The organism is Phaeobacter sp. JH20_34, from assembly GCF_048056095.1.
Classification (GTDB): Bacteria; Pseudomonadota; Alphaproteobacteria; order Rhodobacterales; family Rhodobacteraceae; genus Phaeobacter; species Phaeobacter bryozoorum.
Map to the genome: position 1 here is coordinate 285,084 of NZ_JAYMWT010000021.1, position 54,887 is coordinate 339,970.

Annotated in this window: 56 protein-coding genes, 2 tRNA genes and 1 riboswitch (2 of these 59 cut by a window edge); of the genes, 22 read left to right on the plus strand and 36 right to left on the minus strand. The window is 63.0% G+C overall.

The genetic code is table 11. The features are described from left to right. Both hisF and VWZ81_RS15940 read left to right on the plus strand, forming a co-directional pair. Positions 1–200, plus strand: the 3' end of a protein-coding gene (hisF, locus tag VWZ81_RS15935) for an imidazole glycerol phosphate synthase subunit HisF (RefSeq protein ID WP_340545012.1). 562 nt of this gene lie to the left of the window's left edge; the window shows 200 of its 762 coding nt (coding positions 563–762); its start codon lies off the left edge, out of view; the stop codon is at positions 198–200. After that, the gene (locus VWZ81_RS15940) at positions 197–514 is read left to right on the plus strand and encodes a phosphoribosyl-ATP diphosphatase (protein WP_340545011.1); all 318 of its coding nucleotides are present in this window, start codon (positions 197–199) and stop codon (positions 512–514) included. The genes hisF and VWZ81_RS15940 overlap by 4 nt, the downstream gene beginning before the upstream one ends. Positions 515–726: 212 nt before the next feature. Here the strand turns inward: VWZ81_RS15940 and VWZ81_RS15945 are convergent, their stop codons facing one another. The 3 genes from VWZ81_RS15945 to rlmB all read right to left on the minus strand — a co-directional run bounded on the left by VWZ81_RS15945 (position 727) and on the right by rlmB (position 3,174). Further along, positions 727–1,197, minus strand: coding sequence for a CoA-binding protein (locus VWZ81_RS15945; protein ID WP_416535524.1), 471 nt, complete (start codon positions 1,195–1,197; stop codon positions 727–729). Positions 1,198–1,564: 367 nt separating this feature from the next. Next, positions 1,565–2,179 carry a YHS domain-containing (seleno)protein gene (locus VWZ81_RS15950; RefSeq protein ID WP_416540453.1) on the minus strand — a complete coding sequence of 205 codons (615 nt, stop codon included), beginning with the start codon at positions 2,177–2,179 and terminating at the stop codon, positions 1,565–1,567. 218 nt (positions 2,180–2,397) lie between these two features. Next, complete coding sequence (gene rlmB / locus VWZ81_RS15955; protein WP_340545008.1) at positions 2,398–3,174, minus strand: 23S rRNA (guanosine(2251)-2'-O)-methyltransferase RlmB; 777 nt, start codon at positions 3,172–3,174, stop codon at positions 2,398–2,400. A gap of 120 nt (positions 3,175–3,294) precedes the next feature. Between rlmB and VWZ81_RS15960 the strand changes: the two genes are divergently transcribed. Beyond that, a tRNA-Tyr gene (locus tag VWZ81_RS15960) sits at positions 3,295–3,378 on the plus strand. Positions 3,379–3,602: 224 nt separating this feature from the next. On the opposite strand, the gene VWZ81_RS15965 is transcribed toward VWZ81_RS15960, so the two are convergent. The 7 genes from VWZ81_RS15965 to bioB form a co-directional block, all read right to left on the minus strand. Further along, entirely contained in the window at positions 3,603–4,130 is a 528-nt protein-coding gene (locus tag VWZ81_RS15965; RefSeq protein ID WP_416538100.1) for a DUF2478 domain-containing protein, read from the minus strand. A gap of 96 nt (positions 4,131–4,226) precedes the next feature. Beyond that, positions 4,227–5,015, minus strand: coding sequence for a methyltransferase (locus VWZ81_RS15970; protein WP_416538099.1), 789 nt, complete (start codon positions 5,013–5,015; stop codon positions 4,227–4,229). Continuing rightward, the gene (locus tag VWZ81_RS15975) at positions 5,012–5,632 is read right to left on the minus strand and encodes a pimeloyl-ACP methyl esterase BioG family protein (RefSeq protein ID WP_416543169.1); all 621 of its coding nucleotides are present in this window, start codon (positions 5,630–5,632) and stop codon (positions 5,012–5,014) included. The genes VWZ81_RS15970 and VWZ81_RS15975 overlap by 4 nt, the downstream gene beginning before the upstream one ends. A gap of 3 nt (positions 5,633–5,635) precedes the next feature. Then, positions 5,636–6,934 carry an adenosylmethionine--8-amino-7-oxononanoate transaminase gene (gene bioA / locus VWZ81_RS15980; RefSeq protein ID WP_416543168.1) on the minus strand — a complete coding sequence of 433 codons (1,299 nt, stop codon included), beginning with the start codon at positions 6,932–6,934 and terminating at the stop codon, positions 5,636–5,638. Then, positions 6,931–7,650 (minus strand): dethiobiotin synthase, encoded by a 720-nt coding sequence (gene bioD, locus VWZ81_RS15985; protein ID WP_416543167.1) that lies wholly within the window; start codon positions 7,648–7,650, stop codon positions 6,931–6,933. The genes bioA and bioD overlap by 4 nt, the downstream gene beginning before the upstream one ends. After that, a complete protein-coding gene (locus tag VWZ81_RS15990) occupies positions 7,647–8,786 on the minus strand; it encodes an 8-amino-7-oxononanoate synthase (protein WP_416543166.1) in 1,140 nt (379 codons plus the stop codon). The genes bioD and VWZ81_RS15990 overlap by 4 nt, the downstream gene beginning before the upstream one ends. Continuing rightward, on the minus strand, positions 8,786–9,763 hold the full coding sequence (bioB, locus tag VWZ81_RS15995) for a biotin synthase BioB (RefSeq protein WP_416535518.1): 978 nt from the start codon (positions 9,761–9,763) through the stop codon (positions 8,786–8,788). Before bioB ends, VWZ81_RS15990 begins: the two co-directional genes overlap by 1 nt. A 209-nt stretch (positions 9,764–9,972) precedes the next feature. After that, positions 9,973–10,101: riboswitch (TPP riboswitch) on the plus strand. Between the two features lie 121 nt (positions 10,102–10,222). On the opposite strand from bioB, the gene thiC reads away from it, so the two are divergent. The 7 genes from thiC to thiD are packed head-to-tail and all read left to right on the plus strand — an operon-like array spanning position 10,223 to position 16,325. Beyond that, entirely contained in the window at positions 10,223–12,037 is a 1,815-nt protein-coding gene (thiC, locus tag VWZ81_RS16000) for a phosphomethylpyrimidine synthase ThiC (RefSeq protein WP_340545000.1), read from the plus strand. Continuing rightward, positions 12,034–13,008 (plus strand): FAD-dependent oxidoreductase, encoded by a 975-nt coding sequence (locus VWZ81_RS16005; protein ID WP_416543165.1) that lies wholly within the window; start codon positions 12,034–12,036, stop codon positions 13,006–13,008. Before thiC ends, VWZ81_RS16005 begins: the two co-directional genes overlap by 4 nt. Next, the gene (gene thiS / locus VWZ81_RS16010) at positions 12,977–13,174 is read left to right on the plus strand and encodes a sulfur carrier protein ThiS (protein WP_416540460.1); all 198 of its coding nucleotides are present in this window, start codon (positions 12,977–12,979) and stop codon (positions 13,172–13,174) included. The genes VWZ81_RS16005 and thiS overlap by 32 nt, the downstream gene beginning before the upstream one ends. 2 nt (positions 13,175–13,176) lie before the next feature. Continuing rightward, positions 13,177–13,944, plus strand: coding sequence for a thiazole synthase (locus VWZ81_RS16015; protein WP_416543164.1), 768 nt, complete (start codon positions 13,177–13,179; stop codon positions 13,942–13,944). A gap of 31 nt (positions 13,945–13,975) precedes the next feature. After that, positions 13,976–14,569 carry a thiamine phosphate synthase gene (locus VWZ81_RS16020; protein WP_416543163.1) on the plus strand — a complete coding sequence of 198 codons (594 nt, stop codon included), beginning with the start codon at positions 13,976–13,978 and terminating at the stop codon, positions 14,567–14,569. Beyond that, positions 14,545–15,534, plus strand: a complete 990-nt coding sequence (locus tag VWZ81_RS16025; protein ID WP_416543162.1) for a ThiF family adenylyltransferase — start codon at positions 14,545–14,547, stop codon at positions 15,532–15,534. The genes VWZ81_RS16020 and VWZ81_RS16025 overlap by 25 nt, the downstream gene beginning before the upstream one ends. After that, positions 15,531–16,325, plus strand: a complete 795-nt coding sequence (gene thiD / locus VWZ81_RS16030) for a bifunctional hydroxymethylpyrimidine kinase/phosphomethylpyrimidine kinase (RefSeq protein ID WP_416543161.1) — start codon at positions 15,531–15,533, stop codon at positions 16,323–16,325. The genes VWZ81_RS16025 and thiD overlap by 4 nt, the downstream gene beginning before the upstream one ends. 302 nt (positions 16,326–16,627) lie before the next feature. On the opposite strand, the gene VWZ81_RS16035 is transcribed toward thiD, so the two are convergent. From VWZ81_RS16035 to VWZ81_RS16045, 3 genes are all read right to left on the minus strand, one after another. After that, positions 16,628–18,562, minus strand: coding sequence for a methyl-accepting chemotaxis protein (locus VWZ81_RS16035; protein ID WP_416543160.1), 1,935 nt, complete (start codon positions 18,560–18,562; stop codon positions 16,628–16,630). Positions 18,563–18,825: 263 nt separating this feature from the next. Continuing rightward, positions 18,826–19,722 (minus strand): RNA polymerase sigma factor RpoH, encoded by an 897-nt coding sequence (rpoH, locus tag VWZ81_RS16040; RefSeq protein WP_340544992.1) that lies wholly within the window; start codon positions 19,720–19,722, stop codon positions 18,826–18,828. 220 nt (positions 19,723–19,942) lie between these two features. Next, entirely contained in the window at positions 19,943–20,977 is a 1,035-nt protein-coding gene (locus VWZ81_RS16045; protein WP_416543159.1) for an RluA family pseudouridine synthase, read from the minus strand. On the opposite strand from VWZ81_RS16045, the gene VWZ81_RS16050 reads away from it, so the two are divergent. Next, positions 20,976–21,290, plus strand: coding sequence for a DUF6476 family protein (locus VWZ81_RS16050; RefSeq protein WP_416538355.1), 315 nt, complete (start codon positions 20,976–20,978; stop codon positions 21,288–21,290). The two genes, VWZ81_RS16045 and VWZ81_RS16050, sit on opposite strands and share 2 nt — an antisense overlap. A 116-nt stretch (positions 21,291–21,406) precedes the next feature. Here the strand turns inward: VWZ81_RS16050 and VWZ81_RS16055 are convergent. Beyond that, positions 21,407–21,483: transfer RNA gene (locus VWZ81_RS16055), tRNA-His, on the minus strand. Positions 21,484–21,687: 204 nt separating this feature from the next. Between VWZ81_RS16055 and VWZ81_RS16060 the strand changes: the two genes are divergently transcribed. Next, the gene (locus VWZ81_RS16060; RefSeq protein ID WP_340544989.1) at positions 21,688–21,876 is read left to right on the plus strand and encodes a DUF6324 family protein; all 189 of its coding nucleotides are present in this window, start codon (positions 21,688–21,690) and stop codon (positions 21,874–21,876) included. A 63-nt stretch (positions 21,877–21,939) separates the two neighbouring features. Here the strand turns inward: VWZ81_RS16060 and VWZ81_RS16065 are convergent, their stop codons facing one another. The 6 genes from VWZ81_RS16065 to VWZ81_RS16090 all read right to left on the minus strand — a co-directional run bounded on the left by VWZ81_RS16065 (position 21,940) and on the right by VWZ81_RS16090 (position 26,608). Beyond that, on the minus strand, positions 21,940–22,410 hold the full coding sequence (locus tag VWZ81_RS16065) for an MmcB family DNA repair protein (protein ID WP_340544988.1): 471 nt from the start codon (positions 22,408–22,410) through the stop codon (positions 21,940–21,942). Between the two features lie 447 nt (positions 22,411–22,857). Continuing rightward, on the minus strand, positions 22,858–23,187 hold the full coding sequence (locus VWZ81_RS16070) for a hypothetical protein (protein ID WP_416543158.1): 330 nt from the start codon (positions 23,185–23,187) through the stop codon (positions 22,858–22,860). Positions 23,188–23,424: 237 nt separating this feature from the next. Next, a complete protein-coding gene (gene nusB, locus VWZ81_RS16075; RefSeq protein WP_416538353.1) occupies positions 23,425–23,916 on the minus strand; it encodes a transcription antitermination factor NusB in 492 nt (163 codons plus the stop codon). Further along, positions 23,913–24,464, minus strand: coding sequence for a 6,7-dimethyl-8-ribityllumazine synthase (locus VWZ81_RS16080; RefSeq protein ID WP_340544985.1), 552 nt, complete (start codon positions 24,462–24,464; stop codon positions 23,913–23,915). The genes nusB and VWZ81_RS16080 overlap by 4 nt, the downstream gene beginning before the upstream one ends. Position 24,465: 1 nt before the next feature. Continuing rightward, positions 24,466–25,587 carry a 3,4-dihydroxy-2-butanone-4-phosphate synthase gene (gene ribB / locus VWZ81_RS16085; RefSeq protein ID WP_340544984.1) on the minus strand — a complete coding sequence of 374 codons (1,122 nt, stop codon included), beginning with the start codon at positions 25,585–25,587 and terminating at the stop codon, positions 24,466–24,468. Between the two features lie 427 nt (positions 25,588–26,014). Beyond that, positions 26,015–26,608: a riboflavin synthase gene (locus VWZ81_RS16090; protein ID WP_340544983.1), complete on the minus strand. Its 594-nt coding sequence runs from the start codon at positions 26,606–26,608 to the stop codon at positions 26,015–26,017. 254 nt (positions 26,609–26,862) lie between these two features. Here VWZ81_RS16090 and VWZ81_RS16095 point away from each other — a divergent pair, with 254 nt between their 5' ends. From VWZ81_RS16095 to VWZ81_RS16105, 3 genes are all read left to right on the plus strand, one after another. After that, complete coding sequence (locus tag VWZ81_RS16095) at positions 26,863–28,155, plus strand: capsule biosynthesis protein (protein WP_416543078.1); 1,293 nt, start codon at positions 26,863–26,865, stop codon at positions 28,153–28,155. Between the two features lie 96 nt (positions 28,156–28,251). Next, on the plus strand, positions 28,252–29,388 hold the full coding sequence (locus VWZ81_RS16100) for a polysaccharide biosynthesis/export family protein (RefSeq protein WP_340544981.1): 1,137 nt from the start codon (positions 28,252–28,254) through the stop codon (positions 29,386–29,388). A 4-nt stretch (positions 29,389–29,392) separates the two neighbouring features. After that, positions 29,393–31,423: a capsular polysaccharide biosynthesis protein gene (locus VWZ81_RS16105; RefSeq protein WP_416543079.1), complete on the plus strand. Its 2,031-nt coding sequence runs from the start codon at positions 29,393–29,395 to the stop codon at positions 31,421–31,423. 19 nt (positions 31,424–31,442) lie between these two features. On the opposite strand, the gene ribD is transcribed toward VWZ81_RS16105, so the two are convergent. The 5 genes from ribD to VWZ81_RS16130 all read right to left on the minus strand — a co-directional run bounded on the left by ribD (position 31,443) and on the right by VWZ81_RS16130 (position 34,533). Continuing rightward, positions 31,443–32,519 (minus strand): bifunctional diaminohydroxyphosphoribosylaminopyrimidine deaminase/5-amino-6-(5-phosphoribosylamino)uracil reductase RibD, encoded by a 1,077-nt coding sequence (ribD, locus tag VWZ81_RS16110; protein WP_416543156.1) that lies wholly within the window; start codon positions 32,517–32,519, stop codon positions 31,443–31,445. A gap of 38 nt (positions 32,520–32,557) precedes the next feature. Beyond that, on the minus strand, positions 32,558–33,025 hold the full coding sequence (gene nrdR, locus VWZ81_RS16115; RefSeq protein ID WP_340544979.1) for a transcriptional regulator NrdR: 468 nt from the start codon (positions 33,023–33,025) through the stop codon (positions 32,558–32,560). Between the two features lie 120 nt (positions 33,026–33,145). Beyond that, a complete protein-coding gene (locus VWZ81_RS16120) occupies positions 33,146–33,562 on the minus strand; it encodes a secondary thiamine-phosphate synthase enzyme YjbQ (protein WP_416543080.1) in 417 nt (138 codons plus the stop codon). A gap of 34 nt (positions 33,563–33,596) precedes the next feature. Further along, the gene (locus VWZ81_RS16125) at positions 33,597–34,088 is read right to left on the minus strand and encodes a hypothetical protein (RefSeq protein ID WP_416543081.1); all 492 of its coding nucleotides are present in this window, start codon (positions 34,086–34,088) and stop codon (positions 33,597–33,599) included. Between the two features lie 34 nt (positions 34,089–34,122). Then, the gene (locus tag VWZ81_RS16130) at positions 34,123–34,533 is read right to left on the minus strand and encodes a hypothetical protein (RefSeq protein ID WP_416543082.1); all 411 of its coding nucleotides are present in this window, start codon (positions 34,531–34,533) and stop codon (positions 34,123–34,125) included. A 246-nt stretch (positions 34,534–34,779) separates the two neighbouring features. Here VWZ81_RS16130 and VWZ81_RS16135 point away from each other — a divergent pair, with 246 nt between their 5' ends. Beyond that, complete coding sequence (locus VWZ81_RS16135; protein WP_416534804.1) at positions 34,780–35,454, plus strand: SDR family oxidoreductase; 675 nt, start codon at positions 34,780–34,782, stop codon at positions 35,452–35,454. A gap of 115 nt (positions 35,455–35,569) precedes the next feature. Here the strand turns inward: VWZ81_RS16135 and VWZ81_RS16140 are convergent, their stop codons facing one another. From VWZ81_RS16140 to VWZ81_RS16180, 9 genes are all read right to left on the minus strand, one after another. Continuing rightward, a complete protein-coding gene (locus VWZ81_RS16140; RefSeq protein ID WP_416539316.1) occupies positions 35,570–35,869 on the minus strand; it encodes a hypothetical protein in 300 nt (99 codons plus the stop codon). A gap of 227 nt (positions 35,870–36,096) precedes the next feature. Next, positions 36,097–38,085: an RNA polymerase sigma factor RpoD gene (rpoD, locus tag VWZ81_RS16145; protein WP_340544973.1), complete on the minus strand. Its 1,989-nt coding sequence runs from the start codon at positions 38,083–38,085 to the stop codon at positions 36,097–36,099. Positions 38,086–38,216: 131 nt separating this feature from the next. Continuing rightward, positions 38,217–40,433 carry a DNA primase gene (gene dnaG, locus VWZ81_RS16150; RefSeq protein ID WP_416543083.1) on the minus strand — a complete coding sequence of 739 codons (2,217 nt, stop codon included), beginning with the start codon at positions 40,431–40,433 and terminating at the stop codon, positions 38,217–38,219. A gap of 1 nt (position 40,434) precedes the next feature. Beyond that, positions 40,435–40,773, minus strand: a complete 339-nt coding sequence (locus VWZ81_RS16155; protein WP_416543084.1) for a hypothetical protein — start codon at positions 40,771–40,773, stop codon at positions 40,435–40,437. Positions 40,774–40,810: 37 nt separating this feature from the next. Further along, positions 40,811–41,356, minus strand: coding sequence for a sarcosine oxidase subunit gamma (locus VWZ81_RS16160; RefSeq protein ID WP_416543085.1), 546 nt, complete (start codon positions 41,354–41,356; stop codon positions 40,811–40,813). Further along, positions 41,349–44,270: a sarcosine oxidase subunit alpha family protein gene (locus VWZ81_RS16165; protein ID WP_416543086.1), complete on the minus strand. Its 2,922-nt coding sequence runs from the start codon at positions 44,268–44,270 to the stop codon at positions 41,349–41,351. The genes VWZ81_RS16160 and VWZ81_RS16165 overlap by 8 nt, the downstream gene beginning before the upstream one ends. Further along, positions 44,270–44,530 carry a sarcosine oxidase subunit delta gene (locus VWZ81_RS16170; RefSeq protein WP_416534798.1) on the minus strand — a complete coding sequence of 87 codons (261 nt, stop codon included), beginning with the start codon at positions 44,528–44,530 and terminating at the stop codon, positions 44,270–44,272. The genes VWZ81_RS16165 and VWZ81_RS16170 overlap by 1 nt, the downstream gene beginning before the upstream one ends. Before the next feature lie 81 nt (positions 44,531–44,611). Continuing rightward, positions 44,612–45,865, minus strand: coding sequence for a sarcosine oxidase subunit beta family protein (locus tag VWZ81_RS16175; RefSeq protein WP_416543087.1), 1,254 nt, complete (start codon positions 45,863–45,865; stop codon positions 44,612–44,614). A 528-nt stretch (positions 45,866–46,393) separates the two neighbouring features. After that, complete coding sequence (locus VWZ81_RS16180; protein ID WP_340544963.1) at positions 46,394–47,824, minus strand: Glu/Leu/Phe/Val family dehydrogenase; 1,431 nt, start codon at positions 47,822–47,824, stop codon at positions 46,394–46,396. Positions 47,825–48,183: 359 nt separating this feature from the next. Here VWZ81_RS16180 and VWZ81_RS16185 point away from each other — a divergent pair, with 359 nt between their 5' ends. From VWZ81_RS16185 to VWZ81_RS16195, 3 genes are read left to right on the plus strand one after another with little or no spacing between them, the layout of a single operon-like run. Then, complete coding sequence (locus VWZ81_RS16185) at positions 48,184–49,866, plus strand: pilus assembly protein TadG-related protein (RefSeq protein ID WP_340544962.1); 1,683 nt, start codon at positions 48,184–48,186, stop codon at positions 49,864–49,866. After that, a complete protein-coding gene (locus VWZ81_RS16190) occupies positions 49,863–50,423 on the plus strand; it encodes a TadE/TadG family type IV pilus assembly protein (RefSeq protein ID WP_416540471.1) in 561 nt (186 codons plus the stop codon). Before VWZ81_RS16185 ends, VWZ81_RS16190 begins: the two co-directional genes overlap by 4 nt. 3 nt (positions 50,424–50,426) lie before the next feature. After that, entirely contained in the window at positions 50,427–51,026 is a 600-nt protein-coding gene (locus VWZ81_RS16195; protein ID WP_340544960.1) for a TadE/TadG family type IV pilus assembly protein, read from the plus strand. Between the two features lie 90 nt (positions 51,027–51,116). Here the strand turns inward: VWZ81_RS16195 and VWZ81_RS16200 are convergent, their stop codons facing one another. Next, entirely contained in the window at positions 51,117–51,632 is a 516-nt protein-coding gene (locus VWZ81_RS16200) for a hypothetical protein (RefSeq protein WP_416543088.1), read from the minus strand. A 236-nt stretch (positions 51,633–51,868) separates the two neighbouring features. On the opposite strand from VWZ81_RS16200, the gene VWZ81_RS16205 reads away from it, so the two are divergent. Continuing rightward, entirely contained in the window at positions 51,869–52,780 is a 912-nt protein-coding gene (locus VWZ81_RS16205) for a pirin family protein (protein WP_340544957.1), read from the plus strand. 62 nt (positions 52,781–52,842) lie between these two features. Here the strand turns inward: VWZ81_RS16205 and VWZ81_RS16210 are convergent, their stop codons facing one another. Continuing rightward, entirely contained in the window at positions 52,843–53,460 is a 618-nt protein-coding gene (locus VWZ81_RS16210; RefSeq protein ID WP_416543089.1) for a TetR/AcrR family transcriptional regulator, read from the minus strand. Between the two features lie 97 nt (positions 53,461–53,557). Here VWZ81_RS16210 and VWZ81_RS16215 point away from each other — a divergent pair, with 97 nt between their 5' ends. Both VWZ81_RS16215 and VWZ81_RS16220 read left to right on the plus strand, forming a co-directional pair. Next, positions 53,558–53,887 carry a hypothetical protein gene (locus VWZ81_RS16215; RefSeq protein ID WP_340544954.1) on the plus strand — a complete coding sequence of 110 codons (330 nt, stop codon included), beginning with the start codon at positions 53,558–53,560 and terminating at the stop codon, positions 53,885–53,887. A 213-nt stretch (positions 53,888–54,100) separates the two neighbouring features. Continuing rightward, positions 54,101–54,887: the 5' portion of a homoserine dehydrogenase gene (locus VWZ81_RS16220; protein ID WP_416543090.1), read on the plus strand. 500 nt of this gene lie beyond the right edge of the window; only the first 787 of its 1,287 coding nucleotides appear in the window; it begins with the start codon at positions 54,101–54,103; its stop codon lies off the right edge, out of view.

Consider the following 54,887-nt stretch of genomic DNA (forward strand, 5'->3'; position numbering starts at 1 on the left):
CCCGCGCCATTTCGGATGCGGTGGACGTGCCGGTGATTGCCTCTGGCGGGGTTGGCACGCTCGACCATCTGGTCGAGGGCGTCACCGAAGGCGGCGCCAGCGCGGTTCTGGCGGCGTCGATCTTCCACTTTGGCGAATACACCATCCAGGAGGCCAAAGAGCATATGGCCAAGGCCGGTATCCCGATGAGGCTGACATGAGTCTGCTGCACGATCTCGAAGCCACCATTCTGTCCCGCAAGGGGGCTGATCCGGAGAGCAGCTGGACCGCCAAACTGCTGGCCAAGGGTCCAGAGAAATGCGCCGAGAAATTCGGCGAGGAAGCCATTGAGGCCATCATCGAGGCGGTGAAGGACAACACGGCCGGACTTGCCTCCGAGGGCGCCGATGTGCTGTATCATTTTCTGGTGATGCTGGCGGCCCGCGATGTGGCGCTGGATGATGTGCTACAGGTGCTGGCCGAGCGTCAGGGTCTGAGCGGCATCGCCGAGAAGGCCGCCCGCCCCAAGGGCTGAAATCCAGGCCATGCGGCGGATCAGGGGAGGCGCTGCCTCCGCGCGGCACGCGCGGCTTGCCCTTGACGCGCCAAGACCCCTTACAATCGTCAAGGCCCTTCGAGGGATCCCAACACATCGTCTGCGCCGCGCAGCGGCGCCCGGCCCAACCGTGTATGCCGCCCGTCAGGGCGGCGGGAATGGGCGGGAGCGCCCTGCCCGGCGGTCGGGCATCACAGTTTCGACGAGATGATTCCGGTGGCAAACCCACCCATGCGCAGCTCGCCAAACAGGCGCTGATATTCAATCTTGGGGCACCGGTTCTGGATCACGGTGAGGCCTGCCGCTTCTGCCCGTTCAGCCGCTTCGGCATGTTCGACCCCGATCTGCATCCAGATCGTCTGCAGCCCCTCGCAGACCTCCAGCGCCTCCTCGACAATGGGTGGGACCGCCTCTGAGCGGCGAAAGATGTCGACCATATGCACCGGCTCGTCGATGTCCCGTAGACTGGCGTGAATGGTCTGGCCGAACAGGGTTTTGCCGGCATGACCGGGATTCACCGGCAGAACGCGATAGCCCTTGAGCCCGAGATAGCGGGCCACATAGTAGCTGGGACGCACCGGGTTCGTGGAGACCCCGACCACGGCAATGGTCTTGCTGCGTGTGAGCACGTCCTTCAGATGTCGATCGGAATAGTCTGGCATCGCTCCCCCGGCTGTTCTGGCCTTGTATCAAGGCGCCCTCATCGCGCTTCGATCTGCCTGAGCCTATCGGCTGGGACACGAGGTGCAAGATGAATTGCAACGGCTCTGACGCCCGCTGGCGGACCAGCCTGCTGGTGCAAGAACGAGAGATAAAGCCCGGTCAGACAATAAAAAAGCGCCCAGGACAAACCTGGGCGCGAGGTATGGAACGAGGGACAGTGAAAAAGATCTGCGAAGGTTCCAATTCGCAGTCTGTTAATAATATGGGATGGTCATCGCGTTTTGAAAGGGATCCTCTCAAATTCGTGACATTTCTCCTGCGGGGCCAGTCACATAGGCCCATAGCACAAGCAGGCGTTCGAGGCGGTCATTTGCGCAGGACGGCTGGCCACTGCTGTTCGGCATCAGCGATCAACCTCAGCCGCTCCGCCTCCCAGGCGGCCAATGCGCTGGGGTTGTTCAGGAGATAGAGTCGCCCGTCGGCAATCACCCAGAGCGTCGGATTGCCGGGCGCCAGATATCCCTGCGACAGCGCATAGGCGCAATAGCCGCCAAATCGTGGCGCAAAAGCTCTGGGATTGCGTTCGAATTCTTCCTGATTCTGCGATGAGGCAAAGCGCCAGATCGCCCCGCGCCACAGGATCGCATGGTCTTGCTGACCGGGGATTGCCGCGCCATCCTGAAAGAACGCCACCACGTCATGGCCGCCCACCGCCAGCCCCCGCGGCGCGGAGACCAGTGCAACCTCCGCCCGTGCTGGCGCGGCTGTCAGCGTCGCTGCGGCCAGGGTGATCAGCGCGCCCAGGCACAGGGCGGCGAGCCTGGATCCCGCCTTGCCATCGCTTCGCGATGCGGCCCCGCCGACCACCAGACCGACCAGCAAACTGGCCAGCAAACCAGCCACCAGTCCTGCCGAGGCACCCAACACGGGCTGCGCGCAGGCGCGCCAGCTCCGGCAGATGATGGCAGTCGAAAACGTCACGGGCGTGCAGGTCCTTGTCAGGCAACTGGGGTTGAATTTAAAGCGCAGCAAGAACAGTCGCTCTTACCCGGCCAAGTCTGCCCGGCGCGCAGGCCGCTGCAAAGGGTGGATACGCATTTGTGATGGATCCGTGACCTTTGCACAGATGCGCCCAACCCCTGATCGGGGCTGGGCCGCCGCTAGCGGTTCAGCTGGCGGCATCGACAGGCAGGCAAGGCTTAGCGCGCAATGGAGGCATAAAGCGCAATCGCCGCGGCATTGGAGACGTTCAGCGATCCGAATCCGCCCGCCGCGTCAATCTTCACCAGATGATCCACAGTTTCCTTGGTCTTCTGGCGCAGGCCCGGCCCTTCTGCCCCCAGCACGAGGGCTACCGGATCCCCCTTGCGCCCCTCAAGCACGGTTTCGATGGTCTCTTCCGCCTCGCCATCAAGGCCGAGCACCAGAAACCCCATCCGCTGCAACTCGACGATGGTATCGGCGAGATTGCGCATCCGCAGATAGGGCTGGCGCTCAAGCGCGCCGCTGGCGGTTTTTGCAAGGGCGCCGGTTTCCGGTGCCGAGTTGTGCCGCGTGCCGATCACGGCGCTGGCGCCCAGCACCTCGGCCGAGCGCAGGATGGCACCGACGTTATGCGGATCAGTGACCCGGTCCAGGAGCACCACACGCGGGCGTTCGGCACCGATGCAGTTTTCCGCCAGACCGCCCCAGTTCAACGGCTTGACCTCCATCGCCGCGCCCTGATGGACGGATTGTTTGTCGATCGGCGGGTTGAACTTGCGCGGGTCGATCACCTCGGCTTCGATACCCGACTGGGCGATGGCATCGGCCAGTTTCGCCTCGGCGTTCTGGGTCACCATCAGACGCAGTTTTTCGCGCTTGGGATTGAGCAGCGCATCGCGCACCGCATGCAGACCGAACAACCATACTGTTTCCGCCGAGGCTGCCTTTTTGGACTGCTCTTTTTCGACGACCCATTTGGGTTTTTTAGACATTTTGCTCTCCAGCAGAAAGAAATCCGGACCCGTGTGAAAATCTGGCGATTTTCCTGTTGACGCCCCTTTGGCCTGCTTGTAATCACGCCTCCACATCAGGTGCAACACGCAACTGATTGTGGGCGACAGGCCGCAAGGTGTGGCAGGGGACTGTAACTCCCTCGCGGAGACGCACGCCTGGTTCGATTCCAGGGTCGCCCACCATCTTCTCTCTTTCAGTGACGGTAAGCAAGAAGATGGTGGCAGCCGCCCGGACCATGGGCGCATCTCGCAAGCCTCTGATACATATCACTATTCCGGCACATCAAGACGCTCAGCCGCTGAGCTGCTTTCCATGTCATCTGCTGATGATCCGTGGCTGCGGCAGAAGAAAACCGGCGCAGCAATCTGCGCCGGCCTCATCGAATTGGAGGTTGGACGCGAAGGCTTCAGCGCTCCTGTTCGGCCTGTGCGACGGCGGAATGGACCCAGCTTACCAACGCCTCAAGGTCCGGTTCGGCCTCCTGTGCCAGCCCGTCGGAAAAGCTCTGAAACGCCTCCACATTCATCCGGTTCACACCTGAAACCACGACCGCGCCGCGCGCCAGCGCTTCGCCGATAACGGGGCGCATCCCGCGCCCGTCAGCTTCGTGTTTGCCAAATTTATTGACCAGCAGAACCTGCGGCGCCGGGTCCTGCCCCAGCGCTGCCGTGACCTGTCCAACCGCGCGCTCCAGCGCCTCGGGGTTCAGGCGGCAGCCGCGTGCCTCGGGGCCGAGAGACTGTGAGATGCGGATGGTTTCGCCCGCGGGCAGAACGCGCACATCCATGTCACAGAGCTGGCTGTCGTAGCATTCGGTGTTGGTCTGGACGATGCCGGCCAACCGCAGCCCATCGGCCTGCAACCGCTCCGCCAGGGCGCTGAGTAGTTTATCGGTGGCACCGCGTTCCTGGGTCATCACGTAGGACAGATGCATTGTGGCCTCTTGCTAGGAAATTGCGTGCCCGCAGGCTAACCCCAAATGCACATGACAGCCAGAGGCCCGATTGCCGCGCGATACACGACTTTGGCATCAGACACGCTGTGCCAGCATCAGCACCGGATCATAGGTCAGCCGCACGCCCCCCTGATGGCCAAAGCGGCGACGATAGTCCTCCTCGAACTGGCGCAGTCTTCTGCGGGTCCAGCCTCCCCGAGACTGGCCATTCACGCCCGTTGCCCGCAGGTGGCGCAGCACGGCGCGCGGGGTCTCAAAGCTGAGCGTGATCGGAGCCTGCCGCAACTCGACAAGTCGCAGTCCCGGCGGCAGATGCTGCGCCCATTCGTGGTGATCCATGTAGTTGGGCGCCGCCGCCCCGGACCCCAGCGCGACCAATTCGTGGAAATGCGCGTGCCCAAAGCCAGAGAGCGCCAGCCAGCCACCGGGGCGCAGCGCGGTCTCAAACCCTTGCAGGAGGGAAGGCAGGTCGCCGATCCACTGCACAACCGAGGCAGCCGCGATCAGGTCCAGGTTTTCGGGCAGCGCGAGGGTTTCGATCCGTCCCGGCAGGAAGAGCGCCGATTGCCCATGCGCTGCAAGAACCGGCTGAAGGCCTGCCTCTGCCTCTGGCACAAGGTCGTTGAGCGTGAGATGGCGGACCGACAGATCCCGCAACAGCGCATCGGTCAGATGGCCGGTCCCTGCCCCGAATTCAAACAGATGTGCGACGGGTGAGGTACCGATATGTGCAGCGAGGAGCGCCGACAGCTCTGCCGCGATCTGTGCCTGCGCGCTGGCAGCATCGTGGTAGCTCCCAAGCCCACGGCGAAAGGCGCGGGCCACGCGGGCGGCATCCACGGTTGGGGGGGGCAGATCCCTCATGACAGCAGGGCCTGCCAGCTGTCGAAGTGATCAAACGGCGCATGGGCGGCTGTGGGCAGCTCCCTCAGCGTCACGCCCGCCCAGGCCCGGTGCTGATTTGCGGGCGGAAAGATCCGGTCCCGCCCGGCGATCCAGACCAGATCAAAGCCGACAGCCGGCGCCGGTCCGCGCTGCGCGACCGCATGCAGCTCGGCCCGGCGAGCGTCAATGTCGATCTCATGGGGAGACTGCGGCGCATTGAATGTCCGGCGCAGGAACTGGGCAAAGCTCTGCTCACTCAGCCCCTCTGCGGTCCTGGCCATCACCTCCGGCGGGATGCCGCGCGTCTCGTCCACAGGCGCAAGGGTGCCGTTGACCGCGACCTTGCGATCAAAGGGATCGCCGCGCCCCTGCTGCCAATGGGCATAACCCGCAACGCCGAAAGACCAGGCCAGCAGCGTGACATGATCGTAGCCAGACAGATCGGGGAGATCGGCATCAAGGCTGCGGAAATCGCTGACAAACAGAACATCCTCAGGGCCGGTGAGATGCGCAAAAACATCCGCCCCAATCGCCCAGCCGCCGAAGACCACGATGGCCTCGGCTGCCTCGTTCTGTTTGAACCAGCGGAATTCCATCGCCTAGAGTTCCCGCGCCAGCCGCAGCATGCCTGCGGTGATTTCGCTCAGCTGATCTGCCGATGTGATGAAGGGCGGCATGGTGTAGATATTGGTGCCGAAGGGGCGCAGGAACACGCCCATCTCATGCGCCCGCGCGTGCGCCTCATCCGCCGAGACGCGGTGCTTCATCTCGATGACACCAATGGCGCCCAAGACCCGCACATCAGCCACATTGGGTAGATCGCGGGCCGGGGCCAGTTCGGCCTGCAACTGCTCAGCGATGGCCGCCACGGTGCCGCGCCAGTCCTGTCCGGTCAGCAGATCCAGAGAGGCCTTAGCCGCGGCGCAGGCCAGCGGATTGCCCATGTAGGTCGGCCCGTGCATGAACAGACCGGGACTGCCGCCGCCGATGCCCTCCGCCACACGGTCGTTGGTCATGGTGCAGGCAAAGGAGATATGGCCGCCGGTCAGCCCCTTGCCGAGGCAGATGATGTCCGGCTCCACTGTGCAAAAATTGGTAGCGAACAGCTCCCCCGTGCGACCAAAGCCGGTAGCGATTTCGTCGAAGATCAGGAGGATACCCAGCTCATCGCAGATGATACGGGCCTGATTGAGATATTCCGGGTGGTAGAAATACATACCGCCAGTACCCTGCACCACAGGTTCCAGGATGAAGGCGGCGATCCTTTCTGCGTTGGCCTCCAGCACATCGCGCAGTTCACCCAATCCGTTTAGGGCCGGGTCGTCCACCCAGTCCTCATGGATGCGGACCGGCGGGCGTGAGACGAAATGCTGCACGCTCAGCGCGCCCTGGAACAGGTGGTGCATCCCGGTGTCGGGGTCGCAGACGCTCATCGCCTTCCAGGTATCGCCGTGATAGCCGGAGCGGATGGTGGCGAACTGCTGGCGGTCCGGCTGCCCGATGGCGTGCTGGTACTGCACCGCCATTTTCATCGCGACCTCGACCGAGACCGAGCCGCTGTCGCAGTAAAAAATGCGCGTCAGGCTTTCGGGCGCGATCTCCAAGAGCTTGCGGCCCAGGTCGATGGCGGGGTCATGGGTCAGCCCGCCGAACATCACATGCGGCAAGGTGTCGAGCTGGGTGTGGATCGCCTTGGTGATTGCCGGATTTTTATGCCCGTGCATCATGCACCACCAGGACGACATGGCGTCGATCAGCCGGGTGCCGTCGTCCAGGGTGATGTACATGCCCTCGCTTTCCTTCACCACAAAGGTTGGGCCAGGCTTGGCGACGTTGGTGTAAGGGTGCCAGAGGTGCTGCTGGTCGAATTCCAGCTGGGTGAGGTCTGCCGCACTCATGCCATCTCTCCTTGGTCCAAGGCCTCCTTGATCAGGTCCACGTTGATGCTTTCGGCAAAGGTATCTTCGAGCACCGTTCTTGTCCGGTCGATAGACCGGGCCGCGCCCGACCCTCCCCCCGGAAGGGCGCTTCGCACCCGCCCAGGCTCGGGCGTGGCCCTCAGCTCTTCCATGAAGGGCAGCCGTCCCAAATGCGCGACCTGGCCGAACTGGCAGATGGTTTCCTCCACCGCCGGTTCCGCGTCGCCTATGAAGGCCACTCCGACCACCGGACAGCCTGCATCGCGCAGTGCCTTCAGCGACAGCAGCGTGTGGTTGATGGTCCCCAGCTGCGTCCGGGCGCAGAGGATCACCGGGGCGCGCCAGCGGGCGAACAGGTCGAGGTACAGCAGCTTGCGGTTCAAGGGCACCATCAGCCCGCCCGCGCCCTCGGCCACCAGCACGCCGTCCACCTCGGGCAAGGACAGCGTATCTGGGTCGATCTCCACCCCTTCGGCCTCCGCCGACAGATGCGGCGAGGCGGGCAGTTGCAGCAGGTACCCCTCGGGCAGCGCCGGGCGGCCCGACAGGCGGGCTACGATCTGGCTGTCGGTCTCCTCCTCCAGCCCGGATTGCACCGGCTTCCAGTAGGTGGCACCGAGCGCCTGCACCAGACCGGCGGAAAAGATGGTCTTGCCGATGCCGGTATCGGTTCCGGTGACAATCAGCGCGCTCATGCTGCACTCTCCATTTCCCGGGCGAGGTCTTCGAACATCCGGGTGATGACCTCTGCCCCTGTGTTCAATGTGATCGACAGCCGCAGCCGCGAGGTGCCGCGCGGCACCGTCGGCGGGCGGATGCCGCGGATGTCATAGCCGCGGGCCTGCATCCTCGCGGCCAGCGCCATGGTGCGCTTATCGTCGCCGATCACCACCGGCAGAATTTGGCTCTGGAAACCCTCCAGCCCGCACAGGCGCTTGGCCTCGCCTTGCGCATGGTTGGTCCCCTGCCACGCCCGCTCGCGGCGGCCCGGGTTCTGTTGCAGCTCCTGCAAGGCGGCCCGCACCAAAGCCGCATTCAAGGGTGACGGCGCGGTTGCGAAGATGAAGCCGCGCGCTTTGTTGATCAGAGTCTCGATCAAAACCCGCTGGCCGCAGATCAGCGCGCCGGAAGCGCCCAGCGCCTTCCCGCAGGTGTGCAAGGAAAGGACGTTGGGGCGGTGGGCGATGTCATGTGCCAGCCCGCGGCCCAGATCGCCGAACACGCCGGTCGAATGCGCCTCATCCACCACCAGCACTGCGCCCTCTGCATCCGCCAGCGCCATCAGCGCACCGAGTGGCGCCAGGTCGCCGTCCATGGAATAAACCGCCTCTACCGCGATCCAGACCTGGCCTGAACCGCCTGTCGAGCGCCAATCCTTCAGCACCCGTGCCGCGTCCTCCGCATCGCCATGAGCGAAGCTGCGGGTCTCTGCCCGGCCCAGCCGCATCCCGTCATGGGTGCTGGCATGGATCAGCACATCATAAAGCACCAGATCATCTTGATGCGGCAGCGTGGAGAAAATCGCCTGATTGGCGTTGAAGCCGCCGCCCATGAACAGCGCCGCCTCGGTGCCGAAGAACGCGGCCGCCTCCGTCTCCAGCAACTGGTGTTCGGCGTCATTGCCGCGCAACAGGCGCGAACCGCCCGCCCCCACCGGCACGCCGCGCGCCAGCGCATCTGAAGCGGCGGCGCGCAGAACATCGCTGCTCGCCAGCCCAAGGTAGTCGTTGGAGGCAAAGTCATGCCCGTCCCGCGGCATCAGTTGCCGGTAGCGTCCGCGTGTGCGCAGCGCTTCCAGCGATGTCTCATGCCTCGGAAAGGCGCCCGCCATCAGCGGCTGCCGTCGCAGCCCGCGGCCATGGCGGTGATGCCCAGACGGTCGAACAGCTGCTGATCCTTGTCCTCTTCGGGGTTGTCCGCAGTCAGCAGCGTATCGCCCACAAAGATCGAGTTGGCACCGGCAAAGAAGCACATCGCCTGCATCTCATCCGACATATCAGTGCGGCCTGCGGAGAGGCGCACATGGGATTTCGGCATCAAAATCCGGGCCAGCGCCACGGAGCGGACAAATTCGATCGGGTCCAGCTTCTCGACATTGGCGAGCGGCGTGTCGGCGATCGGGATCAGCATATTGACCGGCACCGAGTCGGGATGCACCTCCAGCGTCGCCAGCGCCAGCATCATGTCGATGCGGTCCAGCTGCTGCTCCCCCATACCGACGATACCGCCGGAGCAGACCTTGATGCCCGCCTCGCGAACCCGGTTCAGGGTGTCGATCCGGTCGGCAAAGGTGCGGGTGGTGATGATCTCGGAGTAATACCGCTCCGAGGTGTCGATATTGTGGTTGTAATAATCCAGCCCTGCGTCGCGCAGGCGGAACACCTGCTCTTCGTCCAGCATGCCCAGGGTCATGCAGGTTTCCATGCCCAGGTCCTTGACGCCCTGCACCATCGCCTCAAGTGCGGCCATGTCGCGGTCCTTGGGCGAACGCCAGGCGGCGCCCATACAATAGCGCGTCGCGCCGCCTTCCTTGGCTTTCCTGGCCTCGGCAATCACCCGCTGCACCTCGATCAGCTTGGAGGCCGAGAGCTGCGCGCCGTTGCGCGCCGACTGCGAGCAATAGGCGCAATCCTCGGCGCAGCCGCCGGTCTTGATGCTCAGGAGCTTGGATTTCTGCACCTGATTGGGGTCGAAATACTGCCGGTGCACGCTGTGCGCCTCAAACAGCAGATCCATGAACGGCTTGTTGTAGATCGCTTCCGCTTCCTCGCGGGTCCAGTCGGTGCGGATGGGTGCAGCGTCCAGCATGCTGTCTCCTGTTCTCTATACCTGTCGGCCATGCGCGGATGGCGTTGCGGTTTTATAGATAACTTGTAGGGTTGCGATCAAGCGCAAAGCTGCGATGCAGCGATTTGCCCCACCGGAGGAGTCATCTTGGACTTAGTGCATTGTTATTTATACATATAAATAATCTATAAAATAACAGGTTGACGGGATGACAGCATCTCCCCTACCCCTAAGGCACGCAGGGGAGTCCCGCCAAGGGGACTGAGAGGCGTTTTGGTGCGGGGCAACCCAAACCGGCGGCGCGACCCTTTGAACCTGACCCAGTTGATACTGGCGTAGGAAGCTAGGCATGCACGGCGCCGGGACAAATACACCCCGACCACCCTGCGTTGACCGAACAAGAGGGCCGCGCGCTCTCTGTTTCCCGAGCCAAGCCTCATCTGGTGTCTTTTCTGAGTCTAGGCTTCGAGGAGCACCATAATGAACGTCCCCAACCCAAAGATCACCACAGGTGGCCTGCCCGCATCGCGCAAGATCTACGTTGCAGGCGAGGTCCATCAGGACATCCGCGTGCCGATGCGCGAGATCGCCACCCACCCCACTGCGGGCGAGGCGCCGCTGCCGGTCTATGACAGCTCCGGCCCCTACACCGACCCTGACGTGCTGACCGATATCCGACAGGGCCTGCCCGCCCTGCGCCGCCAGTGGACCCTCGCGCGCGGCGACGTCGAGAGCTATCAGGGCCGCGATGTGAAGCCAGAGGACAACGGTTTTGTCGAGGGCGACCGGCTGGTGCCTGAGTTCCCGGTGAAGCCTGCCCCGCTGCGCGGCAAGGACGGCGCCGCGCCAACCCAGCTGGCCTATGCCCGCGCCGGTATCATCACGCCGGAAATGGAATTCGTGGCGATCCGCGAAAACCAGCTGCGCGAGCTGTCGCCCTGCCACGGCAAACGCGACGGCAATGACTTTGGCGCCAATATCCCCGACTACGTGACTCCGGAATTCGTTCGCTCCGAAATCGCCGCCGGTCGCGCCATCATCCCGGCCAACATCAACCACCCCGAACTCGAGCCGATGATCATCGGCCGCAATTTCAAGGTGAAGATCAACGCCAATATGGGCACCTCTGCTGTCACCTCCTCAATGGAGGAAGAGGTGGACAAGCTGGTCTGGGCGATCCGCTGGGGTGCTGACACGGTGATGGACCTGTCCACGGGGCGCAACATCCACAACACCCGCGAATGGATCGTGCGCAACTCGCCGGTGCCGATCGGCACCGTGCCGATCTATCAGGCGCTGGAGAAGGTGAATGGCATCGCCGAGGACCTGACCTGGGAAGTGTTCCGCGACACGCTGATCGAGCAGGCCGAGCAAGGTGTCGACTATTTCACCATCCACGCGGGCGTGCGGCTGCACATGGTGCCGATGACGGTGAACCGGGTGACCGGGATCGTCTCGCGCGGCGGCTCGATCATGGCGAAGTGGTGCCTGCATCACCACAAGGAGTCGTTCCTCTATGAGCATTTCGAGGAGATCTGCGACATCTGCCGCCAGTATGACGTTTCCTTCTCGCTGGGCGACGGGCTGCGCCCCGGCTCCATCGCCGATGCCAATGACGAGGCGCAGTTTGCCGAGCTGGAAACCCTTGGGGAACTCACCAAGATCGCTTGGGCCAAGGATTGCCAGGTGATGATCGAGGGTCCGGGCCATGTCGCCATGCACAAGATCAAGGAAAACATGGACAAGCAGCTGGAGTGCTGCCACGAGGCGCCGTTCTATACGCTGGGGCCGCTGACCACCGACATCGCGCCGGGCTATGACCACATCACCAGCGGCATCGGGGCGGCGATGATCGGCTGGTTCGGCTGCGCGATGCTGTGCTACGTGACGCCGAAGGAGCACCTGGGCCTGCCTGACCGGGACGACGTGAAAACCGGCGTGATCACCTATAAGATCGCCGCCCATGCGGCTGACCTCGCCAAGGGTCTGCCGGGTGCGCAACGCCGCGATGATGCGCTGTCCCGCGCACGGTTTGAATTCCGCTGGGAAGATCAGTTCAACCTGTCGCTGGACCCGGACACCGCGCGCGAGTTCCACGACCAGACCCTGCCCAAGCAGGCGCATAAGGTGGCGCATTTTTGCTCCATGTGCGGGCCGAAGTTCTGCTCGATGCGGATCAGCCACGACATCCGCGCCGAGGCGCAGAAGGAAGGCATGGAGGCGATGGCCGCCAAGTTCCGCGAAGGCGGCGAGCTGTATGTGCCTGCACCTGAGGCTGCGGAACCGGCGGAATGATCACCATCGCAGGCGCAGGCCTCGCCGGTCTCGCCTGCGCCTATGAGCTGGCGCAGCGCGGGGCCGCCGTGCGGATCTACGAACGCGCGGCTGCGATCGGTGCAGGCAGTGTCGCGCGCTATGCCGGCGGCATGCTCGCCCCCTGGTGCGAACGCGAAAGCGCCGAGGAGGCGGTGATCACCCTCGGAGGCCGCGCCATCGACTGGTGGGCCAAGGTCACGAGCGTCCACAGGCGCGGCACGCTGGTGGTTGCGCCTGCCCGCGACCGGGCCGAGCTGACCCGCTTTGCCCGCCGCACCACCGGGCATCGGGGCGTGGACGAGGCCGAGATCGCGACGATGGAGCCGGCGCTGGCGGGGCGGTTTGCGCAGGGGCTGTTCTTTGAGCAGGAGGCACATCTGGACCCGCGACAGGCGATCCGGGATCTGGCGGCTGCGGTCTCTGCCCTTGGCGTTGAGATCTGTCTGGGGGCTGATGCGCCGGGAAGCGTTGATCTGGATTGCCGAGGCATCGCCGCCGCAGGACAGCTAGCAGATCTGCGCCCGGTGCGCGGAGAAATGGCCATTCTGCATTGCCCGGAGGTGAAGATCAGCCGCACGCTGCGGCTGCTGCACCCGAGAATACCGCTGTACCTCGTCCCACGCGGCGACGGGCTGTTCATGATCGGCGGCACCATGGTTGAAAGCACATCAGCGCGCGCGATCACCCTGCGCTCGCTCAGCGAGCTGCTAAATGCTGCCTTCACGCTGCATCCCGGATTTGCCGAGGCCAGCGTTGTGGAAACAGGCGCCGGGCTGCGCCCCGCCTTTGCCGACAATCTGCCCCGCCTTCATCAGGACGGCGGGACGCTATTCCTCAACGGGCTGTACCGCCACGGATTTCTGCTGGCGCCCGCGATGGCGCAGCAGGTGGCGGACCGCCTTAGACCGGAGACATCAGATGAACATCACCGTGAACGCCAAAGCGCATGAGGTGAGCGCCCGGACGCTGGAAGCTGCGCTGCGCGAGCTGGGCTATTTCAGCCCGTCGGTCGCCACCGCGTTGAATGGCGCCTTTGTGGCCCGCACCCGACGCGCTGACACCGAGCTGAACGAGGGCGACCGCATCGAAGTGCTCGCCCCGATGCAGGGGGGATAACGATGCAGATCTATGGAGAAGAGATCACCTCGCGGCTGCTGCTGGGCACCGCCCAATACCCCTCGCCTGTGGTCCTGAGCGAGGCAATCAGGACCAGTGGCAGCGAGATCATCACCGTGTCCCTGCGGCGCGAGACCGCTGATGGCTCCGGCGCGGGATTCTGGGACGGCCTGCGCGATACCGGCTGCCGCATCCTGCCCAATACCGCAGGCTGCCACTCCGTGCAGGAAGCAGTGACCACCGCCCAGATGGCGCGCGAGCTGTTCGGCACGCCCTGGATCAAGCTGGAAGTGATCGGCCATTGCGACACGCTGCAACCGGATGTGTTCGGGCTGGTCGAGGCCGCGCGTACGCTGTCTGACGATGGGTTTCAGGTCTTCCCCTACACCACCGACGATCTGATGGTCGGAGAGAAACTCCTTGAGGCGGGCTGTGAGGTGCTGATGCCCTGGGGCGCGCCGATCGGATCCGGTCAGGGCTTGCGCAACCCGGATGGCCTGCGCGCGATGCGGGCCTATTTCCCTGAGGTGCCGCTGATCGTGGATGCGGGCATTGGCCGCCCGTCGGATGCGACGCAGGCGATGGAGCTGGGCATGGATGCCGTGCTGCTGAACACCGCTGTGGCCAAGGCCGGGGATCCTGCCGGAATGGCGCACGCCATGGCGCTGGCGATTGAGGCCGGGCGCGCCGGATATCACGCAGACCCGATGGAGCGGCGCGATATGGCGGTGCCCTCCACCCCTGTTCTTGGCCTCGCAGCGCTAAGCTGAGCTGCGCCTCCCCTTATTCACGGAGACGACAATGGAGCGTTTTTACCTGATCGTTGGTCATGTCGGCCGATTGGAACTACTGGTTCCCCATGGGGTGCGCCTAGTGCAGCTGCGGCTGAAAGACCTGCCGGAGCCGGAGATCCGCCGCCAGATTGCCCGCGCGCGGGATTTCTGCGCCGTGCATGGCGCGCAGCTGGTGGTCAATGACTATTGGCAGGCCGCACTGGATCTGAACTGCAGCTTTGTGCACCTGGGGCAGGAAGACATGGACACGGCCGATTTCGAGGCCCTGCGCCGCAAGGGCGTGCGGTTTGGCTTGTCGACCCACGACGAAGCGGAGCTGGAGCGCGCCCTCGCCCATGGCCCTGAGTATGTGGCGCTTGGTCCGGTTTATGAAACCCTGCTGAAACAGATGAAATGGGCCCCACAGGGGCTTGACCGGGTGCGCCGGTGGAAAGCCATGGCGGGAGACACACCGCTGGTTGCCATTGGCGGGCTGACGCCCGAACGCCTGCCCGGGGTCTTTGCCGCAGGTGCAGACAGCGCTGCCGTGGTAACGGATATCCAGCAGGCCGCCAACCCGGAGGCGCGGACCCTGGAATGGCTCCGGGCCTGCGCGAGATGAGCCGCTTTGACCGCCAGACCGCTTTGCCGGAGGTGGGCGCCGAGGGACAGCAGAGGCTGGCCAGCGCCCATATTCTTGTTGTCGGGGCCGGCGGGCTTGGCTGTCCGGTTCTGCAATATCTTGCCGGTGCCGGTATTGGCGAAATCACGGTGATGGACGGGGACCGGGTTGAGGCAACCAACCTGCCACGCCAGCCGCTCTATACATATGCGGACGTTGGCCGCTACAAGGTCGAAGCCGCGCGCAGGCGGCTGATCGCAATGGCGCCGGAGCTGCGACTGCACCCTCATGCACGCGACCTGACACCGGACAATGTCGCCGCTGCGGTCGGCCCGGCCGATCTGGTGATAGATGCTGCCGACAGCTATGCGGTGTCCTACACGCTTTCGGATTGCTGTCAGCCGCTGGTGCGTCCGCTGATCAGCGCGTCGGCACTGGCGCAATCGGGTTATGTCGGCGTCTTTTGCGGGGGCGGCCCCTCGCTACGCGCCGTCTTCCCCGACCCGCCCGACAGGAGCGCCACCTGCGCCAGTGCCGGGATTATGGGGCCGGTTGTCGGGGTGATTGGCGCCCTGCAGGCACAGCTTGCCCTGAAGTTGCTACTGGGCCATCAGCCAACCCCGCTGGGGCGGATGTTCAGCCTCGACTTTGCCGGGCTTCAGATGGGCGGGTTTGATTTCGCCACGGCTGCAGAGCCTGCGCGGTCGCTGCCCTTTATCGGGATGAACAGCGTGACCGCAGCCGATTACGTGATAGAATTGCGCCCGGAGGATGAGGCCGCTGAACCGGCCACGACGACCGCTGTCCGCATCCTGCCGGATCGGTTGACGGCGGCTGATCTGCCGACGGACCGCCGGGTTGTGCTTGCCTGTCATAGTGGCCTGCGGGCCTGGCGCAAGGCGGCGGAGCTTGCGCCTGACTTTGCCGGAGATCTGGCGCTCTTGGCAGCGGGGCGGCGGCAATGAGCGCGCTGCTGATCATCGCAGGCACCGACAGCAGCGGCGGCGCCGGGCTGACCCGTGATATCGCCGCCGCCACGGCGATGGCCCGCATGATCCCGCAGTTCGCGGCCCGATCGCTGAGCCTGCGACCGGTGGTGACAGCCGTGACCGTGCAGACCAACCAGGCCTTGCAGGAGATCTACCCGACGCCGGTTGACGGTATTCTGGGTCAGATACAGGCCGCTGTTGAGACCGGCCCGATCAGCGCGGTGAAGATCGGAATGGTCGGAAACGCGGCAGCTGCCGAGGCAATTGCCGCAACTCTGGCGCGGTTGCTCCCGCCGAGTTGTCCGGTTGTGCTGGATCCGGTTCTGCGCAGCAGTTCAGGCGGTCGGCTGATGCACGCCGGTGATCTGGCACCGTTAATGGCCCGCGCCGATCTGATCACCCCCAACTTGCACGAAGCATCGCAGCTATGCCCAGGCTTGCACGGCGCAGTTCCGGCCGGTGGGAGCCGCGTTGACCCGCAGCACTTCGGCATGGCAGCGCAGGCGGGCCAGCTTCACCAGGCGGGCGCAGGAGCGGTTCTGATCAAAGGGGGACATGGGACCGACGCGATGGCAGTGGACCATCTCTTCTGCGACGCCACCCATGTCGCCTACCCGCGGCCAAGACTGAAACAGACCAAGCGCGGCACCGGCTGTACCCTGGCCACCGCAATCGCAGTCCAGCTGATGGCAGCGCAACAGATCGAGACAGCCTGCCGGGCGGCTGGCGACTATGTGCATGAGTGGCTGAAAGAGATCCCTGCCTGATTGGCGCATGGTCAGTTCCCCGCCGCCTGTTCCCGGTGCCCGCTGCTGTGATGTCGGTTTCCAGCCGCAGATTTCTGGCGCGCTTTGAGACTGGCATTGGCCGTTGATCGCGACGATCGGCATCCGGCGCCACACCAGGGCCGATGGATCATGGCACTGGAGCACTGGAGCACTGGGGAATCGCAGCATCATCGCGGCAGGCCGCCACCCAGACCGCTGGCATGGAAAAACCGCGCCGGGATGGTCCGGCGCGGTCTCTGTCTCGGTCGTTGAAGTTCTGGCTTTCAAGGCCCGTTTCCGGGTCAGAAATCCTGCCAGATATCCTTGGCCGCGTTGCCACTGGTGCTGGCGACCGCCGGGGCCGGGGTCGGTTTCACCGCCTCCAGATCCCAGTCATCGCCATGGGCACTGGGCGCCGCCGGTTTGGGGTCATTTCTGGTGACCCGCGGCGCCGGGGCCGCTGCTGGGGTCTTGCGGGCAGTTTCCGAGGCCGGTCTGCCCCCCGCCGCGACCCGGAAATGGGCGACCAGCTGGGCCAGCTTGGTGGCATCGGCATTGAGCATATGCCCGGCGGCAGTGGCCTCTTCGACCATGGCGGCGTTCTGCTGGGTGACCTGGTCAAGCTGGGTCACGCCGGTGTTGATCTCATGCAGACCGGTCGACTGTTCGCTGGCACCGGTTGCGATGCCCGAAACCAGTTTCGAGATATGACCGACCCGCTCCACGATGCTTTGCAGCGCGTCGCCGGTTTTGCCCACCAGATCAACGCCCCGCTCCACCTGTTTGGTGCTGTCGCCGATCAGCGTCTTGATCTCCATCGCCGCATCCGAGGACCGCTGCGCCAGGGCGCGCACCTCGCTGGCGACCACGGCAAAGCCCTTGCCCGCCTCGCCGGCCCGCGCGGCCTCGACACCGGCGTTTAGCGCCAGGAGGTTAGTCTGGAAGGCGATGTCGTCAATCACCCCGATGATCTGCGAAATATGGGTCGAGGACTGCTCGATCTCGGTCATTGCGGAGACGGCGCTCTGCACCACGGTGCCACTTGTTTCGGCCTCTTGTTTGGCTTCCTGCATGATGCTTTCGACACTGCGGGCACCTTCGGCGGCGGATTTCACGCTGGCCGTCATCTCGTCCAGGGCGGCGGCGGTTTCTTCCAGCGTGGCGGCCTGGCTTTCGGTGCGGTTGGACAGGTCGTCGGAGGCCTGGCTGATCTCATTGGCGCCGTTGCGGATGCTTTCGGCGGTGTCGATCACCTGGGTCACAGTGGCGCTCAGCGTTTCCGCTGTGCGGTTGAAGTCACGTTGCAGCTGGGCGTAATCCTCCGGCAGGGTCTCGTTGATACGCACGGTCAGATCGCCCTGCGACAGTGCCGCGAGACGGCTGGAGATGATCGACACAACATCGGACCGCTCGGCGTCGCGGGTCTGCTGCTGGCCTTTCAGCACGTCTTGCTCCTGCAGCTTCCCGCGGAATGCCTCCAGCGTTCGGGCCATTTCGCCGATTTCGCTGCGCGCCCGAGTATAGGGTACATCCGTCGCCGTCTCGCCGTCGGCCATCGTGGCCATCCGCGCCTTCAGACCGTTGATCGGGCCGGTAACACTGCGCAGCAGGACCGTCGAGGCAATCACCAGAAGAATCAGGCTGATCGCGAGGGTGGCCATCGCTTCGGTCCGCATCTGGGCAAGATCCGCCCGAATGTCAGAGACATAGGAGCCGGTGCCAATGACCCAGCCCCAGGGTTCAAAGGCCTTCACATAGCCGATTTTCTGCTCTGGAGTGGTCTGACCCGGTTTCTGGAACCAATAGCGGACCGAGCCGGCACCATCAGCTGCGGCAACCTTGCCCAGCTCCTGGAACACCTTGATACCCTTCACGTCTTCGAAGCCGGACCGGTCAGTGCCGACCCAGTCTGGCACCATGGGGTGCGCACGCACGATAAGTTCCTTGTCGAATGCAAAGAGGTAGCCGGAGGTTTCGAAGCGAATTTTCTCAATCACTTCACGGCCCTGAGCGCGCGCCTCCTCGGCTGTCAGCTCACCAGACTGTACCCGCGCCTCAAGATCGGCAAGCAGGCTGATTGAGGTATCGATGATATTGCTGAGCTCACGGTCGCGCATGGCATAGGCGTTGTCGACTGCGCGTGACAGCAGCAGGACGGTCAGCAGCACAGAGAGCGCGAGTGCCATCGCCACCACAGCGTAGATACGGATGGGAAGACGAAAGAATATGGACGGCATCGGTTACTTGGTCCTTTGAGGAATTACATCCCCGAACACTAGGACCGGCGCCCCTAACAAAGCGTTAGGCAAAGACCCAAAATCGCAGGCTTCACGCCATTATTGCATAGAATTTCAATCTCTTATCTTAAGAGTTTGGAAACCTTCGCCCGCCTCGGGCCGCAGCTGGTCGCGGCGGCGCTGTGGCGCCCCTCGCGACACAGGAAAAACGGCCCCGCAAAGGGGGCCGTTCAATCTGCGATTCGCGGGCCGCTCCGGACGTATCAGCTCACCGGCAACATGCCCTTCTCGGACGCCAGCTCGCGCATCTTCTTTTGAAGTTTCTCGAAGGCGCGCACCTCGATCTGGCGGATACGCTCGCGGCTGACGCCATATTGCGTGCTGAGGTCCTCCAGCGTTTTCGCCTGATCGGCCAGTCGGCGCTGCGTCAGAATATCCTTCTCGCGATCGTTGAGCACATCCAGTGCATTGGCGAGCAGCTCGCGGCGGGCCTCAAGCTCATCGCGCGCCTCGTAGTCGCCGGCCTGATCAGCATCCTCATCCTCCAGCCAGTCCTGCCACTGCATCGTGCCTTCGCCCTCGCTGCCGACGGTGGCATTGAGAGAGGCATCGCCGCCGGACATCCGCCGGTTCATCGAAATCACCTCCGTCTCGGTCACGCCGAGGTCGGTGGCGATCTTCTTGACGGTGTCGGGGTGCAGGTCGCCCTCCTCCAGCGCGCCGATACGGGCCTTGGCCTTGCGCAGATTGAAGAACAGCTTCTTCTGCGCCGAGGTGGTGCCGAGTTTCACCAGCGACCAGGACCGCAGGATATATTCCTGGATCGAGGCGCGGATCCACCACATGGCATAGGTCGCCAGGCGAAAGCCCTTTTCGGGATCAAAGCGTTTGACCGCCTGCATCAAACCGACATTGGCTTCGGAGATCACCTCGGCCTGCGGCAGACCATAGCCGCGATAGCCCATGGCAATTTTCGCCGCCAGACGCAGGTGCGATGTCACCATCTTATGGGCCGAGGCACTGTCCTGCTCTTCGACCCAGCGCTTGGCCAGCATATATTCCTCTTCCGGTTCCAACAGCGGGAACTTGCGGATTTCCTGAAGGTACCGGTTCAGCCCGCCTTCGGGTGTCGGCGCGGGCAGATTTGCATAATTTGCCATTCTTTGTGTCCCTCCCAATGTATAAGGACTTAACATCTCGTCATATGGGTTAACGCACAGCCCCGTTCAAGAGTTGCCAAGTTTATCTCTTATAGGAATCATAAGAAAAGCGGTCTGTGACGAAGTTCACAGCAAGTTGCAGACCATCGACCCGCCGCAACGCGCGGCGGGACCTCGGTTTTTCTGCAATAAATCAGGAGCTCGCTGGTCGCAGGCGTGACTATTCCGCGGGCGTTGCCAACATTTGCAGCAGATCTGTCATATCTTCTGGTACCGGCGCTTCAAATCGCATGTTGTCACCGGTGACAGGATGGAAAAAGCCCAGAACCGCAGCATGCAGTGCCTGTCGCGGGAATGACTGGATGGCCGCCGCGGTGGCCTCGGGCAGCGATTTTGCGGCAAGTTTGCGCTTGCCGCCATAGACCGGATCGCCGACCAGCCCATGGCCTGCATGGGCCATATGCACCCGGATCTGATGGGTGCGGCCGGTTTCCAGCCAGCATTCGATCAGCGCCACCACCGGCGGCGTGCCGTAGCTGTCGACGATACGGGCGCGGGTGACAGCATGGCGGCCGCCCTGGAACAGCACCGCCTGCCGCTGCCGGTCGGTTCTATGGCGCGCGAGTTGTGTGGTCAGTTTGAGGATATTGCCAGGTTCAAAGCTCGTCCCCTTTACCCCGCGCAGGCGCGGATCATTGGCATCCGGCACACCATAACAGATAGCACGGTAATAGCGTTCGACCGTATGTTTCTCGAATTGAGCGGCCAAACCCTGATGGGCGACATCGGATTTCGCGACCACCAGCAGCCCGCTGGTCTCCTTGTCGATGCGGTGCACGATGCCGGGGCGTTTGACGCCACCAACGCCGGAGAGGTTATCGCCGCAATGGTGCAGCAATGCGTTGACCAGCGTGCCCGATGGTGTTCCGGGGGCGGGATGGACAACCATGCCTGCGGGTTTGTTGACAACGATCAGATCGTCGTCCTCATAGATCACCTCAAGCGGGATATCCTCGGGGCCGATGTGGCTGTCCTCGGCCTCTTCAACGGTGATCTCGATCAGCGCACCTTCCTCGATCTTGGCCTTGGGGTCGGTCACGACCGTGCCATTGACCTGCAGCTGCCCAGCCTCGATCAGCCGCGCCAGACGGGTGCGCGACAGGGTGGCTTCCTCTGGCACATCACGCGAAACCGCTTTATCAAGCCGTTTAGGCGGGTTTTCCGCGATGACAAACTCGATCCGGCGGCGGGCCATGACACATCCTTCTGAGACAGATATTCAAAGTGAACCGCCCCAGCTGGTGTTCCTGCGGCGGATGGTGACCACATTAACGGTGATCATGATTTGCGGGTTCTTAGTGGTTCTGACCCTGCTTGTCATCCGTTTGTCTGCGTCAGGTCCAAAGCTGCCCGAAACGGTGACGCTGCCAGCCGGGGTCAGCGCGCGCGCCGTGACCTTTGGCGACGGCTGGATTGCTGTGGTCACCGATGGGGATGAGATCCTGATCCTGAACAATCTGAGCGGTGCTATCGAGCAACGCGTGGCGATCCAACCGGTCAGCGACTGATCTTCACCCGCTAGTTCATGCAAGCTGACTCGTGGTAAGCTGCTGAATTACCGACATGAAAACAGGCGTCGTGCCTCTGGCGGTCCGATGTGGTCATATCAATATCAGCTGAAGGGTGGTACCACCTCCCCGGCTCGAACGGGGGACCTCCTGATCCACAATCAGGCGCTCTAACCAACTGAGCTAAGGCGGCACTGAGGGCGATTTAATACAGGGGCGATGAGAGCGCAAGAGGCAAGCGGCAAGTTTTTTACCCCGAATGTGAAGAGATTTGCCGTCACGCTTGCGATCTTCTGCCCCGCCCGCGAGGTCCATCTGGAAGCCGCGAGTGCTTGCCATTACAGTGGCAGCAGGCTAGCAGAACCCGTCACCGCAAGCCCCATGACAGGAGTGCCGCATGAGCATCAACACCGAGCGCGACATCGAAGCCAATATGCAGATCGGCCCCACCGACGCAGGCATGGTCCGCATCTTCATCGAAGCCGACGGGATCGAAATCCCGATGGATTTTGATCCGGATGAGGCCAATGAAATCGCCGAAGAAATCATGGCCGCAGCCCAGGCAGCGCGCAGCCTCGATACCTGAGCCTCACGAACACCCGGCGGCGGGCTGACGCGCCCGCCCTGCCAACCGACGCGCCGCCAGCAATCAGGCGCCGCGCGCCGCGCTGTCCCATATCCCATCCATCCCCGGTCGCGGGTCGCGCAGCCGGTGCAGGCGGCTGGCGGCGTCCATTGCGAATTTCTGGATCAGCTTCTTGCGACGGGCGGCGGGCAGTTTCTGTTCCGGCGCCATGCGGATGATCTCGGCGTCATAGTCATCGGCGATGATCAAACCGCTGTCGTCAGGCAACAGCTCATTCGGAAACGCCAGATCCACCGCCCAGAAATAGCGATCGCACCATTCAAGATAGCCCCGCCATTTGCTGTCGGACTGATAGTCGGCGCGGCTGGATTTGCATTCGACCACCCATAGCTCACCCTTGGGGCCAAGCGCCATGACATCGACCCGCAGACCACGGGCGGGAACGAATTCTTCGACCGTGACAAAACCAAGCGCCGCCATATGGCGGGCCACACCACGCGCGAGGCGCTGACCGGGGGCAAGATCTTGCATCATAGGGTCAATGTGAACAATTCATGAACAAATGACAAGGCCATGGCGCAGGCACCTTGCAAACGCACTGGTCAGATATTGTATCAAGACAGCCTGCGGCCATGCCACATCCGCCACGGTGAGAGGGCCATGTCGAAAAGACGGCGGACGCCCCTTGTCTCTGCCTGCCCCGACGCCTAGTTAGAACGGAGGCGGGTTCTGCCCTTCTCGTGACAGGTAGCATTCCAGTGGCCTTAAGCAATTCCGAGGGAGCTGGCTCTGTTTGGACCCTGGTCCTTTTACCTGGCGCCCACCTGTACATACAGGTCCTCGGGAATCATAACCGCACGGTTGCCTGGTGGTCCCGCCGCATTCCACCACTGTTCTGGCTGACAAAAGAAAAGCCGCGCCTGAGGGGCACGGCTGGCTGAGGGCTTGCTGATCTGGACGTTTTGCGTCCAGATCTGCGGATCAGCGGCGCGGCAGCTGCCGAAAGGCTTTCTTGGCCGGAACGCGCACCGGGACCATCTCAGAGTGCATATCGGGGGTGATCCGCATCCCGCCGCGCGGGGTGTCTTCTTTCTGCGCCAGCGACATCACCGCATAGCCGAACTGCACCCCGGCAAAAACGATACCGTTCATGAACCACAGGATCGCAACCGCCAGAACGCCACTGTCCGATGTGCTGACCAGATGCCAGAGGTTCATCACGTTGAACCACAACAGCAGCCCGACAAAAGCTGCGGCAATGGCAAAGCCGATCACCACGTTGCGAATATAAAGACTCACCAGCTTTGGCATGGCATACCCTCCTGCTTCGGCCAAAACGGTAGCACTCTTTGCGACATGGTCCAGCGGCAATTGCCGGATCGGCGGGATTTGACGCATGTCGACCAGCATTTTACGGCAGTGTTCTGGCAGCCCGGCGGCAGACGAAAAAAGCGCGCCCATCGGGCACGCTTCTCGATCCTCGTTGCGCCACAGCAGCTGGCGCCTGTCGCAAGCCCCGGTCAGAAGGCCCCAGTCAGATTGCCCTGGTCAGAAGGCTTCGGGGCATGCCTCACGCGCCATATGGTCCAGAACGGCATTCACGAATTTCGGCTCCTTGCCCTCTGGAAAGAAGGCCCGCGCGATGTCCACGAACTCATTGATCACCACCTTGGGCGGTGTCTTGCCTGCCAGCATCTCAGAACCCGCGGCCCGGAACAGGGCGCGCAGCGTCGGGTCGATCCGTGCAATCGGCCATTTGGCCACCAGTGCGCGGTCCGTCATCTGGTCGATCTTGGCCTGATTATTGACTGCGCCCTCGATCAGCTTGCGAAAGCTTTTCGGATCGCCCTCTGCCATCTCATCGCCTTCGTAGACCGCCCCAAAACGGTGGTCCTCAAATTCGACGATGACCTTGTCGAAAGACAGGTTGCTATGTTCCATCTGAAACAGCGCCTGCACGGCATAGAGCCGCGACGCTGATTTCATTTTATGCTTGTCGCTGCCCTTGCGAGCGGCGCCCTGGCTTTCCGAAGTGGTCATACGGTGGTGGGTCCATTGTCTGAGTCGGCCAGTCTGATGGCCTCGGAAGGGGCTTTGAAGCCGACTCCCTTGGTTTGGGCGCCCCATTTACGCGTCAGCGCGATCAGATGCAAGGCCGCAGCCGCAGCACCGCCACCTTTGTTCTGATCGTTCACATCGGCGCGGACCTCCGCCTGCTTGCGGTTTTCCACCGTCAGGATGCCATTGCCGATGCACAGCCCCTGTAGCCCCATCAACTGAATCGCGCGGCTGCTGTCGTTGCAGACGGTTTCATAATGGGTTGTTTCGCCACGGATCACGCAGCCCAGAGCCACGTAGCCGTCGAAGTTAGAGCTGCGGTCGGCAATCGCGATCGCGGTCGGCACCTCCAGCGCACCCGGCACTTCGATCAGTTCGCAGGTGCCGCCGACGGCTTCGATCTCGGCCTGGGCGCCGGCCACCAGATTGTCGGCGATATCCTTGTAATAAGGCGCGACCACGATCAGCAGCTTGACCGGTTTGTCGAATGTCGGACGGTCCAGCGTATAGTGAGTTTCATGTGCAGCCATATCAAGCGTCCTTCAGAAGAGGTTTGGTGCCAACGATGCTCAGGCCGTAGGCGTCTAGTCCAACATAGGTGGTCGAGGGCGAATCCGTCAGCAATACCAGCTCATGCAGACCCATTTTGGACAGGATCTGCGCGCCCAGCCCGGTCTGCTTGATGGTGCGCGGGCCTTCGTCGTCCTGCGCATAGAGCGAATTGCGCGGCTCGCGGAACAGGCAGACGACGCCGCGCCCCTCGGCCGCGATCAGTTCCATCGCGCGCGGCAGCTGCCGGCCCGATTTGGGACCAAGTCCCAGAAGATCCGTTGCCTCATGCAGCGCATGGGTGCGGGTCAGGACCGGTTCAGGGGTGGTGATATCGCCCTTGGTCATCACCACATGTTCAATGCCGTGGGTCTGGTCGGTAAACAGGCGCAGTTCCCAATCGCCACCGATTTCAGACGTGACGGTCTTGCGCGAGGTCTCCACCACCAGATTGTCGTTGCGCGCGCGGTAGGCAATCAGATCACTGATGGTGCCGATTTTAAGCCCGTGCGTCCGGGCAAAATCGACCAGCTCCGGCAGCCGCGACATGGTGCCATCCTCATTCATGATCTCGCAGATCACGCCCGAGGGGTTCAGACCAGCCAGACGAGAGATATCAACCGCCGCCTCGGTATGGCCTGCGCGCACCAGCACACCGCCGCGTTTGGCCCGCAGCGGAAACACATGCCCCGGTGTCGCCAGCGCGGCCATCGTGTTGCTCTCGTCAATGGCCGCCGCCACGGTCAGCGCACGATCGGCAGCGGAAATCCCGGTCGAGACACCTTCGCGGGCTTCGATCGACACGGTAAAAGCTGTTTCATGGCGCGAAGAATTGTTCACCGCCATCATCGGCAGCCCCAGCGCATCGACCCGCTCCGCCGTCATCGGAAGACAGATCAGACCGCGTCCGTGAGTCGCCATAAAGTTGATCGCCGCAGCATCCGCAAATTCGGCGGCAATCACCAGATCGCCCTCATTTTCGCGGTCCTCGTGATCGACCAGGATGAACATCCGCCCCTGACGGGCCTCTTCGATGATCTCTTCAATAGGGCTGATTGCGTCACGCAACTGGGCTTCAATCGGCCCCGGTGTTTCAAAGCTCATTCAGGCAACCTTTCGGTGGGCAGTCGTGGACAATGGTCAGTGCGACCTCCACAACCCCGAGCAAGGCCGTGGATACCCCAGCGGGATAGACCAGCCGCAGCGTAAATACCAGCCCCGCTTGCGGCAGCCCATGTTCCGGACGCGGCGTCGCGGTGGCGCGTTCCCCTGTCAGAGGCTGTTTCAGGGTCAGCGGTTGCGGCGGCAGATGGCCCCTTGCACAGGCACGACGCAGCCACGGCAAAGGTCAAACCGCGCCGCAAGATCAGCTCCCCTCGTCGCGGGAGATCGCTGACGCGCGCCGCCCCTGCGGCGCGCCACGCCCAACGCCTGAGACGGCATCCGCGATGCCGGGGAACGGGGGCGGGAGCCTTTTGCGACGCCCCAGGCAGACAGCCCCAGATTGCACGGGGGCGCGCGTGAAAGAGGCTCAGCCCTGCTCGTTCAGCCGGGCCACGTAACGGGCCAGCGTGTCGATCTCAAGATTCACCGCATCGCCAATCGCGACATCCCCCCAGGTCGTCACTTCCTTGGTGTGCGGGATGAAGTTGATGCCGAAATCACATCCGTCGACATCATTCACAGTCAGCGAGGTGCCATTCAGCGCCACCGATCCCTTTGGCGCGATAAAGCGCGCCAGCTCCTGTGGCGCGCGCAGAGTCACGCGGGTGCTGTCCCCTTCATCGCGGAGATCCACCACCTCGGCCACGCCATCGACATGCCCCGACACGATATGGCCGCCCAGCTCATCACCGACCTTCAGCGCGCGTTCCAGATTGACGCGCTTGCCCAGGGTCCAGCCGTTGCCGCCGATATTGGTCTTGGACACGGTCTCGGCAGAGATCTGCACATCATACCAATCCTCCCCCAGTGCGATCACCGTCAGGCAGACACCGTCAGAGGCGATCGAGGCCCCGATGTCGATGGTTGCAGTGTCATAGCCGGTCTTGATCCGCGCGCGCAGGTCGCCCTGCTGCTCCAGCTCGGTGATGATGCCGATATCGGTGACGATGCCTGTGAACATGGGCGGGCTCCTGCAGGTTGCATATGCGGTTATGGCCGTCTTGGTCGGCCGGCGCCTCTCTGGTAGCCATTGGACCGCCGCGCGGCAAGCCCCGCTGTTGCCGGATAGGCGCGCCCGGCCCCCTGTGGCGCAGAACAGGCCGCCACTGGGCTTGCCTCGCCCAGCCGCGCCAGCCTACCCTTGCGCGGAAAGATGGTTAAATCCGATTAGGGGTTAAGCCATTGTTTGTACAATCGGGATATATTCGGCCCATTATGCACAAGACCGACCATCCACAACGCTGCTTTTTGTTTCTGCAAGGGCCTCATGGCCCGTTCTTTGCCAGCCTGGCAGAGATGTTGCAGGCTGCGGGCTCAGACGTGTGGCGGGTGGGGTTCAACGCCGGCGATCAGGCGTTCTGGCGCGACCGGGCCAGCTACCTGCCCTATCGCGGCGCCCCACAGGATTGGCCCGCCCATCTGGACACGATGCTGGACGACAAGAAGATCACCGATCTGGTGCTCTACGGCGATACCCGCCCGATCCACGCTAAGGCGGTGAGCATCGCGCGGGGCCGCGGCATCCGGGTACATGTCTTTGAGGAAGGCTATCTGCGCCCCTATTGGGTCACCTATGAGCGGGACGGCTCCAACGGCAACTCGCGGCTGATGGACATGCCCGTGGAGCAAATGACCGCAGCGCTTGCGCTCTCCGATATGGAGGCGCCGCTGCCCCCTTCACATTGGGGCGATACCCGGCAACATGTCTTCTACGGCGCGCTTTACCACGGCTGTGTCATGCTGCTCAATCAGGGGTACCGCCAGTTCCGCCCGCATCGGGCGCTGCCGGTCACCCGCGAATTTCAGCTCTATCTGCGCCGCCTGCTGCTGATGCCAATTCAGGCCCTGGAACGCCGATTGGCGACCCGGCGCATCCGCAACGGCGGCTTTCCCTATCATCTGGCCCTGCTGCAACTGGAACATGACAGCGCCTTTCAGGAGCATTCCCCCTTTGCCAGCCTCACGGATTTCCTGACCGAGGTGTTCCAGGGCTTTGCCGAGGGCGCGCCGCGCCATCACCATCTGGTGGTCAAGGCGCATCCGCTGGAAGATGGCCGTGTTCCGATCCGGCGCGCGGTGCGCCAGCTGGCAAAACACTACGGGCTGGAACACCGCGTCCACTACGTGCGTGGCGGCAAGCTCGCCGCCCTCCTGAACGAGGCCCGCACGGCGGTCACGGTGAATTCAACGGCCGGCCAGCAGGTACTCTGGCGCGGCATCCCGCTGAAGGTCTTTGGCAGGGCGGTCTACGACAAGCCCGAATTTGTCTCCACCCAACCCCTGCCGGAGTTCTTTGCCGCGCCCGCACGACCGGACAATCGCGCCTACAAGGATTATCGCCGCTATCTTCTGGAAACCTCGCAGCTCCCCGGTGGCTTCTATTCCCGCAAGGGCCGCCGCCAGCTGCTGCGGCAGGTGGTGGATATGATGCTGGCGCCGGAGGACCCCTATCAGGCGCTGATCCAGGGGACAGCGGCACCGCGGCAACAGTTGCGTGTGGTGAACTGACGAGCCAGACCTCCAAGGCTGGATTTTTCCAAAACACTGCGCTAGCTTGGCCTTAAAACTTGAGGCAGAACAATAATAGGTCGAGGAGACCGAGCAGTGAAAACCGTTCCCTTGCAATGGGCGCGCCCGGTTGCGATTCTGGCCGCAGTCACGCTGGCAGCATCCTGTGGCCTGCCCCAGGTCGGCCCGAACAAGCGTCAGATCTATGCCGGTTCCGTGCAAAAAGAAGGCGATGCCTTCATTGTATCGGTCAATGATCGCGTGACCCGCGCCACCGCCGTTGTCCCGGCGCTTGGCTTTTCCGAAAGCTTCCGCAGCGCCGGTCAGCTGACCTCCGACGTGATCCGCCCCGGTGACGTTCTGGGCCTCACCGTCTGGGAAAACGTCGATGACGGGCTCTTGGCGGCAGAGGCCACCAATGCCACGGTGCTGGAAGAGGTGCAGGTCGACAGCGCCGGCTTTATCTTCGTGCCCTATGCCGGTCGGCTGCGCGCCTCAGGCAATACGCCGGATCAGCTGCGCCGCACCATCACCAAGAAACTCGAAGATCAGACCCCCGACCCGCAGGTTCAGGTCCGCCGCCTCGCAGGCGATGGCGCCACTGTCAGCCTGACCGGGGCTGTCGGAGGACAGGGGGTTTACGCGATCGAACGTCCGACACGGACGCTGGCCACCATGCTGGCCCGCGCCGGCGGCGTCGCGATTGAGCCGGAAAACGCCCAGATCACCGTTATTCGTGGTGCGGAGCGCGGCACCATCTGGTTCCAGGATCTGTTCAAACACCCCGAGCTGGACATCGCCCTGCGCGGCGGTGACAAGATCCTGGTGGAAGAGGACAGTCGCTCCTTTACTGCTTTGGGCGCAACCAGCGCGCAGGCGCGTGTCCCGTTTGAAAGCCAGAACCTGTCCGCACTTGAGGCCATCGCCCAGGTCGGCGGTCTGGTCTCCACCGCGTCAGATCCGACAGGCGTCTTCGTCTTGCGCAATGAGCCTGCGGAAATCGCCAATCAGGTGCTCGGGCGCAACGATCTGATCGGGGCGCAGCGGCTGGTTTACGTGCTGAACCTGACCAAGCCCAACGGGTTGTTCGTGGCGCGTGACTTCGTGATCCGCGATGCCGACACGCTCTATGTGACCGAGGCTCCCTACGCCCAGTGGACCAAGACCATCTCGCTTCTGGCCAGCCCGCTGGCGCCGATCGCCAGCGTCGAAAGTTTGGCCAGCGGCGGCTGATGACATGACGGGAACAGACCCGACGACAAGGGCCGGGGGCATTCGCTCCCGGCTTTACTATTTCAACGCCGGTTTCCTGCGCCAGCGGCGGCTGCGGCGCATCCTGTCACTGGCGGGCTATGACCTGCGGCTGGGCAAGCCGACGGCAGAGGATCTTGTCGCGGTCTGGGGCAATGCCGATACCGCTCATCGTGGTCTGGCCGTGGCGGCGGCACAGGGCTGTGGCCTGCTGCGGGTCGAAGACGCGTTTCTGCGCTCGATCCATCCCGGCCGTGAGGGAGAGCCGCCGCTGGGCTTGCTGCTCGACCGGTCAGGGTTGCATTTCGATCCCGCCACCCCCTCGGATCTGGAGCAGCTGCTGGCCACGCACCCGCTGGATGACAGCGCGCTGATGCGCCGCGCCCGGCGCGCGATTGCCCGGCTACAGGACGCCCATCTGAGCAAATACAACGCCTATTCGCCAAACGCGCCGGTGCCGGAACCGGGTTATGTTCTGGTGATTGATCAGGCCCGCGGCGACGCCTCCGTCCGCGCATCCACCCCTCATGAAGGAACCGATCACGCGCGCTTTCAGGAGATGCTTTACTATGCGCAGGACGAACATCCCGGCGCCCGCATCATCATCAAATCCCATCCGGAGGACCGCGCAGGCCATCGCCCCGGTTACTATACCGCCGCAGACGCGCAGAGACGGGTCGAGATCCTTGATGCGCCGGTCTCGCCCTGGGCGCTGCTGGAGGGCGCCATCGCCGTTTATACCGTGTCTTCGCAGATGGGGTTCGAGGCCATCCTCTGCGGTCACAAACCCCGCGTTTTTGGCCAGCCCTTCTACGCAGGCTGGGGCCTCAGCGAGGACGAATTCCCGATCACCCGGCGCCAGCGCCGCCTAACCCGCGCGCAGCTGTTTGCGGCGGCGATGATCCTCTATCCGACCTGGTACAGCCCCTATCACGACCGGCTCTGCGAGCTGGAGGAGGTGATCGACGCGCTGGAGGCCGAAGCCCGCGCTTGGCAGCAGGATCGCGCAGGCTGGATCGCCTCAGGAATGCGGCTGTGGAAACGACGGCCGCTGCAACAGTTCTTTGGCCGCTACCGACGTCTGCGGTTTAGCGACAGCCCCAAGGTCGCGCGCGCCAGCGGGCGCAACTGGATGATCTGGGCCGGGCGCACCGGCACCGGGCAATCTCCGGGCGCCCATCGTGTCGAGGACGGGTTTCTGCGGTCCCGCGGGCTGGGGGCGGCGCTGGTGCCGCCACTGTCGCTGGTCGTCGACCGGCAGGGTATCTACTACGATCCGCATCAGCCCAGCGACCTGGAAGACCTGATCGCCGCCCGCGCGACCCTGACCGCCCAGCAGCAACAGCGCGCCGAGAACCTGACCCGGCGGCTGGTGCAGGACAGCCTGTCGAAATACAACCTCGGCGGAACGGTCCCGAACCTGCCCGAGGGGCACCGCATTCTCGTGGTCGGACAGGTGGCAGATGATGCCTCGGTCCGTCTGGGATGTGAGAAAATCGCAACCAATGCCGACCTGCTGCGGGCGGCCCGTGCGGCCAACCCGGACGCCGTGCTGATCTACAAGCCGCACCCGGATGTGGAGGCCGGGCTGCGCGACGGCAGCATCGCCGCCGAGGGGCTGGCGGATGTGGTCGTGCCCGACAGTGACCCGATGGCGCTTCTTGACATGGTGCATGAGGTCTGGACGATGACCTCGCTTCTGGGCTTTGAAGCGCTGCTGCGTGGGGTCAAGGTGACCACGGTTGGCGCACCGTTCTATGCGGGCTGGGGGCTGACCCGGGATCTGGGCGCGGTGCCCGTTGCCCGACGGCAGGCCCGCCCCTCCCTGATGGGGTTGGTCCATGCCGCGCTGATTGATTATCCGCGCTATGTGGATCCGGTCAGCGGCCTGCCCTGTCAGGTCGAACTGGTGGTGGAGCGGCTGGCGAAGGGCGATATTCCTGCCCCGGGCACCGCCACCCGGACCCTGGCAAAGCTTCAGGGGCTATTCTCCACCTATGCGCATCTCTGGCGCTAGGCTGCTGCCATTAGGCGACCTAGCCCAGTGAACGGGCCCAACGGTGCTGGATATCTGCCCCAACGGGACGCATGTCGATCAGATCAAAGCGCGGCGCATCGGCCAAACCCTTTAGGCCCATGCTGCCAATTGAGGACAGACCATCACCCCCGATGGCCAGCCCGGCAGTGAAGCCAATCAGCTCATCCACCAGATCCTGCGCCAGAAGCGAGGCTGCAAGCGCGCTGCCGCCTTCGCAGAAGACGCGTGTCAGACCCGCCTGCCCCAGCTGCTGCAAGACATCAGCCGCATCCAGCTGCTGACCCTCTGCGGCGCAGGGCAGCAACCGCGCGCCCAGCCCTTCCCAGGCGCGCAGGCGCTCAGCATCGGCGCCGGTCCCATGGCAGATCCAGACCGGGATATTGCGTGCACTGCGTGCCAGCTGCCCCATCAGCGGCAGGTCGAGATGTCGCGAAATCACCACCCGCACGGGCTGACGGCTCACCCCAAGATCCCGCACGGTCAGTGACGGGTCATCCGCACGAGCAGTCCCACCACCCACCATCACCGCATCATGGCGTGCCCGCATCGCGTGGACGGCACGGCGGGCCTCGGGTCCGGTGATCCATTTGCTCTCGCCCGCAGCGGTGGCAATACGGCCATCAAAGCTGCTCGCAAGCTTCAGCGTCACAAAGGGGCGGCCTTGTTCCGTCTTCAGAAAAAACCCGGCATGATCCCGCGCCGCCACGTCCGAGCACACCCCGGTGGTGACCTCGATACCGGCATCGCGCAGCATCGCAAACCCGTGGCCTGAAACCCGTGGATCACTATCTTCCATGGCTGCCACCACCCGCGCCACGCCAGCGTCGATCAGGGCCTGAGCACAGGGAGGTGTCTTACCGGTATGAGAACAGGGTTCCAGCGAGACATAGGCGGTAGCGCCGCGCGCCAGTGCACCGGCCTGGCGCAATGCCTCGGTCTCCGCATGAGGGCGGCCCCCCGGCTGGGTCCAGCCCCGGCCGACAATGCGGCCTTTGCGCACGATCACACAGCCGACAGCCGGGTTCGGCCAGCATTGCCCCTGCCCCCGTCGTCCCAGCGACAGGGCCAGCGACATATAGCGCGTATCCCCAGCCCGCATCCGTCCGGAGGCGTTCACTCTTCCGGCGCCTCCGGCGGGCGCAGCTCGTGAACGAAATCCTCAAAATCATCCGCCGCCTGAAAGTTCTTGTAAACACTGGCAAAGCGGACGTAGGCCACGGTATCTATACGGGCCAGCGCCTCCATCACGATTTCACCGATCTTCTTGGACGGGATATCGGTCTCACCCATGCTCTCCAAGCGCCGCACGATGCCCGAGATCATCTGATCTATGCGTTCCGGTTCAATCGGGCGTTTCTGCATGGAAATGCGGATCGAGCGCTCCAGCTTGTCGCGGTCGAAATCTTCACGTTTGCCATTGGTCTTGATCACCACGAGGTCACGCAACTGCACCCGCTCATAGGTGGTGAAGCGGCCACCACAGGCCGGGCAGAACCGGCGCCGCCGGATCGAAACGTGATCCTCAGCAGGGCGCGAGTCCTTTACTTGGGTGTCGATATTTCCGCAAAACGGGCAGCGCATCAGCTGTCCCCCCTGTTCCAGTCCGCCGGTCAACCGGACGCCGCTGCGCCCTTATCCACAACTATATGGCAGCCTCTAGGGTTTGGGTAGAGGTGAATTAAGACCACAAGATGCCGGGGCTTAAACCAAATGCGCGATCACCCTGCGGCTGTGTGCTGCGTCGCGATGCTCGAACAGGTAGATGCCCTGCCAGGTGCCCAAGGCAGGCCGCCCGGCGGTCACCGGGATCGACAGGCTGACAGGCAGGATCGCCGCCTTGATATGGGCAGGCATATCGTCTGGCCCCTCATAGGTGTGGCGCAGATAGGCCATCGACGGATCGGACGCGGGCGGCACCAGACGCGACAGATAAGCGAGGAGATCGCCCTGCACCTCCCGATCGGCGTTTTCCTGGATCAGCAGCGAACAGGAGGTGTGCTGCACAAAAAGCGTCAGCAGCCCGGCGTCGCAGTGTGCGCGCGATACCCAGTCCACAATCTGATCGGTGATTTCATACAGCCCCTGCCCGCGGGTGGAGACGGTGAACTCTGCCTGCATGGATCACCTCGATGCCCAAACTTCTGCCCGGCTATCAGTTACGGCTGCGAAAGGGGAAAATCCAGTCTTCGCATTTGCCATAGGCCGCATTGGCACGAAACGCATAGCCGGGCGTCAGGATATCACCGGTCCAGTTGCCGGTGAATGGCGTCACCCCGGCGGCGGCCGGATCCAAGGTGAACCGCACGGCGGAGCGTGCACCGGTGGTGCTGCTGGCCCCGATGCCGTCGACGGCGTAGATCTTTGTCTGCCAGGGCAGTCCGAGCGATTTGTGCACATAATCTCCGGCGGCACACCAGTAGTCGGATTTCAGCGCCCCGTCCCGTCCGATCACCTCAAACTGACTCGCCCCCGCGGGCACGACCTCCAGCCGGTTGATCGCACGAAAGGCGGATGCCGGCACCGCCAGCACCAGAAGGCCAAGCCCAACACCCAAAACGGCGAGTGCCGTCCGGCGTGGTCCAGCCCGACGGCCCTTGGAGATCTGACGCGCTCTGCGGGATTTGAAACTGAGAAAGCCGGTCATGATGAACCTCGCCGATTGCGAATGAGGGCGCTGGTCAGAAGCGAACAAAGGCGGTGGTGCACTGGTGATCGGCCTCCTGAACGCTGAGCCGGTCACCAACGCGATAGGCATTTGTCCGTTTCAGCCAACTGTCGGGACGATCACTTGCAACCGGGCTCAGGCTGAAATGCACGGTGGATTTACGGTTCACGGCGACGCCCTCGCCGATACCGCGCGCGACATAGATGCTCTGCCCCCAGTCGGCACCAAGCGCGCGGCGCGCGTAGTCCGCCGCGCCACACCAGAATGCCGAGCGCACTGCGCCCTGCGGCGGGACCACTTCGAAACTGCCGTCAGGAAGAGCAAAGACACGCGCCTGATCGACGGTCACATGGCCTGTCGGGGTTGCTTCGGCGCAGGCTGACAGCGCAAGCGCCGCCGCAATAGTCACAGAAAATAGTCGCATGATGCCTATCCTTGATGAGTAGTTCAGCCCGCGGCTCTGAGGATGCGCGCGCAAGCTGACCTGCGATCTGCGCGAAGCCCACAGGTTAGAGATAGAGGGCCACCGGCAGGATTCCAGATACCGCCGACCACGGCCAGTCACAACTGTTCACATTCAACGCTGCCGAAACAGGCCCATCACCTGCGCAACCAATCGGGCACTCTCCGCGTTGAGCGGTCAAACAACCACAAGACAGAGGATCCTCCCATGGCTCAGAAAACCCTGTTCATCACCGGCGCATCCAGCGGCATCGGCGCAGCAACCGCGCGTGCGGCCCACAAGGCAGGCTGGAACGTCGGCCTGTTCGCCCGGTCCGAAGACAAGCTCAACAGCCTCGCCGAGGAACTGGGCGACGGCGCCCTGGCCTTGCCGGGAGATGCCACCAAATTCGAGGATCAGGTCGCCGCCCTACAGCATCTGCGCGACAGTTTCGGCCAGATCGACGCAGCCTTTGCCAATGCCGGGACCGGTCTCAACACTCCCGGGACGGAAAACGGCGACCCCTCGGAATGGCATGACATGGTTCATATCAACATCATGGCCCTGCTCTACACGGCAAAAGCCGCTATCCCGCATCTGAAACCGCAGAAAGGACACATCGTGCTGACCGGTTCGGCGGCAGGGCGGGTGCATATCCCCGGCTCCATCTATGGCGCCTCAAAATGGTTCGTCCATGGCTATGGCGGCAATCTGGCCGAAGAGATGAAGGACTGGGGCGGGCGCTGTACCGTGGTTGCGCCGGGGATGGTGGACACCGCGTTCTTCGACGAAGCCAAGCCCGACAAGCTCCAGCCCGAAGACGTGGCCGATGCCGTTGTCTTTGCGCTGGAGGCCGACCCGCGCAATGCCGTGCGGGAGGTCTTCCTGATGCCGACCGGCTGAGGCCGCACGCGCCGCAGCACTGCCGGGAAGTAACGCCCATAAAAACATCCGGAAGGGTCACCCCTTCCGGATGTGTCACCTCAGGCGCGGTGACGCGGCGGTGCCTATGGCCCGCTCAATGACGTCGGTCGGTGGGAAACGGAATGATTTCAGCTGTTTGCCCTTCGGTTAGGGCGGTCGCCAGCACCTCCAGAACATCTGGATCTGCGGCATCTCCTGCGCCCTCACCAAAGCACTGGCAGGCGCGGTCCATCAACATCGCCCGGGCAGCAGGGGCTTCCATCTGTTCAAGCAGGGCGCGATCTTTGCGCATGATTTCGACAAGAAAGGCATTCGCCTTGGTCAGCGCGCTGAGCGAGCGGAGCTTGTCGTCCAGCACATTAAGTGCCTCGTTCAAATTCGAATGATGCGCCATTGGACCCCTCCGATCTCGCAAAGTTAACATATTGGTAACTTAGGTATTCGCGGCCCAAAAACAATTGCTGACTGTTAGGAATGGTTAACAACGCCACCCAGACAGGCGGGCCGGTCTGCGACGGGCTGGACCCGCAAAATCCATGCCGAACCGCCCCCTGCTGCAAGGCACACAGCAAAAAGGCGCCCCACCGGGGCGCCTGTTCTGTTCGGACATCAACTGCCGCATTACTGGTCGAGGAAGCTGCGCAGTTTGCGAGACCGGCTCGGGTGCTTGAGCTTGCGCAGCGCCTTGGCCTCGATCTGGCGGATCCGCTCGCGGGTCACGCTGAACTGCTGGCCCACCTCTTCCAGCGTGTGGTCGGTGTTCATGCCGATGCCAAAACGCATCCGCAGAACCCGCTCCTCACGCGGGGTGAGCGAAGCCAGCACGCGGGTGGTGGTTTCCTTGAGGTTTTCCTGAATGGCGCTGTCGAGCGGCAGCACGGCATTCTTGTCCTCGATGAAATCGCCCAGCTGGCTGTCTTCCTCGTCCCCGATCGGGGTTTCGAGAGAGATCGGCTCCTTGGCGATTTTCATCACCTTGCGGACCTTTTCCAGCGGCATCTGGAGCTTTTCGGCCAGTTCTTCCGGCGTCGGCTCGCGGCCGATTTCATGCAGCATCTGGCGGCCGGTGCGGACCAGCTTGTTGATCGTCTCGATCATATGGACCGGAATACGAATGGTCCGGGCCTGATCCGCGATGGAGCGGGTGATCGCCTGACGAATCCACCAGGTCGCATAGGTCGAGAACTTGTAACCCCGGCGGTATTCGAATTTATCCACCGCCTTCATCAGGCCGATGTTGCCTTCCTGAATGAGGTCAAGGAACTGCAGGCCGCGGTTGGTGTATTTCTTGGCGATCGAGATCACCAGACGCAGGTTGGCCTCAACCATTTCCTTCTTCGCCTGACGGGCTTCTTTCTCGCCCTTCTGGACCTGCTGCACGATGCGGCGGAATTCAGAGATGTCGAGACCGACATACTGACCGACCTGCGCCATATCGGCGCGCAGCTCTTCGACCTTGTCGGTGGAACGTTCGACAAACATCTGCCAGCCCCGTCCCGGCTTCTCCGCCATATCGGCCAGCCAGTTCGGATCCAGCTCGCGGCCACGGTAGGCATCCACGAACTCGCGACGGTTGATACGGGCCTGATCCGCCAGTTTCACCATCGAGCTGTCGATCTGCATGACACGGCGGTTGATGCCATAAAGCTGGTCGATCAGCGCTTCGATCCGGTTGTTGTGCAGGTGCAACTCGTTGACCAGCAGAACAATTTCAGACCGCAGAGACTGATAGATCTGCTCATCCTGCGCGCTGAAAGAGCCATCTTCGTTCAGGGTGGCCGAAATCCGGCTGTCCTGCATTTCGCTCAGCTGTGCATAGTCGGAGGAGATCTGTTCCAGCGTGGTCAGCACCTTGTCCTTCAGCGCCGCTTCCATCGCGGCAAGGGACATGTTGGCCTGATCGTCCTCGTCCTCGTCGTCGTCCGATGCAATCGGGTTGCCGTCAGCGTCGAGCTCTGGACCGGTGTCTTTCGCCACAGGTTTGCTCGCGGCAACGACAGAGGTATCCACCACCGGCTCGCCAACCTCACCGTCTTCGTCCAGCTGGTTGCCGAACGTCGCCTCAAGGTCGATCACATCGCGCAGCAGAATGTCTTCGGACAGAAGTTCGTCATGCCAGATGGTGATCGCCTGAAAGGTCAGCGGGCTCTCGCAGAGACCGGCGATCATCGTGTTGCGGCCAGCTTCGATCCGCTTGGCGATGGCGATCTCGCCTTCGCGGCTCAGCAGTTCGACCGATCCCATTTCGCGCAGATACATGCGCACAGGGTCGTCGGTGCGGTCCAGCTTCTCAGCTGCCGCGCCAGCCACCGCCACTTCGCGGTTGCTGTCGGTGGTCACCAGATCGGTCGAGCCCTTCTGCTCTTCCTCTTCGGCTTCCTCATCTTCGATGATGTTGATGCCCATTTCGGAGAGCATCGACATCACGTCCTCGATCTGCTCCGAGCTTACCTGATCCGGCGGCAGGACCTGATTGAGCTGATCATAGGTGATGTAACCCTTCTCGCGCGCTTCGGCGATCATCTTCTTGACCTGAGCCTGGCTCATGTCGAGAGAGATTTCGGGCTCCTGATCGTCAGGTTTGCGGTCGTCGGTATCTTTGGCGGCCATTCAATGCTCCTCGTCGGGGCTGGGGCGATTCGGTTTCGCGAATCATTATCGCGATCCGCTGATTCGTCACCCGGTTTACCCGTTTTTCTTTCGCTCTTCCTTAGCAAAACGACCTGACTGCGGCGCAGCGGTCACTTCTTGGAGTAGCCAATTCGTTCCAAAAGGGCTCCGAAAGCGTCGCGTTCCTCACGGTTCAGACGCGCTCCGTTCTCCCCCACATCATATTGCGCTCGGTCTTCGTTCTCACTGCGCACGGCTTTGTTGCGCGCTTCGGCAGCCTGTCCCAGCCGCCATGTCACAGCCTCATCAGCCAGCCCGTCCAGATCCTCTTCCGCCTCGGCCAGCTCTGCATCCAGGCCCCGGCTTGCCTCCAGCTTGGCAAATTCCTCCGCCAGGGTCAGGCTGGCGATTTCCACATCGCCGGGACGACGCAGACAGGGGCTGATTGCCACATGGCGAAGCGCAAAGAGGTTTTCAAGGGCATGGCTGCCGGCAGCCTGTGCAATTTCCTCTTTCAGCCGTTCAGGCGCATCGACACCATGACGCAGCACCAGATCGCGCAGCAGCGCGTGATCCGAGCCGACACAGGCCATACGTTCCAGATTGACCTCATATTTTGCAATCACCGCCGGTGTGGTGATCACCGTCGCCAGAATCACTGCCTCACGGACGCGCACCAGCGCTTCCTCGCTGCCGCCAGCAAGCAGCGAATTACGGGTCGTCTCCAGCGGCTGTGGTGGGGCGTTCTTGCCGCGCCAGGGCATCCGGGCACCATCGCGGAAACCACCAGCCTTGCGGAATTTTCCAGCGCTGTAATTGCCCTGATTGCCCGCCTGAGCCGGGGTGACGGGCGGCGGCGGCGCCTCATAACCGGGATCAAATCCACTGTCGTAGCCCGGATCGTAGCCGTCATCATAATCGCCGCCAAAGTCGGGATCGCCCGCAGCTCCAAAGCCCGGATCAAAGCTTGGCCCCGGATCAAAACCGGTATCAAACCCCGGATCCGGCAGCGCGTCGAACCCGGCGTCCAGCCCCGGTGCCGCTGTCGCTTCGCGCGGGCGCCCGCCGCGAAACAGCTGCCAGCGCAGATCCTGCAGATCCTCGCCATAGTGGCGGCGGATCGAGGGATCGCGGATCAGCCGGATCTTGTCGCGCAGCGCCTTGTCCAGCGCGGCCTTGCGCTCGGGGCTGTCGAAAACCTTGCCTTCCGTTTCGCGCTGCCACAGCAGCCGCACCATCGGCATCGCCTGATCAAGCACCCTCTGCACCGCCTCCGGCCCTTCGGCTCGGATCAGGTCATCGGGGTCCTTGCCCTCGGGCATCAGCGCAAACCGCAGGGATTTCCCCGCCTCGAGCAAGGGCAATGCCAGATCAATCAGCCGCATCGCCGCGCGCAGACCAGCGGTATCGCCGTCCAGCGCGATGATCGGCTCATCCGCAATGCGCCACAGCATCTGGAGCTGGTTTTCGGTGATCGCAGTGCCCAGAGGCGCCACCGCCGCCTCAAATCCGCCCTCGGCAAGGGCGATCACATCCATGTAGCCTTCGGCGACCAGCAGCTGGCCGGATTTCCCCGACGCGGTGCGCGCAGGCCCGTGATTGTAAAGGCTGCGCCCCTTGTCAAACAGCGCGGTCTCCGGCGAGTTCAGATATTTCGCATTGTCGCGCGGATCCATGGCTCGGCCGCCAAAGGCGATCGCCCGCCCGCGCGCATCGCGGATTGGAAACATGATCCGGTTGCGAAAGGTGTCATAGGGCTTGCCACCTTTGTTCGAGGGTTTGGCCAGCCCCGCACCCATGATCAGCTCTTCCGGCACACCCTTGCCGCGCAGCGCGTCCCATAGGTTCTGCCAGCCGTCAGGGGCAAAACCGATCTCCCAGCGTTCCAGGGCCTGACCCGTCAGCCCACGCCGCGCAAGATAGCTGCGCGCAGCCTCACCCGACCGCGTATTGAGCTGAAGGCGGAAAAACCGCACCGCCTGTTCCATCACCTCGGCCAACTGGGCCCGGTGGTCCTGCTTCTGCTGGGCCTTAGGGTCGCGGGCGGGCATTTCCATCCCCGCCTCCTGCGCCAAGATCTGCACCGCCTCCATGAAGCCGACGTTCTCGGTCTCCTGCACGAATTTCAGCGCATCCCCTTTGGCATGACAGCCAAAGCAGTAATAGAACCCCTTGCGGTCATCGACATGGAAACTGGCGGATTTTTCATGGTGGAAGGGGCATGGCGCCCACATGTCGCCCTTGCCCTGATTCGATTTTCGCTGATCCCACATGACCTTGCGCCCGACAACCTGAGAGAGGCTGACGCGAGTGCGCAATTCATCAAGGAAACCGGGGGGAAGCGACATCTCAGTTGCTCTGCAACTGCTTCTGCATCTTCTGGATCTGATCCCAATTCGCCAGACATTGCTGCTCCAGCAGTGCGCCGAAGTCATTGTCGCGCAGATCGCGCTTGCGCAGACTGTAGATATGCGCGGTCAGCTGCGGAATGGCTTTGCTGTACTGCTCGGGCCAGGCGGGATCACTGTCCAGAATCGTCTGGGCAACATCAGCCTGTTTCACACGGTCCAGCCGCGCCTGCTGCACGGCCGCCATGACCTGCCCTTGATACCTGCAGCTTTCTTCTTTTTTTTCAGCAGCATAGGCTGGCGCGGCCAGCAAAGCTGCGACAAGGGCAAGACGGATCATACACTTGGCTCCCGGAATCAGTTGGTGATCCCCGAGATTACCCCCGTGCCGCAACAGCTTCCATCGCTGTTTTCAGATCATCCACAAGTGTCTCCGCCATGGAGCGGAACACCATGATCTGCAGGCTCTTTGGCCCGAGCCGGGTGACCGAGGCCGCCATGTGCTTCAGCTCACATCGGATGGTATGGCCGCGTTTGAACACGGCGGGCCGCAAATCCACCGGGCAGAGCCGTGCCAGCACCGCGTCACCCTGCGCACCTTCCAGTAGCACCACGGCCCAGCCATCGCTCTGATCGGTCAGCGCGGCATGATCTGCCAGCGCAGGATCCGGCCGCACGCCGGACAGCAGCGCCAGCTCACGGCCAAACCAGATAATCCGCGCCCCGGCCTTGCTGTTGCTTCGGTTCGGCATCGGCCAGCGCAGCCCATGCGCGGCCGACAGCACTTCGGAGAGCGCGGCGTCTTGACCGGCATAGGGCGCGAGGGTGGTCATCTCCTCCAGCGTCGCCTCCCTCAGCGACAGATCCCCCACCTGCACAGGCAGCAGCCCCGCACAAGGCGATTTTGCAATCAGCTTAACCACGCGCACGCTCCCCCTCTGGATCAAAGAGCACCGGCTCGACAATCTCGCAGAGCACGTCCAGCCCTGCCGTGTGATCCACCATGCGGATCGGATCGCCAATCCGGTCTGGACCGGCCTTTATCAGCGCCAGACCAATCATATGCCCCAAGGTCGGCGAATAGCAGACCGAGGTGACATAACCCTGATCATGTGGCCGGTCGACCGGATCCTCCGGGTCAAACAGATGCGCCCCGGCGGTCAGCTGCTGCACCGCGCCGGTCGGTCTGATCCCGACCAGCCGCATCCGCGCCTTGTCGACCAACCCCTCGCGCAGGGCCATCGCGCGACCGACACAGAGTTTGCCGGAGCGGAGCATCCCACCGAACCCCAGATCATGCAGCGTCGCGGTGCCGTTGATCTCGGCATGGGTCAGAAACCCTTTTTCAATGCGCAGCACATTCAATGCCTCCAGCCCATAGGCCCCACCGCCAAGCGCCTCGGCCCGGCGCAGCAATTCGCCAAACAGGCTCTCGCCATAGCGCGCAGGAACCGCCAGCTCATAGGCCTCCTCGCCCGAGAAAGAGATGCGGAACAGCCGGGCCGTGACCTCTCCCAGCGCAACTGCGCCACAGGCCATGAACGGCCAGTCCTCGCTAACAAATGCCGCGCCGAGGAGATCCTGCAACAGCCTCCGCGCCTTCGGGCCTGCGATGGAAAACTGCGCCCACTGCTCGGTCACAGAATGGATCCGCACGTCCCACTCCGGGTGCAGCGCCTGGCTCACGAATTCCAGATGCGCCATCACCTGCCCGGCCGCTGCGGTCGTGGTGGTCATCACATAGTGGTCTGGCGCCAGACAGGCGGTGGTGCCGTCATCCATGACAAACCCGTCTTCGCGCAGCATCAGCCCATAGCGCACCCGACCGGGTTGCAGCGTGGCAAACCCATTGGCATAGACATAGTCCAGCAACCGCGCGGCATCCGGCCCCTGAATGTCGATCTTGCCAAGGGTGGAGACATCCGCCACCCCAACCGCATTGCGCACATACCCGACCTCGCGATCGCAGGATTGCCGCCAGCTAGTTTCACCCTGTTTTGGAAAATAGCTGGCGCGATACCACAGCCCCACCTCCATCATATGCGCGCCCATATCCTCGGCCAGCGCATTGGATGTCAGCATCCGACGCGGCGCAAAGCCGTGATCCTGCGCGCCTGCCCCCATCACCCCGATCGGCACCGGCACATATGGCGGGCGAAAGGTGGTGGTGCCGGTCTCGGGAATGCTGCGGCCCGTGGCCTCGGCCAGCACCGCCAGAGCCACCACATTGGAGCTCTTGCCCTGATCGGTGGCCATGCCTTGCGTGGTGTACCGCTTCATATGCTCGACCGAGCGGAAATTCTCGCGCCCCGCCTGACAGATGTCCTTGACCGTCACATCGTTCTGGAAATCCACCCAGGCCCGCCCGCGCCCCGGCACCGACCAAAGCGGCGTCACCCGGCAGGGCGCATCCTCGGCCTCCGGCAGCTCCACGGGCACAGCGCGCCTGCCCAGCGCCTCCAGCGCGCGTGCGCCCGCTTCCGCCCCATCCCGCAAGGCCGCCGCAGTGGAGAAAGCTCCGCCACAGGCCCCGGCAACCGCCAGCCCCGGCACCGCGCCCTCCTGCGGCACAAAACAGGCCAGATCGCGCCGCCAGCGCGGCCGCCCGTTCAGGTGACAGGTCAGATGCAGCGTCGGATTCCAGCCACCGGACATGGCCAGACAGTCGGTCTGCAGCTTTTCCTCCCCCGCAACAGAGCGCAGCGTCAGGCTTTCCAGTCGCTGACGGCCTGAGGCATTGCAGACCTGAGCGCCCCGGATCACCCGGAACTCATCGCTCTGTGGTGCGTCATGGCGGCTGTCGATGACCGCCGCGACATGAACACCCGCCGCCGCCAGATCCCGTGCCGTCCGATGAGCATCGTCATTGTTGGCAAACACCGTCACCCGCTCTCCGGGCGCCACCCCCCACCGATTGAGGTAGCTTCGCACCGCACCTGCCATCATGATGCCGGGTCGGTCGTTATTGGCAAAGGCCACCGGCCGCTCCAGCGCGCCGGATGCCAGGATCGCGCGTTTTGCCACCAGCCGCCAGAAACAGCTGCGCGCAGCCTTGCCGGACCCGGCAGCTGTGGTTTCAAGCGCACCATAGGTGCCCTGATCATAGACCCCGGTCACCGTGGTCGAGGCCATGCGCCGCACATTGTCCAGACTGTCCAGCTCCGCAACCACAGCCGCCACCCAGTCCCGTGTCGGCTGCCCTGCGATGGTCTCGCGCTCGCTCAGCAGGCGACCACCGGGCGCGCTATCTTCGTCACAAAGGATCACATCCGCACCACCCCGCGCCGCCGTCAGCGCCGCCATCAGACCCGCAGGTCCCGCGCCGATGACCAGAAGATCACAGAACCCAAATGCCTTTTCGTAGGTCCCGTCATCCGGCGCCCCGGACAACGCCCCCAGCCCTGCTGCACGACGAATGACCGGCTCGTAGATCTTCTCCCAGAAGACCGCAGGCCACATGAAGGTCTTGTAGTAGAACCCCGCCCCCAGAAACGGGGCCGCCAGATCATTGACGGCCATCACATCAAAGCCCACCGAGGGCCAGCAGTTCTGGCTCCGCGCCGCCAACCCCTGGTAAACCGGCAGGGTGGTGGCGCGCAGATTGGGTTCCTGCGCCGCCCCCTCGCCCCGGGTAACCAGCGCATTGGGCTCCTCGCTGCCCGCGGTCAGAATGCCGCGTGGCCGATGATATTTGAACGAGCGCCCGACAAGGTGAATGTCATTGGCCAACAGCGCCGCCGCCAGCGGCTCACCTTCATGCCCCCGCAACACACGCCCATTGAAACTGAAATCGACCTCGCGCGGCTCTGCCATGCCGCCCCAACCTGCAACCCGCATCAGCCCGCCTCCCCGGTTGCCGCAGGCGCGGCGGCGAGCATCTCGTGATTTGAGGTGTCGCGCCGCACCCTGATCCAGCTGCCACAGCCGTGCTGATGATACCACCATTCCTCCAGCGGGCCTGCCGGGTTGAGCCGCAGATGGACATGAGCATGCCAGACCTCGAGGGGCGCGCCCTCCTCCGGCGCCTCCAGCACCGCCCCGCGATAATAGAACTCGCGACGATCACGCTCACCGCAGAGCGGACAGGTAATCCTCATGACGGGCGCCCTTTCACCTTTCCAGAAATACTCAAATACGCCGTCACGCCAGCCACGACGCCGGCGCGGACCACGCGACGGTCAATGCAGGTTATGCTGCGCACCGGTCGCCTCCTCATCCATCAGGCCTCGACCGGTCTCAAACCGGTCCAGCCGGAACGCTGCCGCCGCCTGATGCGGGCGATCCGTGGCGATCAGATGCGCATAACACTGCCCCGAGGCAGGGGTTGCCTTGAAGCCGCCATAACACCAGCCCGCATTGAGATAGAGACCCTCAATCGGCGTGCGATCAATGATCGGCGATCCGTCCGGCGTCATATCCATGATGCCGCCCCAGCTGCGCAGCAGCCGCGCCTTGCCGATGGCCGGCAGCATCGCCATGCAGGCCTCCATCGTGTGTTCCACCATCGGCAGATTGCCCCGCGCCGCATAAGAGGCATAGAGGTCGAGATAGCTGCCAAACACCAGCCCCCCCTTGTCGGACTGGCTGATATAGAGATGCCCCTCCGCAAAGGTGATGACGTGGTCGATAATCGGCTTCAGCCCTTCGGAGACAAAGGCCTGGAGCACATGGCTCTCGATCGGCAGGGTCAGCCCCGCCATGGCCGCCACCTGGCTGGAGCGCCCGGCGGCGGCCATCGCAACCTTGCCCGCGCGGATCAGACCACGGGGGGTTTCCACCCCGATGACCTTGCCGCCCTCGGTCCGAATGCCGGTGACCTCGCAATTCTGCAGGATATCGACACCGCGCTGATCCGCCCCCCGCGCAAAGCCCCAGGCGACCGCATCATGGCGCGCCGTGCCCGCCCGCCGCTGCAACAGCGCCCCCTGGATGGGAAACCGGTTATTGTCATAGTTCAGCAGCGGCACCATTTGGCGCAGCTGGTCACGGGACAGGATCTCGGCATCATCGCCCTGATTGATGATCGCATTCGCCCGCCGCACCGCGCTGTCGCCCTGCGCGTCATTGTGGAACACGTTCAGGATCCCCCGCTGCGACATCATCGCATTGTAGTTCAGATCCTGCTCCAGCCCCTCCCAGAGCTTCAACGAATGGGAATAGAACTCCGAATTGCCGGGCAGATAGTAATTCGCCCGCACGATGGTGGTGTTCCGTCCGACATTGCCACCGCCGATATAACCGCGCTCCAGCACGGCGATATTGCGCATCCCATGGTCCTTGGCCAGGTAATAGGCCGTGGCCAGCCCGTGACCACCGCCGCCGATGATCACCGCATCATATTCGGGTTTGGGATCCGGGTCGCGCCAATGGGCCTGCCAGCCCCGGTTGCCTGTCAGCCCTTCGCGCAGCACACGCCAGCCAGAAAATCGCATCCCCGCTCCCCCCTTTGTATCCCGGTTGATCCCCCGGTCGTCCGCAGGCCAGGCCACCTGCACCCGCGGTGATCTCATGCCAGCCGCCGCGCCCTCATGGGCGACAGTCTGGCGCGTTCCGCATCCCGATACCAGCCCTGATGCACCGATTGGCCCGCGCCCTGTTCCCGGTTCCAGCCCTGGCCGGGACACCCGTGCCGACCGGTGCTGCACCTGCCCTGATCCGCCCTTGCAAACGACACCGCCCGCTATCAGCAGCACATTCAATACACATGTGTCCAGAGCAAAGAAGCCAGCGTTGCCGGATCGCGCCTCGGGCCTGGCCAGCGGGCCGCCTTGATCGCAGCGCTACTGCTTTATCGGGGTTTCCTAAGGGCATCGGCGGCATTCCAACGCGTCGCAGCGGACATCCAAAACGCAAGAAACCCCGCCAAGTTGGCGAGGTTTCCTGTAGGTCGGGTGCAAAACCGCGTCAGCGCCCGGTGTGTTTGCGGGGACCCGATCCGGTTCGGGTCCTTCGCGTGACGATCAAAGCCCCTTGGCGCGGTAGCTCTTGGCGACCTTGTCGATGGACACCAGATAAGCGGCGGTGCGCAGATCGGTGACATCGTCGCGGCCATGCCAGACCTCGCGCATGGACTGATAAGCCGTGCGCATAGTGTCATCGAGCCCCGACCGCACCAGCTCCAGCTCATCGGCGCCCCGCAGGTAGCGTTCCTTGAACTTCGGATCCAGCGTCCAGGTCTTGCCCAGGCTTTCCGACAGCGCTTCCAGCTCATCCACGACCAGCTGATGGCGTGCCTCTTCCTGGCGGCGCTGCATCCGGCCAAAACGGATATGGCTGAGGTTCTTCACCCACTCGAAGTAGGAAACCGTCACACCACCCGCGTTGGCATACATGTCGGGAATGATCACCACGCCCTTCTTGCGCAGGATCTCGTCAGCGCCCGCAGTGATTGGACCGTTGGCCGCCTCGATGATCAGGTTCGCTTTCACGTTTGCCGCGTTGGAGAGGTTGATCACCCCTTCCAGCGCCGCCGGAATCAGGATGTCACAGGCCTCCTCCAGCAGAACCGCGCCGTTTTCGACGTAGCGGGCATCCGGGTAACCGGTGACGCCGCCATGGTTGGCAATCCAATGGGACACCGCTTCGATGTCCAGACCGTTTTCATCGACCAGACCGCCATCGCGTTCGATCACTGCGGTGATTTTGGCACCGTCTTCGGACATCAGGAACTTTGCCGCGTGGTAGCCCACGTTGCCCAGACCCTGAACAATGACCCGCTTGCCGTCCAGCTTCCCTTCGAGACCGGCCGCAGCCACGTCCTCGGGGTTGCGGAAAAACTCGCGCAGAGCGTATTGCACGCCACGGCCGGTGGCCTCCACACGGCCGGCAATCCCGCCAGCATTCAGCGGCTTGCCGGTAACACAGGCCTTGGCGTTGATGTCGGTGGTGTTCATCCGCGCATATTGGTCGGCGATCCAGGCCATCTCGCGTTCGCCGGTGCCCATATCAGGGGCCGGAACGTTCTGCGACGGGTTGATCAGGTCGCGCTTGGCCAGCTCATAGGCAAAACGGCGGGTGATGAGTTCAAGCTCATGTTCTTCATACTGGCGCGGATCAATGCAAAGCCCGCCCTTCGAGCCGCCAAACGGCGCTTCGACCAGCGCACATTTATAGGTCATCAGCGCCGCCAGCGCCTCAACCTCATCCTGGTTCACTCCCATCGAATAGCGGATACCGCCTTTGACGGGTTCCATATGTTCGGAATGAACCGAGCGATAGCCGGTGAAGGTCTGGATGCCTCCACGCAGGCGAACGCCAAAACGCACCGTATAGGTCGCGTTGCAAACCCTGATTTTCTCTTCCAGGCCTGGTGGCAGGTCCATCAGGGCAACTGCCCTGTTGAACATCAGGTCCACACTCTGGCGAAAACTGGGTTCTGTTGCACTGCTCATCAGGCTGTACTCCGTGCTTCTGCGTCGACTCAGTGAGATAGTGTTCGGACACTATGACTCTTGGATTAAGAAGGTGCGACCTTTTTGACCATTCCCATGCAAAAAGATTTATTTTTAGGCAATTTGAAAACAGTGGGCATTTGACTGAGTCGCCTCTTGCTCGCAGCCACCGTTGATTTGTTCGCAGCCCCCGAACAACCGGCGCCCCGAGACCTCATTGAGCCTGGAATTGACGACAATTCGCGCGATTTGGTCCGGTATACGCCCCAATTCCGCCACCTTCATAAAGCATTAATAAGTGTGAAATTCCATTTCTGATGGCGCTGTGCCGGGGGGTTAAGCGGCTGGGGGTTCGACTTATGACTACGCGTTTTGACAAGATATCCATCGCGGCCCGCAAGGCCTGCCTGACCGCCTGTGTCCGTGGCGATGCGCGGCTGCGGGCGTTCCGCGCGGATGAATCGGGCGTGCTGCTGAAACCCATGGTGGGATTTCTGCTGTCGATGCTGGCCGTCGGCGGGATCGGCGTCGATCTGATGCGCATGGAGCGCGACCGGACCATCCTGCAATATACGCTCGACCGTGCGGTTCTGGCAGCAGCTGACCTCGATCAGCCACTGCCGCCTGCAGTGGTTGTTCAGGATTATCTCAACAAGGCCGGGCTGAACAAATATTACACCCCACCGGTGGCCGAAACCGGGATCGGTTTCAAAAAGGTGCAGAGCACCATCGACACCACATTTGAAACCCATATGCTGAAATTCTCCAGCGGTCAGGACATGCCTCTCTACGCGACCTCGCGCGCAGAAGAGAGCATTGACGGGCTGGAGATTTCACTGGTGCTGGATGTCTCCGGCTCGATGAACTCCAACAGCCGCCTGACCAACCTCAAGGTTGCAGCCAAAGACTTCATCGACACGATGGTCGCCAATACCATCGACAACAAGATGTCGATCTCGATCATCCCCTACGCCACTCAGGTCAGCCTCCCGGCGGATTTGATGGACCAATACACAACGACCGATGAACACGAATACTCCAACTGTGTGAATTTCACCGGCGCCCATTTCCAGAGCACCGCCCTGTCGACCGGGATCGAGCTGCAGCGCACAATGCACTTCAGCCCATGGTCCAGCGGTGATTACCGTCGCAGCTCGGACCTCGTCGCAAGCCCCGTCTGCGAAGATCGCGCAGACCGCGAGACGCTGCCGCTCCAGAAAGATGCAAACACACTGAAAACCTTCATCGACAACCTCTACGCAAGAGGCAATACGTCGATTGACGTCGGTATGAAATGGGGGACCGCCCTGCTCGATCCCTCCGCCCGCCCGGCCATCAGCGCGCTGGCCTCGGGGGGCGCTTCTATGGTTCCGGCAACCTTTGCCAACCGGCCTGCGAATTTCAACGACAGTGAAACCGTCAAGGTCATCGTCCTGATGACCGACGGTCAGAACACTGCGCAGTATTATGTGGAGCAGGATCACCGCGAGGGGCCATCCGACGTCTGGTACAATTCGGCGGCGACCGGATCCAATCCGCGCTATTCGCTCTATGACCCGCAGCGCGACAAATACTGGTGGGATCGCCTCAACCGCTGGGAAGACCACGCCTATGGTCAGGGCAGCTACCGCAAATGCGACAGCTATAGCTGCTGGTGGCAGGACGAACAGGGCGAGCCTGCCAATGTGCAACGGCTGAGCTACGCGGATCTCTTTGCCGACACGTCGCTGAAGTATCTCTATTCCAACCTCTATGGCGACTGGATGGGGCAGTCCTCGGCGCGCAGCGTCTGGTACTACGGTGTCTATGACTACTGGAACACCAGCGTCAAAAACGCCCGCACCAGCGCCATCTGCACCGCTGCCAAGAATCAGGGCATCGTGGTCTATACCATCGGCTTTGAAGCGCCCAGCGGCGGCACTGCGGTGCTGAAGGACTGTGCCAGCTCGGATGCCCATCACTTTGACGTCAACGGGCTGGAGATCAACGACGCTTTTGCCTCGATCGCCACGTCGATCCGCCAGCTGAGGCTGACCCAATGACCTGTCACCTCCCGCATAAGGGCCTCCATCGGCTGCGCCGGGCGCTGCGCCTGTTTCGCGATCGCGAAGACGGCAATGCCACGGTTGAATTTGCCATCGTGATCCCGGCCTTTCTGTTCCTGCTGATGAATACGGTGGAACTGGGCATGATCACCATCCAGCAGTCGATGCTGGAGCGGGCGCTGGATCAGACCGTCCGCGGTCTGCGCCTGTCGACCGGCGTGCCCAAACAGCACAATGAAATCCGCGATGAAGTCTGTAGCCGGTCCGGGTTTATCCGCGACTGCGGCACATCGCTCAGGCTGGAAATGGTCCAGGTCGACCCCTACGCCTGGATGCCCGTCGATCCCGAGCCCGATTGCATCAACCGGGTCGAGGACGTGCAGCCGGTCCGAACCTTCGTGACAGGGGCGTCAAACGAGCTGATGTTCATCCGCGCCTGCATGGCGTTCAAACCGGTCTTTCCCCACTGGGGCCTTGCCGATGACATGGACAATGACGCCGACGGCCGGATCCGCCTCTATGCGACCTCCGCCTTTGTTCAGGAGCCTCGGTAAGCCATGTTGACCAATATCCGCGCCCTGTTTCGCCGCTACAAGCGAGAGACCGACGGTTCCGTCTCGGTGGAATTCGCCTTTTACATGCCGCTGCTGCTCGGTGTCTTTGCGGCGATCTACACCTATTTCGATGCTTTCCGGCAGGAAGGTGTGAACCTCAAGGCCGCCTATACGATCTCGGACCTCATCTCGCGGGAGACCTCCACGCTCAACGAGGACTATATCGACAGTATGCACGAGCTGGCCAAGCTGCTGATCCGCGTGGATTCGTCGATCTCCCTGCGGATTTCGGTGATCCGCTGGGACGAGACGGACAACCGCTACTACGTTGACTGGTCCAAGGTGCGCGGCGGACAGTTCGCCGAATGGCAGGACGCCACGATCCAGCAGGTAAAAGCCAACCTGCCAAACATGCCCGATCAGGAGCGGGTCATTCTGGTGGAAACCCGCAACGACATCGATCCTGCGTTCAACATCGGCCTGCCAGCCATGGACATCGAGAACTTCGTTTTCACCAGACCCCGCTTTGCACCACAGGTAAAATTCGAAGGTCAGGATGGCAGCGGCGGCGGCCATGACGACAGCACACCGCCAACAGACTGACACCCTACGGACCACCCAAGAGTGGATCGAACAACAAAGGCGCCTCCGGTAACGGTGGCGCCTTACTATGTTCGTCGAACAAATTCGGTCTCAGACCTGTGGTTGTCCCGCCTCACGCCGTGCAATCATGATGGCGAGGATCTCGGCCATGGATTTGCTCTGCGCCCCCGGCGTCACACCCCCAATGCCAATGCGATGTCCCAACCGCCACCAAAGCCCGGGCCGCCAGCTGCGGTCGCCCTTTGAGGCGGTGCGGATCAGAAACCCGTTTGACGGCTTGAACGCAAATACGCCGCGGTCCACCGCGACGACATCTGCGACCTCGGCGATCACTGCCCCGTCAGAGCTACGCAGCACCTGTTCTGTCAGCTCGATCCGCAACGCTGTCGCCTGCCATAGACGCATCGCCAGCCACAGGCAGAAACCGCCGATGGCCAGCAGGAACACCAGCCAATGCGCGGCAGGCGGCGTGGCCAGTGCAACATAGATCACCAGCGCCCCCACCACGACCAGCATCATTGTCGCCAGCAGCCGTCGCGGCGCCGAGGCATTGACGGTTGCCAAAATCTCATCGCTCATCTCGCCCGATCCAGTCATCTCGCCCATCACCTGCTCCCTCAGCCTGTTCGTCGCACCCCGCCTGCATCATGGGGTCGGTCCGGGCGGATGTACCCTGATTGCGTCTGACCGCATAGCCCCCCTGTTGTCGCGGCACCGCTGCACCAGGGGCCGTACCGACTGCGGCTGTGCGCTCCCGCACATCAGCCGTTAACCGGAAGGGCTTTTCGACACACTCGCACAGGCCTATTTATGACGGAGCAATCAGCAACCGGAGACCCGCCATGTCGATCCGCCCTATCCTAGAGACCCGCCCCGCCACTCCGGCGCTGGAGGGCGCAGGCGTCAAACTGCATCGCGCTTTCGGCTTCCACGACCCCAGTGAACTGGACCCGTTCCTGCTGTTTGACGACTTCCGCAATGACCACCCTGCGGATTTCGAAGCGGGGTTTCCCTGGCATCCGCACCGCGGGATCGAGACCATCACCTATGTTCTGGACGGCACCGTTCAGCATGGCGACTCACTCGGCAACAACGGTGTCCTGGGCGCAGGTGACGTGCAGTGGATGACCGCAGGGTCAGGCATCCTGCATCAGGAAATGCCAAAGGGCAACGCAAAGGGTCAGATGCACGGCTTCCAGCTCTGGGGCAATCTTCCCGCCAGCCAGAAGATGACGGCGCCGCGCTATCAGGACATCACCGCCAAGGACATTCCCGAGGTCATCGACGATGACGGCACCCGCGTAAAGGTCATCGTGGGCGAGTTCTGGGGCAAGCGCGGCCCGGTGGACGGAATTGCCGCCGACCCGCAGTATCTGGATGTCTCGGTGCCGCCCGGCGTGAAAAAGACCTTCTCCATCGACACCTATCGACGGGCCTTTGCCTATGTCTTTGCCGGTCAGGGCGCTTTTGTCGATGCCGCCCCGCCACAGGGGGTCCTGCTGGAAAAAGAGGTCGCAGGCGAAGAGCTGCATATCCGCGACATGTCCGGGGATCGCACATTGGTGCGTTTTGGCAGCGGCGAGGAAATTACCGTGCAGGCAGGCCCCGATGGCCTACGCTTCCTGCTGATCTCAGGCGCGCCGATCGAGGAACCCGTGGCCTGGCACGGCCCGATCGTGATGAACACCCAGGAAGAGCTGCGGCAGGCCTTCAGGGATCTGCGCAACGGCAGCTTTATCCGTCCGGCGCATTAGACCTCAAACATCACCGCCCCGGCGGGTGCGGCGCCAACAGCGCCGCACCCGCTGTCGGGCTGTCAGCCGCGCACGGATTTCTGCACCATATCCCAGTAAATCGCCTCGACCTCATCCAGCGACAGACGTCCACCGCTGCGATACCAGGTCATCACACCGTTCAGCATCGCAATCACCGCCAGCGTCGCGATCTTGGTATCGGGGATGTGAAACACCCCCAGCCGCACGCCATCCTTCAGGATGGTCTCCAGCGTATTTTCATATTCGCGGCGCAGGGATTCGATGGCAGCGAAATTGTCCTCTGACAGGTTTCTCAGCTCCATATAGGCGATGAACACCGCATCGGGCCGTTCCAGGTGAAAGCGAATGTGAAACCGGGTAAAGGCCTCAAGCCGCGCCACCACATGGTCCTCGGCACTGCCGGTTGTAACCGCCTGATCGGGGCTGCGCTGATCCTGCCAGGCCTGCAACAGCTCGGTCATGTGACCTTCCATCAGGCTGAACAGCAGGCTCTGCTTGTCTGGTGTATAGTTATAGAGCGCCCCCGCCTGCACCCCGACTTCTGATGCGATCTGGCGCATTGAAACAGCCGCATACCCATGCTGGGCAAACAGCTGCAGGGCGGCGGCACGGATGCGTGGGCCTGTGATATCGGAATGTGAACCTTGGGTACGTGCCATGCCTCAACAATATCTGAACAGATGTTCAGATAAAAGCCCCGCTTGTGCCTTTTCACCAATATGTGCATCAAGGGAACAGCGAACAAGGATGGTTTTGATGCAGTTGACCGCAGAGCCCGAGAACCGGCCGCAGATGCCCGCAACTGATAACGAGCGGGCGGCATGGATCAGCCACGGGACCACCATGCGCCTGACCTTGCTGACCGCGGCCGTGCTGCTCTGCGGCTGCGCGCGGGTGCCGGAGCTGGAAGACCGGCTGACCCCAGACCTGCGCGGTGCCGATTATCCGGCCCTTGTTCCGCTGGAGCAGGCCTTGACCCCCGAGACGCCCCCCGCCGAGGAGAGCAAAGCGCTCGAGCAGACGCTGGAGGCGCGCGCTGCCCGCCTTCAGGCCCGCGCCGATGCGCTGCGCGCAGCCCAGCCCTAAGCGACACCTGCCTTGGGCGCCGGTCGAGATCCCCCTGCGCGTGGATCCTGCGCGCTGGTCCCAGCCCCTGCTGTTCCGTCTCATGCGGCTGCATTGCTGCCGCCAAAACCCGCTCTTCGGAATTGTCCGCCCGGAGCCGCCGCTGCCGTTGCACCGCTGCGCCGAACCCGCTAAGGCGGGGAGACGTCTTTCGGAATTAAAGGATCCCCAGCTATGACAGAGCCGCTTCGCCTTGGTATCGCAGGTTTGGGCACGGTTGGCACCGGCGTGGTCAAGATCGTCCGTCGGCAGGCGGCCATGCTGGAGGCCCGCACCGGACGCCGCATCGAGATCACCGCGGTTTCGGCGCGCGACGCAAGCAAGGATCGCGGCGTCCCGCTCGGCGACTACGCCTGGGAAACCGATCCCGTGGCGCTGGCAACCCGCGACGATGTGGATGTCTTTGTCGAGCTGATGGGCGGCCATGAAGGCGCCGCAAAAGCCGCCACCGAGGCCGCGCTGGCGGCGGGCAAGGATGTGGTCACCGCCAATAAGGCGCTCCTGGCGATCCACGGTCAGGCTTTGGCCGAACAGGCCGAGGCCGCAGGCCGCGTGATCCGTTTCGAGGCCGCTGTGGCCGGCGGCATTCCGGTGATCAAATCCCTGACCGAAGGTCTGGCCGGTAATCAGATCACCCGCGTCATGGGCGTGATGAACGGCACCTGCAACTACATCCTGACCCAGATGGAAGCCACCGGTCAGGGCTACAATGCCCTGTTCGAGGAATGCGGCCGCCTGGGCTACCTTGAGGCCGATCCGAACCTTGATGTGGGCGGCATTGATGCCGGGCACAAGCTTGCGATCCTTTCGGCCATCGCCTTTGGCACCAAGCCCGCCTTCGACGACGTGCAGCTGGAAGGCATCCAGCGCATCAGCCTGGATGATATCCGCCACGCCGCCGACATGGGCTACCGCATCAAGCTTCTCGGCGTTGCACAGCGCACCGGGCGTGGATTGGAAC

Bases quoted from the DNA above. Each gene is read 5' to 3' on its own strand.
- VWZ81_RS15940 (WP_340545011.1), top strand. From the start codon at position 197: ATGAGTCTGCTGCACGATCTCGAAGCCACCATTCTGTCCCGCAAGGGG.
- VWZ81_RS15945 (WP_416535524.1), bottom strand. From the start codon at position 1,197: ATGCCAGACTATTCCGATCGACATCTGAAGGACGTGCTCACACGCAGC.
- rlmB (WP_340545008.1), bottom strand. From the start codon at position 3,174: ATGTCTAAAAAACCCAAATGGGTCGTCGAAAAAGAGCAGTCCAAAAAG.
- VWZ81_RS15965 (WP_416538100.1), bottom strand. From the start codon at position 4,130: ATGCATCTGTCCTACGTGATGACCCAGGAACGCGGTGCCACCGATAAA.
- VWZ81_RS15970 (WP_416538099.1), bottom strand. From the start codon at position 5,015: ATGAGGGATCTGCCCCCCCCAACCGTGGATGCCGCCCGCGTGGCCCGC.
- VWZ81_RS15975 (WP_416543169.1), bottom strand. From the start codon at position 5,632: ATGGAATTCCGCTGGTTCAAACAGAACGAGGCAGCCGAGGCCATCGTG.
- bioA (WP_416543168.1), bottom strand. From the start codon at position 6,934: ATGAGTGCGGCAGACCTCACCCAGCTGGAATTCGACCAGCAGCACCTC.
- bioD (WP_416543167.1), bottom strand. From the start codon at position 7,650: ATGAGCGCGCTGATTGTCACCGGAACCGATACCGGCATCGGCAAGACC.
- VWZ81_RS15990 (WP_416543166.1), bottom strand. From the start codon at position 8,786: ATGGCGGGCGCCTTTCCGAGGCATGAGACATCGCTGGAAGCGCTGCGC.
- bioB (WP_416535518.1), bottom strand. From the start codon at position 9,763: ATGCTGGACGCTGCACCCATCCGCACCGACTGGACCCGCGAGGAAGCG.
- thiC (WP_340545000.1), top strand. From the start codon at position 10,223: ATGAACGTCCCCAACCCAAAGATCACCACAGGTGGCCTGCCCGCATCG.
- VWZ81_RS16005 (WP_416543165.1), top strand. From the start codon at position 12,034: ATGATCACCATCGCAGGCGCAGGCCTCGCCGGTCTCGCCTGCGCCTAT.
- thiS (WP_416540460.1), top strand. From the start codon at position 12,977: ATGAACATCACCGTGAACGCCAAAGCGCATGAGGTGAGCGCCCGGACG.
- VWZ81_RS16015 (WP_416543164.1), top strand. From the start codon at position 13,177: ATGCAGATCTATGGAGAAGAGATCACCTCGCGGCTGCTGCTGGGCACC.
- VWZ81_RS16020 (WP_416543163.1), top strand. From the start codon at position 13,976: ATGGAGCGTTTTTACCTGATCGTTGGTCATGTCGGCCGATTGGAACTA.
- VWZ81_RS16025 (WP_416543162.1), top strand. From the start codon at position 14,545: ATGGCTCCGGGCCTGCGCGAGATGAGCCGCTTTGACCGCCAGACCGCT.
- thiD (WP_416543161.1), top strand. From the start codon at position 15,531: ATGAGCGCGCTGCTGATCATCGCAGGCACCGACAGCAGCGGCGGCGCC.
- VWZ81_RS16035 (WP_416543160.1), bottom strand. From the start codon at position 18,562: ATGCCGTCCATATTCTTTCGTCTTCCCATCCGTATCTACGCTGTGGTG.
- rpoH (WP_340544992.1), bottom strand. From the start codon at position 19,722: ATGGCAAATTATGCAAATCTGCCCGCGCCGACACCCGAAGGCGGGCTG.
- VWZ81_RS16050 (WP_416538355.1), top strand. From the start codon at position 20,976: ATGACACATCCTTCTGAGACAGATATTCAAAGTGAACCGCCCCAGCTG.
- VWZ81_RS16045 (WP_416543159.1), bottom strand. From the start codon at position 20,977: ATGGCCCGCCGCCGGATCGAGTTTGTCATCGCGGAAAACCCGCCTAAA.
- VWZ81_RS16060 (WP_340544989.1), top strand. From the start codon at position 21,688: ATGAGCATCAACACCGAGCGCGACATCGAAGCCAATATGCAGATCGGC.
- VWZ81_RS16065 (WP_340544988.1), bottom strand. From the start codon at position 22,410: ATGATGCAAGATCTTGCCCCCGGTCAGCGCCTCGCGCGTGGTGTGGCC.
- VWZ81_RS16070 (WP_416543158.1), bottom strand. From the start codon at position 23,187: ATGCCAAAGCTGGTGAGTCTTTATATTCGCAACGTGGTGATCGGCTTT.
- nusB (WP_416538353.1), bottom strand. From the start codon at position 23,916: ATGACCACTTCGGAAAGCCAGGGCGCCGCTCGCAAGGGCAGCGACAAG.
- VWZ81_RS16080 (WP_340544985.1), bottom strand. From the start codon at position 24,464: ATGGCTGCACATGAAACTCACTATACGCTGGACCGTCCGACATTCGAC.
- ribB (WP_340544984.1), bottom strand. From the start codon at position 25,587: ATGAGCTTTGAAACACCGGGGCCGATTGAAGCCCAGTTGCGTGACGCA.
- VWZ81_RS16090 (WP_340544983.1), bottom strand. From the start codon at position 26,608: ATGTTCACAGGCATCGTCACCGATATCGGCATCATCACCGAGCTGGAG.
- VWZ81_RS16095 (WP_416543078.1), top strand. From the start codon at position 26,863: ATGCACAAGACCGACCATCCACAACGCTGCTTTTTGTTTCTGCAAGGG.
- VWZ81_RS16105 (WP_416543079.1), top strand. From the start codon at position 29,393: ATGACGGGAACAGACCCGACGACAAGGGCCGGGGGCATTCGCTCCCGG.
- ribD (WP_416543156.1), bottom strand. From the start codon at position 32,519: ATGTCGCTGGCCCTGTCGCTGGGACGACGGGGGCAGGGGCAATGCTGG.
- nrdR (WP_340544979.1), bottom strand. From the start codon at position 33,025: ATGCGCTGCCCGTTTTGCGGAAATATCGACACCCAAGTAAAGGACTCG.
- VWZ81_RS16120 (WP_416543080.1), bottom strand. From the start codon at position 33,562: ATGCAGGCAGAGTTCACCGTCTCCACCCGCGGGCAGGGGCTGTATGAA.
- VWZ81_RS16125 (WP_416543081.1), bottom strand. From the start codon at position 34,088: ATGACCGGCTTTCTCAGTTTCAAATCCCGCAGAGCGCGTCAGATCTCC.
- VWZ81_RS16130 (WP_416543082.1), bottom strand. From the start codon at position 34,533: ATGCGACTATTTTCTGTGACTATTGCGGCGGCGCTTGCGCTGTCAGCC.
- VWZ81_RS16135 (WP_416534804.1), top strand. From the start codon at position 34,780: ATGGCTCAGAAAACCCTGTTCATCACCGGCGCATCCAGCGGCATCGGC.
- VWZ81_RS16140 (WP_416539316.1), bottom strand. From the start codon at position 35,869: ATGGCGCATCATTCGAATTTGAACGAGGCACTTAATGTGCTGGACGAC.
- rpoD (WP_340544973.1), bottom strand. From the start codon at position 38,085: ATGGCCGCCAAAGATACCGACGACCGCAAACCTGACGATCAGGAGCCC.
- dnaG (WP_416543083.1), bottom strand. From the start codon at position 40,433: ATGTCGCTTCCCCCCGGTTTCCTTGATGAATTGCGCACTCGCGTCAGC.
- VWZ81_RS16155 (WP_416543084.1), bottom strand. From the start codon at position 40,773: ATGATCCGTCTTGCCCTTGTCGCAGCTTTGCTGGCCGCGCCAGCCTAT.
- VWZ81_RS16165 (WP_416543086.1), bottom strand. From the start codon at position 44,270: ATGCGGGTTGCAGGTTGGGGCGGCATGGCAGAGCCGCGCGAGGTCGAT.
- VWZ81_RS16170 (WP_416534798.1), bottom strand. From the start codon at position 44,530: ATGAGGATTACCTGTCCGCTCTGCGGTGAGCGTGATCGTCGCGAGTTC.
- VWZ81_RS16175 (WP_416543087.1), bottom strand. From the start codon at position 45,865: ATGCGATTTTCTGGCTGGCGTGTGCTGCGCGAAGGGCTGACAGGCAAC.
- VWZ81_RS16180 (WP_340544963.1), bottom strand. From the start codon at position 47,824: ATGAGCAGTGCAACAGAACCCAGTTTTCGCCAGAGTGTGGACCTGATG.
- VWZ81_RS16185 (WP_340544962.1), top strand. From the start codon at position 48,184: ATGACTACGCGTTTTGACAAGATATCCATCGCGGCCCGCAAGGCCTGC.
- VWZ81_RS16190 (WP_416540471.1), top strand. From the start codon at position 49,863: ATGACCTGTCACCTCCCGCATAAGGGCCTCCATCGGCTGCGCCGGGCG.
- VWZ81_RS16195 (WP_340544960.1), top strand. From the start codon at position 50,427: ATGTTGACCAATATCCGCGCCCTGTTTCGCCGCTACAAGCGAGAGACC.
- VWZ81_RS16200 (WP_416543088.1), bottom strand. From the start codon at position 51,632: ATGGGCGAGATGACTGGATCGGGCGAGATGAGCGATGAGATTTTGGCA.
- VWZ81_RS16205 (WP_340544957.1), top strand. From the start codon at position 51,869: ATGTCGATCCGCCCTATCCTAGAGACCCGCCCCGCCACTCCGGCGCTG.
- VWZ81_RS16210 (WP_416543089.1), bottom strand. From the start codon at position 53,460: ATGGCACGTACCCAAGGTTCACATTCCGATATCACAGGCCCACGCATC.
- VWZ81_RS16215 (WP_340544954.1), top strand. From the start codon at position 53,558: ATGCAGTTGACCGCAGAGCCCGAGAACCGGCCGCAGATGCCCGCAACT.